The organism is Abiotrophia defectiva ATCC 49176, assembly GCF_000160075.2.
GTDB classification, from domain to species: Bacteria; Bacillota; Bacilli; order Lactobacillales; family Aerococcaceae; genus Abiotrophia; species Abiotrophia defectiva.
On sequence record NZ_KI535340.1, the window covers coordinates 115,344 to 173,014 of the forward strand.

Sequence of the window (57,671 nt, forward strand, 5' to 3'; positions counted from 1 at the left end):
CGTAATCCCTTGAGGGATTGTAGTGGTTGGTACCACAACGGTTGGCACTTCCGCTACTTGGGCTGCTTGTTCAGCTGCCATGATGATGTTCTTGTTGTTAGGCAAGAGGATGATTTGTTCTGCATTGACTGCTTCAATAGCTTTAACGAAATCTTCAGTTGAAGGGTTCATGGTTTGGCCACCGGCCAAGACTTTGGCAACCCCTAGGTCAGTGAAGAGTTGACCCACACCTTCACCTGCTGCTACCGCAATAATCGCATAAGGAACTTTTGGTGCAGCCGCTGCTGGGGCTTCCTTCATAGCATGTTCTTCCGCTTCTAAGCCACGGACTTGTTCACGCATGTTGTCGACTTTGATTTTGATCAGTTCCCCAAATTCTTGACCCAATTGCATAATTTCGCCTGGGTTTTCAGTATGGATGTGAACCTTGACGATTTCATCGTCCGCTACTACCAAGAGGGAATCCCCTTTGGTGTTGAGGGTGCTACGGAAAGCGTCATAGTCAAAGGCCTTCTCAACAGTTGGGCCTTGACCAATGCGTACCATGATTTCTGTACAGTAGCCAAAGGTAATATCTTCTAAGGCCATTGGTGGCTCATTGCCATCTTCGAACATAGCGTGAGAGTGGCCAGGAGCTGCAGGAGCTGCCTTAACTTCTACTACGGTCTCTCCTGTCAAGGATGACAAGAAACCTTCATAGACGCAGAGCAAGCCTTTACCACCAGAGTCTACTACGCCCACTTGTTTCAAGACTGGCAATAATTCAGGTGTCTTGTCTAAGGCCAATTGAGCGCCTTCGACAATAGCTTTCATAACTTCAACAATGTTATCGGTCTTCTCAGCTGCCTTCTCACCGCGCAAAGCAGATTCACGGGCAACCGTCAAAATAGTCCCTTCGACAGGTTTCATAACTGCCTTATAGGCTGATTCAACCCCACCTAAGAAGGCTTGGGCAAAATGCTTAGCGTCTAAGACTTCTTCTTCCTTAATCGCTTGTGAGAAACCACGGAAAATCTGAGATAAGATAACCCCAGAGTTACCACGCGCCCCCATCAAAAGTCCCTTGGCTAAGGCGCCCGCTAATTCACCGACGTGACTTGCTTGACTGGATTTGAGGTTTTCCGCTCCAGAAACGAAGGTCATGTTCATGTTAGTCCCGGTATCGCCATCTGGCACAGGGAATACGTTGAGTGAGTTAATTAATTCGACATTGGATGTTAAGCGTTCCGCTCCGGCTACAACCATAGGCACAAACTCTTTTGCCGTTAATTGTTTCAATTCCAATTTTTATCCTCCTTACCGTTCTATACGGTTGACTTAATCAATTTTTACGCCTTGTACGTGAACATTGACATAGCTGACTTCGAAGCCCAGCAATTGTTCAACACTGTATTTCACGGCTTGTTGAATGTTTTGGCAGATAACTGAGATCTTAGTCCCGTAAGACACTAAGATGTAGACATCTACTAGAACGTCATCCCCATGTTGGGTGATAACAACCCCTTTGGAGTAGTTCTCCTGTCCTAGAATCTCAATTAAGTTATCACGGAAGAAGTTCTTACTTACCATTCCGACCACACCGTAGTTATCTGTTACGGCAGTGCCGACAACTGTTGAAATCACATCTTGGGTTAGGGACACTTGTCCATTGGGTGTTTGGATTTTGATTGTCATGCGATTTCCTCCTCACATCTAATATATCATATCTATTTTAGCATAAAATGCTTGATTGTGCACTCATTAAGATAAAGACCATTCCAAACTGGGGGACTGTCTTCTATACTTGTCTAGACAGAGGAGGTCTTACTCAAAAAAAAGCCCCAATCCAAGGGACTGGGATCATCGCTATTAAACGCGTTCTACTTTACCTGATTTTAAAGCACGAGCAGAAACCCAAACTTTCTTAGGTTCGCCATCTACTAAGATGCGTACTTTTTGTAAGTTAGCGCCGAAACGACGTTTTGTTTTGTTCATCGCTTTTGAACGAGTGTTACCTGAACGAGCTTTACGCCCAGTGAAATAACATTCTTTAGCCATTCTTGTTTCCTCCTTTTCGCTGCAGGAGCTTAATGTCTCTGCTTTATCATACTGAACTAATTTATCATATTTTCCCTCATTTGACAAGTATTTGAGGGGGATTTTTTCGGTTTTTAGACTTGGTTGACCCAGAAAATCATGACTAGACCCGACTCAAAGGCAATTTCCACAGGCTCCTGACTGGCTTTATATTCGTTGCTAATCAGGGATTGGGGACTAGCATAATCAGTTGCCGGCAAGGTGTACTTGGCGCCTTGAATAGTCAGGCCTTGCACTGGTGTCAAGCTAATGACTGATAGATAGAGACAGGGCTCATAGGCCAAAACATGCTGCCCCGGCTCTAAGAAACGTACCTTGTGGTGAGCCTCCAGCAAGGTCAGACGAGACAAACCTGCTTGGAAGCGTGGCTGATGGGCCAGCCAGATATTAGCCAAGAAATGGTCCAGTCGCCCACCCCTTTCGCCTAGAAAACCAAGCGCTACATAATCAGCCTCCGGCCAGCGGTTCATGGCCAGGTCTAAGGCCAAATGACCATCGGTATCGTCCTTCTCGCTAGGAAAGGCTTGAAATTCCTGACTGTGCGCCTCAATGACTTGACGCTCTTCTTCTGACACCGAATCAAAGTCGCCCAAAGCCACATCTAGCACATAACCTGCTTTGACTAATCTTAAAGCTCCACGATCAGCCCCTACAAAATAGACTTGGTCATAGGCTTGGATTAAATTCTCAATCTGATCAAGGGCTGGATTAGGTCCACCCCCACAGACAATGACACATGCTGTTGCCACTTAGACTGCCCCCTACTTCCTATTCTACCTAAGCTAAGTCTTTGAGCGTCTGAATCGCTTGGACTGGATCTGAATGCCCGAAGACGTAAGAACCTGCTACTAGGATATCTGCGCCCGCCGCTAGACAGTCAGCAGCCGTCTTGTCATTCACCCCACCGTCAACTTCAATTAGATAACTATAGCCTTGTTTTTGACGCAAATCAGCCAATTGGCGGACTTTGTCCAAGGTTGCGGGAATAAAGGCCTGGCCACCAAAACCTGGGTTAACTGTCATAACCAAGACCTGATCAACTTGACCCAGAACTGCTTCAATGGCCGCAACTGACGTGCCTGGATTAATGACAACGCCCGCCTTGGCACCTGCTGCCTTAATTAATTGAAGGGCTCGGTGGATATGAGGTGTCGCCTCCACATGAACAGTCACCACATCAGCGCCCGCCTTGACCACTTGGTCCACATAGCGTTCAGGATTGGTCACCATCATGTGAACATCAAAGACTAGCTTAGATTGAGCGCGCAAGCCTTGATAGAGCATAGGCCCAAAGGAAATGTTGGGTACAAAATCCCCATCCATAATATCAATGTGTAGGTAGTCAGCCCCAGCCTCTTCAACCATTCGAATAGATTGGGCTAGGTTATTAAAATCGGCACTCAACATGGAAGGTGCAATATACATATAGTTTCCTCCTTAACGGCGTTTTTTAAGATGATATTGGGGTTTGCGCTGATCAATTTTTTGGACTAATTGACAATAGGACTGATAGCGACTAGCAGCCAAACTTCCCGCTTCTAGCGCTTGCTTAACCGCACAACCTGGTTCTTCCAAATGAAGACAGGAACGGAAGCGGCATTCTTGACTGAGTTCTTGAATTTCCGGGAAGAGTTGGGTCACTTGCTCCTTCTCAATCTGCTCGAAATCTAGGGCAGAAAATCCTGGCGTGTCAGCAATCAAAGCCTGATTCAAGGGATAGAGGTTCACTTCCCGTGTGGTATGGCGCCCACGCCCCAGATAGTGGCTAATTTCGCCGGTTTCAATGTCAGCTTGAGGTAGTAGCTGGTTAAGTAAGGTGGACTTACCGACCCCAGACTGGCCCATGACCACGTAGAGTCCTTGGTGCAAGAGTTGACTAAGATTAGCAAGCGCATCCGATGCAGGATCCATGACAGTTACTGTATAACCAGCCGCCTCATAAAGAGCTTGTATCTGGGCGACACGGTCTTGGGCTTGTTTCTCCCCTTCTTGTGCTAGCAGGAGGTCGTATTTGGTCAGAACCAAATGGGGTTCAATGCCATGGGAGGTCACAGAGGCCAAAAATTGGTCGACTAGGGAGTAGGAGAAGTCCGGCTCCACCAGCGACATGACCACGAGCGCATCATCCACATTGACCACACTTGGTCTAACGAATTGATTACGACGAGGCAGGACCTCAATCAAGCGTCCTAAGGCTTGGTCGGCCTTGGGGTCTAAGCCCTCCTCCCATTCAAAGGTAACATGGTCTCCCACCAAAGGCTTGAGCTGTTGGTGGCGAAAATTTCCCCTGGGCTTGGTCACATAGGTTTGGCCCTCAGACCGCACTGAATAAAAGCCACTAAGAGATTGGGAAATAATGCCTTCTTTGATGATTACTTTGTCTTCTGCCATACTGTCACCCTCTGCTTTATACTGACTTAATGGTACCATATTTTAAGCGCCTTGTCAGTTCTGGCTGACAGGACAGCCTAGACTAATCAGGACTCATATTTTCCCATCAAAAAGAGGCTAGAAGTTTCTAGCCTCTTAGGGTTAATTATCATTTGGATAGACTTCATTACTTTCAGCAATGACTTCGCCATCCCGCATGACGCGGTATTGACCAACGCCGCCTTCCATAATATAGAGCAGAATCTCGATACTACGTGATTCTGAAATCTCAAATTCTTGGGCCAGCGTATTAATATTGTTGCGGCTATCGCCAATGAAGACCTGAATCTTATTCGGCAATGGGTTACGTTGGTTGACGTCCGTGCTAGCATATTTTGGCACGTACTCAATATTTACCCGTTGAACGGCCGTCAGGATCTTCTCTTCCTTGCGCCCTTTAGAAACGGTAACCTTGATGGTATCGCCTTGACTTAAAGCCACGCCATATTTAGGACTTTGGCTGATGACACGCCCTTTTGGAATGTCATTATCGTAGTCTTCTCTGACGTCAACAGTCAATCCGTTAGCTTCCGCGAAGTTTTGCACCATTTCCAGTGGTAGGTTATTGAAGTCCTGCATGGTGGTGGAGTCTGCCACCTTCCCTACAGTAAAGACTAGGGAAGTAGTGCTTGGCACCACCTTGGAACCTGGTTCCACGCTTTGGGCTAAAATCTTCCCATTATTCTCTGGCGTCGAAGCAAAGTCACGACGCTCTACGATAAAGTTAGCCGCGGTCAATTGGGAGCGAACCGATTCATAGTCTTGACCGACATAGTTGCCGATTTCAACTTGTTCTTTCCCGTTACTGATTTCTAAGTCGACTGTTGAAGCCTTACGAATCCGAGCGCCAGAGCCTGGTGTTGATTTAATCACCTGACCCTGAGGAATACTGTCACTCCAAGTCTGCTTAATGGCCCCCACTTGTAGATTGGCTGCTTGAATTTTCTGTACCGCCTCATCCTTGCTGAGTTTGGCCACTTCTGGCACAGAAGTGTACTCGGTCAAGCGCGTATAGGCGATATAGACCCCGCCACAAATGACTAAGAGACTGATGATGGCCAAGAGCCAGGCCGCAATCCGACGTTTACGTCGTGGCTTGTCCAAGGGCGCTACCTCGTCAATGCGTTGATAGGCATCATAATCGATGGGTTCTGGCGCTTCAATTGGAGACGCAACCGGTGTTTTGACTGGCTTAATAGGTTTCATTTGAACTCGCGCCTGACCACTGGCATTAGGGACAAAGACCGGCTCATTCATACGACTCGCATTGAGTGCCGTCGACAAGTCCGCTAACATGCTGTGAACAGAATCGTAGCGATTAGCTGGGTCCTTGGCAGTAGCCTTGAGGACCACGTTTTCCAAGCTTTGCGGTACATAGTCCATTTTGTCCCGGATACGTGGAAATTCTTCCTGGAAGTGCTTGAGGGCCACGGAGACAGCTGATTCACCATCAAATGGCACAGAGCCAGTAATCAATTCATAGAGGACGACCCCTAGGGCATAGATATCTGACTTAACGGTGGCATTGCTACCACGCGCTTGCTCAGGTGACAGGTAATGAACCGAACCCAAGAGGGTATTAGTCTGCGTGATGGAAGTATCCGACAGAGCAATGGCAATCCCAAAGTCGGTAATCTTAATAGCACCTGTCTTGGTAATCAAAATATTCTGAGGCTTAATATCCCGGTGAATAATTTGGTTCTTATGAGCCACTTCAATAGCCGAGAGGATCTGACTCATAATCAGTACCACTAGCTCTAAGGATAGGGGCGCATTTTGACGAATATAAGTCTTGAGATCTGTCCCATCCACATACTCCATGACGATGTATTGCTGGTCTTCTTTCTCCTCGACATCATAGATTTCGACGATGTTGCGGTGCAGCAATTGGCTAGCCGACATAGCTTCACGTTGGAAGCGACGGATGGCATCCTGGTTGTCTTGGAAGTCAAAACGCAGGACTTTAACGGCTACTTGTCTTTCTAAGATTAAGTCTTGGGCTAGGAAAACATTGGCCATCCCGCCCTGACCGATAAAGTCTGTCAGCAGGTATCTGCCTGATAATTTATCGCCTATTTCCATTCAGATACCTCCTCTAAGTTTTCAGTGCTTAAGTCTGAAGCAATAATAACGGAAATGTTATCCATGCCTCCAGCTTCGTTAGCTGCTGCAATTAATTGTTGGGCAAAATTAGCCTCTTGGCGCGATGATCGGAAGAGCTCTTCCAAGGCCTCAGGCGTCACCATATTAGTCAAACCATCTGAGCAAAGGAGCAACATCTCAGCCTCCTGGCTTGGAACGGTCTGAATGGCTACCTCAAGTGGATGCGTCAAACCAATGGATTGGGTGACGGCATTGCGATGAGGATGAAGATAAGATTCTTCCAAGGTAATTTCCCCAGCACGAATCAATTCATTAACCAAGGAATGATCCTCCGTATATTGCTGGAGCTTGCCTTCTTTATAGATATAAGCGCGGCTATCCCCTACATGGCCTAAATAAATAGTGCCATCGACAATTAAGGCCAAGACAATAGTAGTCCCCATGCCGTTTAAGTTCTTGTCGGCTTGGGCTTCTTGATAAATTTGCTTGTTGACAAGCTGTAAGGTCCCTTCAATCCAAGCTGCTACCTGATCAGGTGCTAAGGCTTGGTTCAAATCTTGGAAATATTGTCCAATATATTGCGTCGTGCGTTGGCTGGCTACGTCACCACCCAAATGGCCACCAACCCCATCACAGAGGATGAGCAAGAGTTGGCCAAAATCATTTAGAAAATAATCCGCGTAATCCTGATTGGTCGTTCGACGCTTACCGATATTGGAGCTTAGTGCAAGTTTCATGTAGTCACCTCTGTTTCCTTCATAAGTTGATTTTATCGCAAGCTAGGCTGACTTGGTCATACGTGCAATGAAGAAGCCATCGGTCAAGTAGTCTTGTGGCAAGACTTCAATCATGCCATCTGCAGTCAGAACTGAGGCCCCTTGGACTTCTTCTGGCCCTATCGGACTGAGTTGGAAGTCAGACTGTCTTGCCAAGAAGGCCTTGACCTGGTCTTGGTTTTCAGCTTGTGCCAAGGTGCAGGTTGAATAGACTAAGGTTCCGCCTGGTTTGAGTAGACTGGCAACATGGTCTAAGAGCTGACTCTGAAGCATGCTAAGTGCTTCAATATCGCTTGCTTGCTTAGTGTATTTAATTTCAGGTTTGCGACGCATGAGGCCGAGACCTGAACATGGTGCATCCAAATAGATTATATCATAGAGTGTCCCACTTGGGGGCATAAAGTCTAAGGCATCTGTAGCATGAAGTGATATAGTCAAGCCCTCTTGCTGGCTTAAACCTAGGCGTTCCATGTGCCCCGCCACCAAGTCTAGCTTGGCTTGAGAAATATCTAAGGCATCCAAGTGACCGTTTTGCAGTAGAAAGGCCATATGTGTCGCCTTGCCTCCGGGCGCACTGCAAGCATCCAAGAGTCGTTGGCCTGCTACTGGCCGGCCGATTGGGGCCACCAACATAGAAGATTCATCTTGAATGGTCAAACGCCCTGCTTGAAAGGCTGGCGACTCTATGATTCGACCATCTAAGCTTTCAATAGCATAGGGCGATAGGTTGCCGGCCTCAACTTGATAGCCGGCTGCCCTTAGCTGGGCCAGGATTTGGTCGCGCTCATTAGGATGGGCTTGAATTCTAGCCGTTAGGCGTGGCCGTTGGTTAAGGCTAGCCAGTAAATCAGCCAAGCTTGCCTGATCATACTGTTTTTGTAAGAGGGCCACAATCCAAGGGGCGACACTGTATTGAATGCTGAGGGCTTCAATTGGATCTGTCACTGAATCCAAGGAGCGCAGTTCCTGACGACGGAAATTGCGCAAGACGCCGTTGACTAGACCAGCCAGTCCTGCATGGCCATTAAGCTTGGCGATATTAACCGCTTCGTTAATGGCTGCATGGTCTGGAATTCGCTCCAGATAAAGCATCTGATAGGCGGTCATTCTTAAAAGGCTACGAATCCATGGCTCTAACTTCTTGCCTTTGATGAAAGGTTCCAAGTAGAAATCCAAGGTCAAACGATGCTGGATGCTACCGTAGACTAAATTAACCAAAAGCCCTTGGTCGACTGGCTTGAGTTCTGACTGGCTCAGCGCCCGATTGAGAAGGACATTGGAATATTGATCATGCCAGTCAATCTCTACCAAGAGCTGCAAAGCCTGAAAGCGAACATTATGCTTGAGCCGCTTAGCGGCTTGTGGCTTAACTTTCATGAGCTTCCTCTTCTTCTACTTGAGGCGAAGCGAAAACTTGGCCCGCTAATTGCGCTAAATCATTGCCCTTGAAATAGTCTTCTAGGCTCAGGCGCTTCTTACCAGACTCCTGCCACTCACGGATGCCATAATAGGAATGATGACCACACTTCACAATCAGGTGTTTACGTTTATAGGCCAGAATGGTACCTGGCTCTGCAGCCTGATCTTCTGGGCTTGGCTCATAAACCATGGGTGCTCCTGCCCAAACCTTAATCCGTAAGTCACCTAAGACCGTATAAGTCGAAGGGAAAGGATTGAAGGCCCGAACATGACAGTCTACCTGGTGAGCAGACTCATGCCAGTTAAGCTGTTCTTGTTCCTTGGTAATTGAAGGCGAAAAGACCACTTGGCTGACATCTTGCTCGACAGCTGTAATCTCATTTGCAAAAAGTTTGAATAGGGTATCAAGAAGTAATTCTCGTCCAATAATGGCTAACTTCTCAAAGAGTCCCCCTACGGTTTCATCTGATTCGATGACACAGGAACGTTGGGCAAGAATATCACCCGCATCCATTTCCTTGGTCATGTAAATAATAGAAATACCGGTCTCATGATCGCCCTTCCAGATGGCGTAGTGAATAGGCGCGGCGCCACGATACTTAGGTAGTAGCGAAGCGTGAACATTAATGGCCGTATGGGGTGTTGAGTTAATGAGACGAGTGGGAATGAACTGGCCATAAGCTGCCGTCACAATAATGTCGGCATCTAAATTTATCAGTTCTTCTAACTCCTCAGAACGGCTAATACGTTCAGGTTGATAGAGGGGAATATCATGAGCCAAGGCCAATTGTTTAACAGGTGACTGAGTCAAGACCCGTTTACGGCCAACCGGACGGTCAGGCTGGGTCACTACCGCAATGACCTGGTAGGAGGCATGCTCGAGTAAGCCTTGGAGAATTTCTGCCGCAAACTGTGGCGTTCCCATAAAGATAATTTTTTTCATGTTCGATACACCTCGCTAGTTGAAAAAGAGTGGCTCGTGGTCAATGGTAATATAAATCCCCTGCTTGGCTTCAAGCTGGGATTGGTCTAAGATGGCCCCAAGGCTTTCCTTAATGACTTGACCATCCTTGTACTTGAGCAAGAGTTGGAAATAATAGCGTTCATTAATCCGAGCAATCGCGCCTTGGCTGGGGCCTAGAATCTCAAGCGCTGCCCCGCTTGCCAAGAGGGCTTGCTTAACTTGATGACTCATAGCTTGGGCTTTGGCCTGGTATTTGCTAGAAATAGTAATTAAAGTGGTATAGAAATAAGGCGGATAATGGCCTAGATGACGTCGCTTCATCTCATAGTAGAAGAAGGACTCATAATCATGTTGCTGGGCCAATTGCATAACATAGTGGTCTGGATTATAGGTTTGAATCAGGACCTCACCTTCGAAACGTCCCCGGCCAGTACGACCGGCTACTTGGGTCAAGAGTTGGAAGGTCTTTTCCCCTGCTCGGAAATCCGGCAGATTGAGAGCCGTATCCGCATTGATTACGCCAACTAGGGTCACGGCCTCAAAGTCCAGACCCTTGGCAATCATTTGAGTGCCTAGGAGAATGTCTGCCTCATGGCGACGGAAGCGATCCAAGAGGGCTTCGTGTTGGCCCTTCTTGCGTGTGGTATCCATATCCATGCGGATTACACGCGCGTCAGGAAAATGCTGATTGAGTAATTCCTCAATCTTCTGGGTTCCTAAGCCAAAAGTTCTGAGATAGTCACTATGGCAGTTAGGACAGCGGTCAGGTACTGGGCTTTGGTAGTCACAGTAATGGCATTTGAGCCGATGCTCATGCTTGTGATAGGTTAAGGAAATATCGCAACGCGGGCATTGAATGACTTGGCCACATTCCCGACAGAGCATATAAGAGGCATAGCCTCGCCGATTGAGTAAGAGTACAATCTGTTGCCCTTTGGCTAGCCGGTCGGTAATCTTGTCTTTAAGCACAGAGGACAGCTCGTCGGTCGTTTGCTGGGCCATTTCCTTAGTCATGTCTACTAGGGTAACGGGTGGCAAAGGTCGTCCGTTCACACGTTCAGGCAGGCGTAGATGTTGGTAGCGCCCTACCTGGGCTCGAGAGCGAGACTCCAGTGAAGGGGTCGCAGATCCCAGAAGCAGCGGTGCCTGGTGATAGTGGCAGCGCCAGATAGCCACTTCTCTAGCATGGTAGCGTGGCGTATCCGATTGCTTGTAGGTGGTCTCATGTTCTTCGTCAATGATGACTAGGCCTAAATCACGAATAGGCGCAAAAATCGAAGAGCGAGCACCCACGACAATGGTAGCTTGACCGCGGATAATGCGGCGCCACTCATCGTATTTCTGGGAATTAGTCAAACCTGAGTGCAGAACCGCCACCCCAGTTTGAAAACGACTCTTAACCTGACGTACCATTTGCGGGGTTAAGGCAATTTCAGGAACTAAGAGAATAGCGCCCCGCCCCATTTGGCTGGCCTTAGCCATGAGTTGGAGATAGACTTCAGTCTTGCCACTGCCGGTGACACCTTCTAGCAGGAAGGTCTGATCCTGATGTGCTTCTAATGCTTGGGCCACCTGCTCATAGACCGCCTTCTGAGCCTCAGTCAAGGTTCGACTTTGACTCTGCTCAACCTCCAGATGAGCCAAAGGATCCCGATAGACGCTGACCTTTTGGGACTTGATATAGCCATGTTTGAGGGCCGTCTTTAAGCTACTGGCGCTGACTTGGCTTGCCGCCAAAAGGGCTTGTTGCTCCCACTGGGGCTGACCTGATGCTAAGAGATAGGTCAGGAGCTGGGCTACTTTCTGGCTTCTAGCGGGTAAGTCTTGGATAATTTGCTTGATTGACTCAGCCGGCATAGCCAACTCAATCATGGTTTGAGTCTTAGTAGTGGTCTGGTCTTGGACCTGATAGACCAACTCCAGGACGCCTTGGTCTAATAGTTGCTTGATTTGCTTGCGACTTAACTGCGCCTCTACCTGATCCTTGTCAAGTTGACTCTGATTGAGCCAGTCACTTGGTAGCTCATAGTCGCTGAGACCTTGGGGCTGATGAATCAGAAAGATGTTCTGGTATTTGACTTTGAGCATGGCAGGCAACATGGCTTGTAAGACATTAATGCGGAAGGCATGTAAGGTCTGGGCCAAATGCTCACTCAGGTCTAGTAGCTCCTCGTTAATAAAGGATTCATAATCTAGGACTGCTGTAATGGGTTTGAGTGTCCCCTTGAAGTCACTGGTATGGTGGATGCCCACCACAAAGCCAAGCAGTTGGCGATTGCCGAAAGGAACTTGTACCCGCATGCCGAGTTGTAGACTATCCTGATAAGCCTCAGGGACTTGGTAATCAAAGGGTCGATTGACCTGGGCAGCCGGAATATCGACAATCACCTTGACAAACATGGGCAGGCTCCTTTCTCCGAATGAATTCAGGGGAATTTGTAGAAAAAACTACTATGATATGAACTGCATACACACGTCCTCATAGTAGTTTCTTGACTAGTCTTCTTTGATATATAATTTGCCGTCAATGACTTCTTCGAGTGACTTACCTACGGCCTTAACTGACTCATACTTGTCTAGTTGTGGGTTCTGGTAGACTTGCAAATCGTGTGATCGTTTGCTAGCTAAAATAATCAAGCTGTATTTGGAAGGTACTTTCTCTAATAATTTATCAATTGATGGGTATAACATCATGGCTAAATCCGCTCCTTTTCGTAATAAGTTTCCATGTCGTGTCGGATTTGATCCACTACACGTTCGACCTTGAGATGTTCTGATTGAATAATGGCATTAATCTTGTCGACTGCATGTTGGACTTGGTCGTTAACTACGACGTAGTCATAATGCTGCATCAATTCGATTTCTTCCTTGGCCGTCGCCATGCGCTCTTGGATGACATGCGCGGCATCTGTGCCCCGACCTGTAATCCGGGATTCTAGCTCTTCCAAGTTAGGTGGTGCTAAGAAGATGAAGATTCCTTCTGGCATACGCTCCTTAACCTTCATGGCACCTTGAACTTCAATTTCCAAGAAGACATCGTGACCAGCCGCTAGGTTTTCTTCAATTTTCTGAATAGGGGTACCGTAATAGTTGCCCACATATTCAGCATATTCTAGTAGGTCCTCATTTTGGATCATGGTCTCGAACTCTTCGCGACTTACAAAATAATAATCCTTGCCATCAACTTCCCCTGGGCGCTGCGCGCGTGTAGTGGCTGACACTGAGTATACATACTGAAACTGATTATTGGCAAAGACTGCTGCCCGCACTGTTCCCTTCCCTACTCCGGACGGGCCAGATAAGACAATGAGTAACCCACGACTTGCTGACATTTCGAACCTCCATACCTTCCATTACTTGCAGTAAATCAATAGTTTTATTCTACCACAAAAGGCCCCATTAGAAAAGTTTCAAACCCTATTTTTAGGGACTTTTTTGCTTACTTGCTCTCATGCTAGTCCTAACTTTTTCTAAGTCTCCCTGTCTTGTGACAAAAGTAAAAGAGGCTGAGATTTCTCAGCCTCTCATCATATAATTAACGTCGTGTTTGTTTACCTGCATTGCGGCGTTTGGAGCCTGCTGCCCCAACACTTTTCTTAGTTGGAACCAAGCGGTTACGGTTAGCTTCCTTGGTTGCTTGGGCCGTTACGTCTTTACGCGGACGGCGTGGAGTTGCCTGTACGTTGGCCATGTCTTGGTCGATGATTTCTTGAATCTTTGGTTTAACCACATGGTTGGTGTAGAGTTGTTGGCCAATCATGAAGACTGCCCCTGCCAAGAAGTAGAGACCTAAACCAGCGTCTGTGGTCCAAGTCATCCAACCAAAGAGGATTGGGTTCATCCAGAACATGACTTGGCTTGTTTGACCGGCCTTCTCATTACCTGGCGTGCTTGGCATTTGTTTTTGCATAAGCCAGCTTTGAAGAATCGATACAGCAACCACCAGAATCACAATGAGGGTTGAACGTTGCCCTAATTGGATACCTAAGAAGGTGGAGTTTTGAATGGCTGACGAAGTGCGAATGGCTGCATAAACGGCCGAGATGACTGGCATTTGTAAGAGCAATGGCAAGCAGCCTGATAGGCCACCCAACATGTTGATGTTGTATTTTTTGTAGACACCCATCAACTCTTGTTGCAAGCGAGCACGCTCTGCTGGATCTTTACTTGCATTGATTTCTTCTTGAATCTCGTTGATTTCTGGTTGGGCCACCTTCATACGCGCCTGGCTAATCATGGTATCACGCGTCATCTTCAGGGAGGATGGCAACATGAAGACCCGCGTCAGCAAGGTCACAATGATAATAGCTAAACCATAGCTGTTGAATAAGAAGCCCGCTAAGAAGTCTAGGAAGGCAGCGGCTGGTTTACCCAGGTATTCGTAGACCGCCCCATAAGGTTGACCATTAGCATCATAGGACACACAGCCTGATGCAATCAATACAACGACGACCAAGAGGGCCATCAATTGCCAATTACGTTGTTTTTTCAAAATTACTTCACTCATTTCCGAAAGTTTTCACCTTCTAACTATATAAAAATACGGACCCTTTTTCAAGTATTTTCGTCTCGTCCAAGCTAAAATCCTCCTCTAGCCCTAGGGCTGATTGGGCTAAATACAAGCAAAAATAAAAGGATGGGAAGTTTCCCATCCTCTCAAAATTATAGACTCTTGGTTAAAACCTTCTTCTTATTCTTCTCAATTTCTGCTTTATCTAGTAAAATTGGGAATTCTACATAGAAGATAGAACCATGGTGAAGCACACTCTCCACATAGATACGGCCCTTGTAACTGTCTACCAATTGCTTGGCGATACTGAGGCCTAAGCCATTCCCACCTTTCTGGCGGGAACGCGCCTTATCCACACGGTAGAAGCGGCCGAAGACTTTCTGCTTGTCTTCCTGACTCATGCCCTCACCAAAATCTTGAATGGCGATTTCGACTGTCGTGAAGGAAGCACTCACCGCGATATGGATTTCTTGGCGATTGGTACTGTACTTAACCGCATTATCTAGGAGAATAATCAAAATCTGTTCAAAATGATTGCGGTAGATTTTGACGTAAAGCTCCTTGTCCTCTCCTTCCGAGTCCAAATAAAAACGGAAGTTAGGGTAAAGCATTACGAAGTTGTTGAAGACCTGGCGAGTAGTGGCATAAATTTCGGTCATTTCATCCTTATAGTCGACTTCAGCATGTTCTGCCCGCGATAAGTCTAACATCATTTGGACTAGGTCTTTCATACGGGTGATTTCTTGTAAGGAGGCATCAATCGACTCCGCTAGAATCTCAGGATCATCCTTGCCCCAACGATTGAGCATCTGCAAATGACCTTCAACAATGGCGACTGGCGTCCGCAACTCATGAGAAACATCTTCCACAAATTGCTTTTGATTTTGAACATAACCATCAATTTTGTCCAGGAGGCGATTGACGTGAATGTTCAAGTCACTCCATTCGTCATTACTGCGCGGTTTACGGACTCGAATGGTCGACAAACTCTCTTCTTCCACCAAGTCCAGTGTATTATTAAGATACTCCAGAGGAAGCAAGAGATAGCGCGCCAAGCCATAGGCAAAAACAAGGGAAATTACTAGAATCGCAACCAAGACCCAGTTAATTAATTGTTGCTGTTTAGCTAGCCAATCTTGGTATTGTAGGGGGCGATAGATATACTGCAGGGTACCCGCAGTCCCATCCCTTCCTGGCAAACTAACCGTACCAATCACAAAAAGTTGTTTCTTATAAGGATAGATATCCACTTGTGGCGAGGCCGCCACAGTCGGCACATCCAATCGCCGTGTCTCATAGACCAACTGATTGGCACTATTATAGAGGCGCAAACTAGTTTCAGAATTTTCTAAGGCCGTTAAAAGCGACAAGTCATCAGCTGAGGCATTTTCTGCATTGGTCCCCAGTCGATCTATATCTAATTTGGCTGCCTTGAGAACAGACTGCGTCTGATCCAAGCGCATCTGGCCATTAGCCTTGATGGCGGCGAGGGCTTGTTCTTGACTCAAATGACGGTAGCCCATCAAACTGGCAACCCCGATTAAGTTAAAAACTAAAAATAACAAGATAGTCCACTTCCATTTAAGCGAAAGTGGCTGTTTAAGCTGAAAACTCAGTAATCTCATGACTAGGTTCTCATGACATAGCCTGTCCCGCGAACGGTCTGGATATAAGAATCCTTGCCAGGAACATCAATTTTGTTGCGGAGATAGCGAATGTAGACATCCACCACATTGGTTTCGACTTCCGTTTTGTAACCCCAGACCTTGTCTAGCAGGACTTCACGAGACATAACCGTATTGAGGTTTTCCATCAAGTAGAGCAAGAGTTCGTACTCACGCTTGGTCAAATCAATGACTTGATCATCACGTTTAACAATGCGGCCTTTCTTCTCGATGACCAAATTACGGTATTTAACAGAAGACTGCTGGGATTGATTCTTCTCTTCCTTGTTATGGTCAATGCGACGGAAAAGTGCACGTAAGCGTGCCAACAATTCCTCAATGGCAAATGGCTTAACAATGTAGTCATCTGCCCCTTGGTCTAGACCAGATACGCGGTCAATAACCGAATCCCGTGCCGTCATAATAATAATAGGGGTGTCCTTAATGGGACGAATGCGACGGCAGACTTCCAGACCGTTCAATTCAGGTAACATTAAATCTAATAGGATGACATCCCACTCCTGATTGAGGGCAGTCTCCAAGCCCTTACGCCCATCATGACAGATAGCTGTCTCATAACCTTCGTGTTGAAGTTCTAAGTCAACGAAGCGGGCTAGGTTTTTCTCATCCTCAATAATCAATACGCGGTGTTTCTTTGTATCTTCCATTTAATCGCCTCCTAATGCAATCTAGATACTCTCTTCCCTATTTTACACAATTATGAGAAAAAATTCTAGTCCAGACGCTGATTATTCTCATGATTTTGCCACTTTTTTAAATTTATCTACTTATTCCCTATTATTTGCACAAAAAAAGAGGTGGAGTATTCAACCCCACCTCTTTATTACTATGGTTGCCAGTAGTAGGCCCCGTTAGTTAAAATTTCTGCGATTGTATTAACATTCATGCCTGAATTCAACTCATAGGTCCCTGCAATCAGAAGGGTTGATAAATCCCATTGATCTACCACTTCCAAGAAGACATCTGGTGAGCTAATAATCCCAGCATCATACAAGTTTTGAGCAACATCTTCGGATGTGTCCCCTGGGTTAACAGTGAAGTTACCACCTTCAGTGGTCCATTGCCCATCGCTAGGTGCTGTAGTACCAGTAGTACCCGCATGATTGGTTTCTTCTTGACTTGCTTCTGTTGTGTCTGCTTGGTTTGCTTCATTAGAACTTGAGCTTAAACCTTCGCTTGAAGTGCTTGATGATTCATTGCTTGTACTTGAAGATGAAGTTGAATGACTCTTCAAGGCTTCTAACTCACTGCTTTGGCGTGAAGCTTGTTCCTTAAGCGAAGCTAAGGACGCGTTCAAGGTGTTTTGGGTTGATTCCAAAGCTGACTTTTCGCTTGATAAGGCATCAAGACGAGCTTGTTGATCAGCGTTGGCTGTCGTTGTCCCGCCATTCAAGACATTAGTCCCATTGACACCTTGGACAGGCAATTGACCTTGTGACAGGGCAAAAGCAGCCGTAACCACTGCTGAGGCTAAGACGCCGACAGCCAGTGAGCGTAAGGTGTTACGCGATAATTTCATACTATTCCTCCTTGTCGTCTGTTAACGGTTCTCAATGTAATCGTCAACGATAGATTGGATAATTTCTTGAGATAAGGCCACATGGTGAGAAATCTCATGCATGGTGTAACCTTGTGAGTAGAGACGGATTACTTCTTCGCGAGTTAAATCAGACACGTCGTCAAGATTAACTTCTAAAGCTGGTTCTGCTTCAGCTTCCACATAGTGGTTACCTGTTTGTTCAGGTACTTCAACTTTGACGGCTTCTTGCTCACGAGCTGCTTTCTCAAGCTCAGCTAAACGCGTCTTCATGGCATAGAATTCTTGTGATTGCTGAGCCGTAAACTCATCCAATTGATCCTGAACGTTGTCATCTTTGACATAAATGGATAAGGCAAATAAGACGATGGCTACAACCAGTAAAATACATACTAAAATCCAGAGTTGCATACGACACCTTCCTTTCGATAGTTACTTCATTCCTATTGTATCAAAGTCACGGAAACTTACAAGGGTTGGCGGATAACAAATATGTTACAGGCATATTGTAGACAACCATAATTAAAAATCAGATGCATAATCCTAACTAATTTTGTATAAAACTAGCCTATTTTACTTCCTATCTCCCCTTCTTCTCCTGTTATAGCCCAAAATCAGTCTAAAAAAGCAAACTAAAAAGCCTGAATCATGGATTCAGACTTTTAATTTTTACTTTTGGCTTTATTTGAGTCCATCAGAGAAGACATGGCGGGCATGATAAAAATATTCCAAACCCGAATAAATGGTGAAGAAGAGGCAGACATACAGTAAGAGATTAGCCAGGGAGAAGCCCCAAACTGACCGCCCTAGATCTTGCAGTAAGAAGCAAAGAATGGCTAGCATCTGCGTTGTTGTCTTAATTTTACCCGGCATAGCCGCTGCCATCACCTTCCCATTGGATTGGGCAATCAGCACTCTCAGGCCCGTTACCATCAATTCTCTGGCTAAAATGATAAAGACTATCCAGCCCGGAACAGAAGCGACTTGAACTAACAAAATCAATGCCGCCATGACTAACAATTTATCAGCCATAGGATCGAAGAAGGCCCCAAAGGAGGTTACCAGATGATATTTACGAGCTAGGTAGCCATCCAAAAAGTCCGTAAAGCTTGCTAGAGCAAAAACCAAGGCAGCCCAGACTTGATTGATAGGAATGGCGGTTCCTAACCACACAACTTGGTCAGCCGAAGGATTTAAGACCAAAAGGATAAAGACCGGAATCATCAGCATGCGCAAGAGTGTTAACTTATTGGCGATATTCATGACAATCCTCCCTCTAGACTAGGCCTTATTGCCCATTGTTATTGTTGTTCTGTTGGCGGTTCGGATCCAGAACGGCTGGACCTTGATAAGAGCCTTGACCTTGGGCTTGATTTTGGTTTTGACCTTGCTCTTGGCCTGGTTGATTTTCGGCGCCTTGATTAGCTTCATTAGTGCTTGAGCCAGTTGGCTGGTCGGCATGTAGGCGGAAGACAATAGAATCCGTGATATAGTCGTTGGCGATTTTAACAGTCTTACCATTCACCTGAATCTCAGCCCCTTCAGGGTAGCCCAAGCGTATGCGTACGCTACGGGTTTGGCCTTTGACCTTAATATCTAAGGTTTCACCTTCAGTTACCGTCGTATCCATGGTGATTTCCTCATCCTCATAGACACCTACCCAGACATAATTCTTGCCTTTAACTGTGAACTTAAATTTATTCATCGGCGCATAGAGCTCGTAGGTTGTTTCTTCGCCTTCACCAGATACGCGCTTTCCTTGGACATCACCAAAGAATTCAGCGCCGTCAATCTTCGCTTGGGAAGAAGTCTCGCTACTACTGCTAGCTGCATGTTGGGCTGCCGAACTTGGTTCTACTGATGATACCAAGCTAGTGGCGCTAGAACTATTGGCTTGTTGTTGGCGCTCACGTTGGGATACAGAGTAAATGGTCCAAGTAATAAAGGCCATGACTAGAATGAAGACACCGGCCAACATTAATACCGGTAGGTGCTTAGCGTAGCGGTCTAAGAGGGATTGCTCGGATTGGGCTTGATTACGATTCAAACGACTTGGCATAGCTTCTGTCTCCTGCTCTTCATATTGAGACAAGCCATGCTCCACCGCTTCAATCTCACTTTGATAATCCAAGAGTAGACTATCCCCATCTAGACCTACCATATCAGCATATTGTTTTACAAAAGCTCTAGTATAGAAGTTACCAGGAATTTCTTCAAAGCGCCCTTCTTCAATGGCCACTAGGTATTTTTTTTGGATTTTTGTCATTTGTTGTAAGGTATTTAAGGTATAGCCTTTTTCAATGCGGGCATCGCGTAATTTTGTTCCTAATTCACTCATCGCCGTTCATCCTTTTCTTTCTACATTCAAGAAGTATTATATCATATTCTGACTAGGGGAGTTAATCTTTTTCTCCAAAACTTGTAAAACTTCTGCTAAAAAATCAAGAGGCCAAGTCCCACTAAGGACTTGGCCTCTCGGCTTATTCAGTTATGGGATTAACTAGAACCTCAACTGCCTCTGAGGCTCCTGAGAGCACTTGATGACCAAAGTCCTGGAGGTCTGACAGTTTGATTTCCTGAAGGCAAGTTAGGATATCGGCCAATTCATAGCCATCCATTACAGCTTCAATCAATTCATAGGCGATAAACTCCAAGGAATTCAGGTGCTGTAAGAAATCACCAACGCGCCCTGTCACCACTTGTTTCAACTGTTCCTCAGTCAAATCAGGGTTTTGCTGCCAGTTAGCCAAGAGTTCCTTGATTGCAGCAATCAAATCTGGCGCATGATGGCTCTGGGCATGAATAGCCAAATGGTGCATCATATGGTCTAACTGATAAGACTGGTAGAAATTGGTATCTACCCATTGTTGCTGGTACCAGCTAGCATAGGCTGTCGACATAGGTCCCATTAGCAATTCGAAGAAGACTTCTCCTATAATGCGTTGGCGAATCATTTCTAGGCCCGATAATTTTTGTGGTGAAAAGCGCCAAGCCAACTCGATAATTGGCTGACTGATGTCCCGCTCAAGCTGAGTTTTAGGCAGAACGGGAGCTGTCACCCCTTCTTCTACCCTTTGATAGCGAGGTGGCTCAAATGTTTTGCGGGCCTGATTGGCTTCAATAACAGCTAGCAAAGCTTGCGGGTCAAAGTTCCCTACCACAATCAAATTCATATTGCTTGGATGGTAGAAAGTATCATAAGCCAAGCGTAGGTCTTCATAAGTGGTGGCCTTAATGCTTTCTTCCGTTCCCAGGATATCTATGCCTAAAGGATGGTCAGGATAAAGGGCCTGATTGAGAGCTTGATAGGAGACCCCGAGAGGATCATCTTGATACATATAGAGCTCTTGCGTGATAATGCCCTTTTCCTTCTCAATGCCTTCTGGTGTGAAATAAGGTGTCTGCACAAAATCAAGCAAGGTTTCGACATTGCGTTCAATATAATAGGAAGCAGAGAATAGATAGGAAGTCTGGAAGTAGTGGGTGAAAGCATTGGCCATAGCCCCCTGCTTCATAAAGAGTGCAAAGGCGTCTAGCCCTCCCTGGCCTTCAAACATCTTGTGTTCTAAGAAATGGGCAGCTCCCGCAGGAATGGTCTTTTCTTCTCCCGTTTCCTTGTCTCGCACCACTTGATCCACCGAACCATAGTGTGTCGTCAGAATTCCGTAACTGCGGTGGTAACCTGGTTTAGGTACCAAGCGAACGGTTAAACCATTAGGCAAGACCTTTTCAAAGAAGGTTTCATCCAAAACTTTATGATAGTGTTCTTTCATCTTTACCTCCTACTAGGGCATAGGCCCCCACCAAGTGCCATTTACCTAAGCAAGCAATGACCTCTTCCGCCTTGAGAGCTCTCACCACTGATTCAAAGTAGTCTGTCGACAAATCGAAGTCAGGGTACAAATCCTGGGCAATCATCTTATCCGTCTCCAAATGTTGATAGTCTCGCGACTGTACATCAGCACTCAAGAGAGTCAGTTTCACTTCCTCTAAGTAGTCTCCTTCCTCCAGGCTGGCCATTAAATCCGCCAACTGGGCTTGGACTTCTTCATAGACGTGTCCCACCTTATCGGGACTAATGCCCGCCCGAACCAAGGCAAAAGAGCGATGAAAATCTAGGCCAGAATGAATGGCATAGGCCAAACTCTGCTTCTCCCGAATTTCTGTAAAGAGGCGAGAGACTGGCAGATAGCCAAAAATCCCATTAGCCACTTGAAGTATAATACGTTCCTTAAGGCTCTTGGCTGGCGGGAAGGCAAAAGCCATGGCCAAATTAGCTTGTTGGCCTTGGACCTTCTCCTCAATTAATTGGCCAACAGAATCCAATGACAGACGCTGATCTAAGGCCAGATAGTTATCACCATAATCCCAGTCAGCCTGGCGGCCCTTTAGTGACCAGCTCTCTAGCCACTTAATCAAGTCACTATCGGTCAAATCACCATTGCTGACAAGATAGAATTGGGCTTCCTGGCAAATTTCCTTATGAGCCTTAGCCAGGTCAGCTAGGGTCAGGGCTTGGACTCTGGCCTCATCCCCTAAATTTGCCAAGGCATTATCAGGAGTCTCACGGTAAAGCTCCTGGTAAAGTTTTTGAACCACCAAGCGACGTTTATCATCGCTCATCCGCTTAATGCGTTGCAGCTGAAAGACCTGCTCCCGTTCAAAACGAGCCTGAGCTTGCGGCAAGGCTAGGGCTAGCGACTCCTGTTCAAACAACAACTGCCCCATTAAGTCTAGCCAAGCCGGCACTAAGTCAGGCATTTGGACTAAGCTTGGCCGAACACTTTGGCTTGCCATAACAAATTCTAGAAAATGCCCCTTACGTTGGACCCCTACTGATAGAGAGGCACCATAGAGTTGGGCCAAAATTCCTTCTAGGGCCGCCTTACTTGGAATACGGTCACTCCCATCTTCCATCATACGAGCCAGCAAGGACCAGGCTGCCGCCCGCTCAGCTTGATAAGGTAAGATAGCCTTTATAATGACTTGGTTGGTTTTATATTTAGTGGAGGCAACCGCCTGATAGTGGATGCCAGCTTGCCATTCTTGCATGGCTTTCTCTCCTTCATTAGGAAAAAAGCCCCGTGCCAGCCCCTGAATGGAGCCAACACGGGTCTTTCTCCTCTTATTTTGATTTGATATAGGTTGTACCAACGGCTTCTGGCGCCTTGGAGCGACCAACGAAACCAATCAATACAATAATTGTAATCACATAAGGTGCAATTTGCAAGTAAACTGACGGGATATCCCTAATAACTGGAATAGAAGCCCCGATAACGGCCAAGGACTGAGCTAAACCGAAGAAGATAGCTGCTAACATGGCCCCAATTGGGTTCCATTTACCGAAAATCATAGCGGCCATGGCCATAAAACCTTGACCGGCAATGGTTGATACCGCGAAGTTTTCTGAAATAGTATGGGTGTAGGCTGCCCCACCAATCCCACCTAGTAAGCCAGAAAGCAAGACGCCAGAATATCGCATGAGGTAGACATTAATGCCCAAGGTATCGGCAGCTTGTGGGTTCTCCCCGACTGACCGCAAGCGCAAACCAAAACGCGTCTTGAAGACTAAATACCAGACCACAAAGGCTAGCACAATCCCCACATAAGCCAAGATAGAAGTCTTGGCGAAGAAGATAGGCCCAATGACTGGAATATCTGATAAGACTGGGAAGTCAAATTTACCAAACTTGGTTTTGATCGAGTCTGTTTGACCCTTACCTTGGAAGAGTACCTTGGTTAAGAAGATAGCCAAGGATGGTGCAATCAAGTTGAGCACGGTCCCTGAAATAATGTGGTCAGCCCGCAAATTAACGGTCGCTACCGCATGAATCAAGGCAAAGAGCAAGCCACAAAGCCCACCGACTAGGAGCGCTAGCCATGGGGTGAAATCGCCAAATTGACCGGCAAAAGTCAAGTTGAAGACAACCGATGAGAAGGCCCCAATGACCATGATTCCTTCCAAGCCTACGTTAACAATCCCACTTCTCTCAGAGAAGACGCCACCAAGGGCAGTAAAAATCAGCGGTGTTGCGTACAAGAGCGCATTGGATACAACTAAAGCGAGTATATTTTGCATTATGCTCCCTCCTTGCTGCTGACTTTATTGCTGCGAACCTTCTCCATAATGAAGCGGAAGATATAGCTACATCCGACGAAGAAAATAATACAGCCAATGACGACGTTGACGATTTCACTCGGAATCTTAGCAGCCAAAGGCATCAAGTTCCCACCGGTCTTGAGACCACCAAAGAGAATACTTGAGAAGAAAATTCCGATTGGATTGTTCATCCCTAAAAGGGCAACGGCCATACCATCAAAGCCAATATCTGGTGCTTTACCATTCATCAAGAAGATGTTACGGAACTCACCTAGCCCGTTCATGACCCCACCTAGACCTGCAAGAGCACCAGATAGGACCATAGATAGGATAATATTACGTTTTGCGTTCATGCCCGCATAGGCTGAGGCAAACTTGTTCATCCCTACGGCTTTGAGTTCAAACCCAAGGGTCGTACGCGTCATTAAAATATGAACGACTAGAATCATTAAGACTGCAATGAAAATACCAGCATGTAAGGTAGACCCATTGGTCAAGTCTGACAACCACTGCATTTTTAAGGTAGCATTGTCTTTCAAGATAGGCGTTGCATCCAAACGGCTGGTAATGACATTACGCAAGAGATAGTCTGATAAATAAATCGCCGTATAGTTGAGCATGATGGTCACAATGACTTCACTGGTATCAAAGTAAGCCTTAAGGAAACCAGCGATAGCTGCCCAGAGGGCACCTGCCACCATCCCAGCTACAATGGCAATTGGTAAGACGATAAAGGATGGTAAATCACCTAAAGTCAGCCCCACCCAAACGGAGACTAACCAACCACAGAGGGCCTGACCAGCCAAACCGATGTTGAAGAAACCAGCCGTATAGGCTACTGCGAAGCCTAAACCTGTTAACATAAGTGGAGTGGCAGCCCGTAGAGTCTGACCAATATTGAATGGTTTACCAAATGCTCCATTGAAGAGGGCCTCATAACCTTTAACCGCATCATAACGGAAGAGCCACATAATCAAGGCTCCCACGATAATCCCAATCACAACAGATGCAATCGGAACAAAAACGGCACGTAGTTTATCCTTCATGATTAGCGTCACCTCCTGTTTGACGATGGCTTAATACTTCTTCATAAGAGGTCCCCGCCATCATCAAGCCGATTTCTTGTTCATTGGTTTCAGATGCCGGAATGTCTGCCATGATATGGCCGTCGTGCATGACAATAATGCGATCAGATACATTGAGAATTTCGTCTAATTCGAAACTCATCAAGAGGACAGCCTTCTGATCATCACGTTCAGCAATCAAGGCCTTATGGATAAATTCAATGGCCCCTACGTCTAAGCCCCGAGTTGGGTTAGCTGCAATCAGGAAATCAGGGTTCAAGCTTAACTCACGGGCAATAATGGCCTTTTGTTGGTTCCCGCCCGAGAGTGACTTAACTGGGACTTTTTCAGAGACGGTCCGCACATCATACTGCTCAATCAAGGCCTTGGCCTTCTTCTCAATAGCTTGGAATCGTAAGAAGCCTTTTTCAGAGTATGGCGTATGATAGTAGGATTTGAGCACTAAGTTTTCCTCAACCTTCATAGGCAAAACTAACCCATATTTGTGGCGGTCTTCAGGAATATGACCAAAGCCTAACTCCGTAATTTGACGTGGAGATTTACCTACAATATCCTGGCCGCCCAATTCGATCTTACCTGCTTCAATTGGAATGAGGCCCGCAAGTGCTAGAATTAGCTCGGACTGACCGTTCCCGTCAATCCCGGCAATCCCCACTACTTCGCCACGTCTTACTTGGAAACTCAAGTTCTTAGTAGCAACAATGCCCCGTTCATCCTTAACCACTAGGTCTTCCACATTCAAGAAGACCTGGCCAGGACTAGCAGCCTTCTTCTCGGTCTTGAAGGAGACGGAACGTCCCACCATCATATCGGCTAATTCCTTAGCAGAAGTAGTGGCTACATCAACCGTATCAATGGACTCCCCACGCCGGATAATAGTACAACGGTCAGCTACCTGCTTAATTTCTGCTAACTTATGGGTAATGATAATAATGGACTTACCCTCACTCGCTAAGGACTTGAGCGTAACCATAAGTTCATCGATTTCTTGTGGTGTTAAAACTGCCGTTGGTTCGTCGAAAATCAGAATATCGGCGCCACGATAGAGGGTCTTGAGGATTTCCACCCGCTGTTGCATCCCCACCGTGATGTTGGCAACCTTAGCGTCTGGATCAATGGCTAAACCATATTGCTTGGATAAGTTCATAATATGAGCCTTGGCCTTCTTATAGTCCAAACGTAAGCCTTGAACCATTTCATTCCCTAACATGATATTCTCAACGACCGTAAAGTCATTTACCAACATAAAGTGCTGGTGAACCATCCCGATATGTAGGTTATTAGCGACCGTTGGATTGGCAATGTTAACCGCTTGGCCATTCATATAAATCTGCCCATCAGTCGGTTGTAAGAGACCGGACAAAATGTTCATCAGAGTGGATTTACCCGCCCCGTTCTCACCAAGCAAGGCATGAATTTCGCCCTTCTTGAGCTCGAGGTTAATATTTTTATTGGCAAAAAATGTCCCAAACTGTTTGGAAATGCCACGCATTTCAATCACTGGATGCGTCACTGTTTCCATAGAATCCCTCCTTCTTAATTAATACTTACCTTATTTTATAAGTGCATTTTACTTTCAAAAAAGGAGCCAGGTTGCCCCAGCTCCTAGTACCTAATCCTTTATTAACGATTTGGTTTTTCAGGTACAGTGATTTCACCTTTGACGATTTTAGCTTTGTATTCTTCAACAGCTTTTTTAGCTTCAGGTGATAATTGGGCAGTCGTTAAGTCAACCCCGCCGTCTTTCAAGCCGTAAATAGTGTTACCAGATTTGAATTGACCTTCTTTGGTCTCTTGTGCGAACTTCTTAACCGCAGAGCCTACCCCTTTGAGTGTTGAAGCTAAAGTTAAGTGACGTTCTTTGCCATCTACAGTGACTAGACCTTCTGCATCTTGGTCTAAGTCAACCCCGATAACATATACTTCACGTTTAGGATCGTTAGTTACGATATCCTTAGCTTCAGAGAAGACACCGTTCCCGGTACCACCAGAAGCGTGGAAGATAACATCTGCACCACCTGAGTACATAGCAGCAGCTAATTGTTTCCCTTTAGCTGCATCAGCAAATGAACCTGCGTATTGAACTTCAACTTTGATAGAAGGATCAACTGCTTTTACGCCTTCAACGAAACCAGCTTCAAAACGGTCAATAACGAAACCTTCGACCCCACCGATAAAACCAACTTGTTTGGTCTTAGTGGTCTTAGCAGCGGCTACCCCTGCTAAGAAAGCTGCTTCATTATCCTTGAAGGTCAAGGAAGCAACGTTTGGTAAGTCAACTACAGAGTCCACAATAGCAAAGTGCTTATCTGGGTATTGAGTGGCTGCTTCTTTGACTGCAGCTTCTAATTTATAACCAATCCCGAAGATTAAGGAGAAGTTTGCTTGGACTGCTGAGTTAAGGTTAGTCACATAGTCAGAGTCGCTATTGGATTGTAAGTAGTCATAGCCACCTACCCCTTTTTCTAACTTGTTTTCTTTACCGAATTGCTCAAGACCTTCCCAGGCGCTTTGGTTGAAGGACTTGTCGTCTACCCCACCTACGTCTGTGACAATCACTGCAGAAAAATCAGCCGCATTTACGGCAACAGGTGCTACCAAACTTGCTACTGTCAAGGCTGTAGCTGCTAATCCAAAAGCTTTCTTCATTAAAACATCTCCTTTGAATATTTCTTACTCGTGAACTCGCTCTGAATTCCCTTACATTATATCATTATTAGGTCAATCTAGCAAGAAATTCTATGATGTTTTACTAAAACCATTCTCAATCGTTCGTATATTTTCATGAAAATGTCGCCCTAGTGCGCTAGATAGCCGAAAAGTCAACTAAATCTTGCTTAAAGCAAGGCAGTCTAAGCCCTAAAAGCATAAAAAAAGCGAACCTTCTAAGTTCGCTTCTTATAGGCTTAATGTTGTCCCTGACGCTTAGCCAGTTGTAAGGTCACTTGATAGAAAATTGGGGTTAGAATAGCTGCCACAAAAGCTTCCAAGATCCCGTTGGTCGCAATGATTCCCCCTAATAATTTCCAAAGGCCGGTCTGGTCTACCCCTTGAATGGTCATATAAGTTTCTTGCTTGAATAAAACCATAGCTCCTAAAACCAAGAAAGTATTGAGAAAACTACCACTAAAGCCAGCCAAGGCTCCCACTAGACGTGGATTTTTACTCCAAGACTTGAAGACCACAATCAAACCGGCCAAAATCAATGGCATGAGCATACGTGGCAAGACGCTGACCATGACATCACTTAAGACTTGGGCATGAATTGGTGACACAGGTGCAGTTAGGGCACGAATCCAAGAATTTAATCCCCAAGCCGTCCCAACCAAGACGCCCTCTTTCCAACCTAGCCAGAGAGTTGCTAAAATGACGGTAACATGGATGTAAGTAATGGATAAGACTGGGGTCGGAATGTTACCCAACATAGGCACCCATGATTGGATAATAATCAAGGCCACAAAGACACTTAATTTAACTAGTTGGTTGGTTTTATTTTGCGAACCATAGCGTTGATTTTGAGTCATGTCTTAAGCCTCCTTCACTAGGGGATTGACAGCCACCCCATCTTTGACAAAAATATAGGCCGGCTCACCATGACCCTCATCAAACTCAACCGACAAATCATGTCCATCGAAGAACCATTCGTCACGACTCTCAATATAGAAGAGCACGCCGTCTGCTTCATAAGTGACACCTGGTTCACTCGGGTAGTTGGTTTCCATAGCGAGGGAAAAGCCGCTGTTAATAGGGCTACAACCATAAACCTTGACTAAAAAACGTACGCCAGCCCCTTGGGGCAATCCTACTTCTTCCTTAAACCAAGCAACTGATGCTGGATCTACTTTTAATTCCATCCCTTACACTCCTTCTCTTGACTTGCTGTTTTTATTATAGCATGGTCCTTGAGACAGGACCTAACTAGGTGCTCACTGACCGTCCAAATGATGGTGAACCGCGTAAATAGCCGCCTGGGTCCGATCCTCCACTTCCAACTTGGTGAAGATATTGGAGACATGGGTCTTAACCGTTTTAAGGGTAATGACCAGTTCCTCGGCAATGGCTTGATTGGAGTAGCCTTGACCTATTAGACGTAATACATCCAACTCCCGATTAGTCAACTCATCATGAGGCTTAGGGCGCGCTTGGTCCAGTCGGTGCTCGATAATTTTCTCTGTCACGGCAGGTTCAATCACCTTATGCCCTTGATAGGTAGAACGGATGGCCTGGGCAATTTCAGCAGCAGACGAGGTCTTAAGTAAGTAGGAGCTAGCTCCCGCCTCCATGGCCGGATAGACCTTCTCATCATCTAGGAAGGAGGTCACAATAATAATCTTAGCTTGAGGCCAATCTGCCATAATTTTCTGAGTGGCTTCAATTCCATCCATGACATCCATGACTAAATCCATGAGGATAATGTCTGGTCGTAATTCAAGGGCCTTATGATAGCCTTCTAAGCCGTTACTGGCTTCCCCCACTACTTCCATGTCAGACTGAATCATTAAATATGATGAGACTCCTAGTCGGACCATTTCATGGTCGTCCACTAGTAATACCTTAATCATCTACTTACCTCCTTAAAATCTAATAGGCAGGGAGATATCCAAAACAGTCCCCTTACCTGTCATACTGAGAATCTTACATTCGCCCCCAAGATTGGTCACCCGTTCTCGAATATTACGCAAACCATAGGATCCGACCTTGTCAGCCTTATCCATGTCAAAGCCTAGGCCGTCATCCACAATTTTGAGCTGAGCCGAGCTCTCATCCACCTGGAGGTAGACCTCCAGACGGTTAGCTCTAGCGTGTCTTAAGGTATTAGAAATGGCTTCTTGTACAATGCGGAAGAGATGGTCCTCAATACCGGATTCCAAGCGCACATCGGCCAAGTCCCAGACAATCGTCGTCGGAATCTTGGTCTGGAGCTCAAGTAATAACTGTTCAATCCCCTGCTTAAGGGACCGATCTTCTAATCCAATCGGTCTCAAATGTAATAAGAGGGCTCGCATCTCAATTTGAGCCGTCGAAATAACTTTATCGACCCGAATAATTTGTTGGCGGATAGGTTCTGCAATCTCAACCTGCTCTTGGTCTTTGATAGCTGAAAGCATCATGGTGGCTGCAAAGAGCTGCTGACTAACCGAATCATGAAGCTCCCGCGCAATCCGATGGCGTTCAGTCTCGATAATTTCTTCCTTGGTTTCTTCCCCTACGAAGGTTGGGGAAGCAGCAAAATCCTGCAGGTCTCTAGACAGCTGGACCAGCTTGTCACGGATACGGTTGAGATCTGATGAAACCACACCACTATAATCGTACCAGGCGTGCAGCCCCTTGCCAGAATCCTTAAAAATAGGATGTTGATATTTTCCTAGCAAAAGCCAATTAATCTTAGCCCGAAGCTCCTCATAAGGGCCACTGAGGAAGAAGGTCAGGAAACCCGATACTACTAAGGCAATACTGAAGTTAGCCCCTACTAAGACCAGATAAAATGGAATTTGGAACCAGGTCAACTCCCAGAGACTAGCCAAACTCAAGGTCTGGAAGACGTAGACTTGAAGACCCACCATGATGGTTGTAATGGCCAAATTAACCAAGAGTTGATAGAGGAAGAGACGGCGCCATAAATGTAGGTTCATAGCACAATCACCTCCACTTCACCAAAGCCAACAGAAATCATGATATTGAGACGACGTGGCGTTGCGGCATATCCCGCAGTCTCCCAACGAAAGTTTTCCCCTACTAAGGAATAGCTTTGGTTCTCGAAGACCACCGCACCTGATACAGCTGAGATATTGAGCCGGAAACCTACATCACGCGGAATAATCAGCCGCGTACGGCCAAATAATTTACGAATGACAATGGTCGATTGTTCCGGTGGTAGGAGGGTATTGCCCAAGTCGACAATGGAGCTCCCCCCTAAGAAGACAATATTGATATCATCCCATTCATAATAGTTGGTTTTAGATTCCATAGAGGCAATCAGGGATTCACGCTTGATTAGGGTCCGCTGGCCGCTCTGAGGTTGAATTAACTTAACCCCATGATAGGCTTCCTTGGAACCACCGAAGGGATGGAGTAGTGACTCTCCCCAAACTAGGAACTCATTGCCGTTAGGTCCCCGGAAGAGCCAATAAAAGAGCACCAAGACCAAGAGCACTAGCCAGATAGACTGAGTCATAAAAATGGCTACGAAGAAACTCGTCAAGGCCAAAACCAGGATCATGCCCCTGAAAATTCCGATTGGGATGTAGACACTGGCGACTAGCAAGACTAGGCTGCCTAAAAACAAGAGAAAGGTGACGCCCCGCCCCATGAGTTCAAAGACCAAGGCTGTCCCAGCCAAAGCCAAAATCTGGAAAATATGGCGCTTTAAAAAAGCTATCATCTGTCCGTCCTCCTTTCTTAGCTTACGCTTCTTATTATAAACAATTTTAAGCCATAGGAAAACCCTTAACCCCCATCACCTAGGAAAAGCTGCTCCATAATTCGGCATAAAGAAAAGAGGCTAGCATCTCATACTAGCCTCTAAGCAAGTTAATTTTTCTCAATTTTGGTAATCTTCAAATCGAAGGAACCGCCTGGAGTTTCCACTGTTACGACATCCCCTAATTTTTTACCAATAATTGCCTTAGCAATTGGTGAATCATTAGAGATTTTGGCTTCTAATGGATCTGCTTCAGCAGAACCCACAATGGTATACGACTCTTCGTCACTACCTGGCAATTCAATGAAGCTTACCGTACGACCTAAGGTTACTACATCATCTGCCACATCACGATCATCAATGATTTGCGCAAAACGAATCATTTTTTCAATGACAGAGATGCGGCCTTCAACGAAGGCTTGTTCGTCCTTAGCTGCATCGTACTCTGAGTTTTCAGATAAGTCACCGTATGAACGGGCAATCTTAATACGCTCGATAATCTCCTTACGTTTATTAACTTTTAAATCTTCCAATTCAGCCTCTAATTTGGCTTTCCCTTCCAGGGTCATTGGGTATACTTTTTCTTCCATATACGTCTTAACTCCTTATTTTTAATGGATAGATGCTTCTCGTCCCCCCATGAGAAACAAAATAACACGAGCGAATTGGCCTTACGCCAACTCACTCGGTCTTGCCTCTGTCAGAACAGAAATAATATAACACTATCTTGGTCATTTAGCAATCATAATTTGATAGTTAGGCATAAAAATTCATAGAGCATCTTTTGCTTAGGCTTCTTGTTTGGCTTCGAGAGCCTTGCCTTGTAGGATAGAATGAATCTTGGTGGCTAAAAGATCAATCGCCACTTGGTTATAGCCCCCTTCTGGGACAATAATATCGGCGTAACGCTTGGTTGGCTCAATAAATTGGTGGTGCATTGGCTTAACCACGTCCACATATTGGTTAATAACCGATTCTACTGAACGGCCACGCTCTTTAATATCGCGGAGAATCCGGCGGGCCAAACGAATATCGTCATCGGTATCAACATAGACCTTAATATCCATCAAGTCGCGCAGGCGCGGATCTTCCAGAATGAGGATTCCTTCCACGATAATGACATCCTTAGATTCTTGATGAATGACTTCACTGCTACGCGTGTGGTTGGCAAAGTCATAAACCGGTTTATCAATGGCTTCCCCTGCTAAAAGTCGATTGAGATCGGCCACGAATAAATCCGTGTCGAAAGCCAATGGATGGTCATAGTTGGTTTTAAGTCTTTCTTCAAAAGGTAGGTGCGATTGGTCCTTATAGTAGAAGTCATGTTGGAGCATCATGACAGATAAATCGGCGAAAATCTCCATGAGTTTCATACTAACACTGGATTTTCCACTCCCGGACCCCCCGGTTACGCCAATTACAATCGGACGATTTGACATACTATTTTCCCCTCATTCTATTCTTATTCTGTTTCGCTTGATGATAGGCTTGATTCTTGACCGCTATTCTTATTGACATACTTAGCAACTAGGGCTTCATGTTCTTCCAAGGTTGTCGCATAGTAGACATTCCCGGTCTCGATATCCGCTACAAAGTAGAAGTAGTCTGAGGCTGTTGGATAAATGGCAGCCTGAATGGCACTGAGACTTGGGCTATTGTAGGGCCCTGGTCCTAAGCCCGTATGCTTATACAGGTTGTATGGTGAGTCCACTTCAGTATCCTTAATGGTCACCAGTTCCTTGTGTTCACCTAAGGCATAGAGGACGGTAATATCGGATTGCAGTGGCATATCGTTGTTCATACGGTTATAGAAGACACCAGAGATGAGCTTGCGATCTTCATCTGTGACCCCTTCCTTCTCTATGATAGAAGCTAAGGTCAAGATTTGATGGAAACTTAAGCTAGTATTGCCCATATCTTCCTTGAGTTTTTGGTATTCAAGGTTCATCTTACCCACCATTTGTTTAATCAGGTCTTTAACATTGGTACCAGCGATATAGTCATAGGTTGCCGGATAGAGGTAACCTTCTAACTTATATTTGAGCCCTTCTACCCCATCCAAACCTGAAATTAAGCTCGGATATTGAGATTTTAACTCTTCGATGAAGCTAGCATCATTAGCAGTTGCTAAGAAATCAGCTGCCTTAATTGGGGTGTTTTCTTCCACCATTTGGGCAATTTGTTCCAGTTGCATACCTTCAACAACGGTTAGTTTGGTATCCACATCGACTTCGATCGGTTTACCACCCTTTTGAAGGGTTGCAATAATGGTATCGGCATCCATGGAAGGACTTAAGTCATAGTGACCAGCTTGGAGACCATTGACACTTTTGGCCTTCATATAGAAGCTAAAGATATCGGCATTCTTAATTAAGCCCTGAGACTTAAGTAAGCGCGCAATGTCCTTACTGCTAGAACCAATCGGAATCGTTACTTGCACAGCCTCTGTCTTTTGGTTGTTAACTGCCTTTAGGGAATCGTTATAGTACCAGAAGCAACCTAAACCTACAACTAAGGCCAAGGCAACTAATCCTAAGATAATGTATTTGACGATGCGTTGGGTCATCAATTCTTCTTTTACCTGATGATCTTCCTTAAGTTCCGCATCTTGTTTGACTTTGTCCCAATCTACTTTCACTGAGGAACCTCCTTCGCTATGTGATAGATTCAATATATCCTATGCATTATATCAATTTTTCTGTTAAATAGCCATTATTATCCCTTTACAAGTCGGTTAAGCTACTTCCTTTTATTTGTAAACCAAGGATAGACAAGGAAGAGGTCAATAGAATAGTTTGAATATCAAAATATTTCATAGTTCAATAAAGTAATACCTCGCATTCGAGATTTTTGATGTATAATAAAGTTAGCAACTTTCGTATATTTCGTTTTTTTATCAAACTCTTCCTTATTGATACTATAGGGTTTTTGTTTTTATTAACCAATTTCTAATTCTAAATTTAAAATTTTCATCAAACTATATTTGCCTTTGAATTTTATTTTTGCTATAATCGTCTACAGTGTTGGAAATCCGTATTGAAACTGAAACATTGGACACAAAAATGTTAGGGGCGTTCAATGGCTTTGGTTTTCTCGGCAGGACGACCAACATCTAAAATAAACTCTATATTGAGAGGGGAAAACTACCTATGAAGAAAAAACTTCTTTTTGGGTTAGCGGCTGCAGCTTTGTTAACAGCCACTGCTACTAACTCAGATGTTTCTGCGGCTCGTTCGCGGAACAACTACAATAGCTACAACAGCTCTCGTAGCTATAACACTCGTTACAATACTCGCAACAATTACTGGAACTACGGCTACAACAACTACAGTAATTCTCGCAACAACTATTGGAACTATGGTTACAATAACTACAACAATGGTTATAACAACTATTACTATGGCTATAACTACGGTAATGGCTACAATAACTACTACTATGACTACGGCTATAACTACGGCTATAACTACAACTACAACAACACGACTCGTCGTATTACTTATTCTAATGGTCGTTACTGGTATACTGACCGTAACAACGTAAAATACTACTATAGCAATGGCCAATGGGTACGTTACGTTGAAGAGTCTACCTCTAATGACTACTTCTACTACAACGGTCGCTACTACAAATTGACTGGCGACAACAAGTACCTGGTATGGGAAAACAACCAATGGGTACCTTTAGAAGAGGAAGATAACTCTTCATCAGAATCTTCTTCTGAATCTTCTTCTGTTTCATCTGAAGCATCTTCTGAGTCTTCTTCTGAATCTTCTTCTGTTGTATCTGAAGTATCTTCTGAGTCTTCATCAGAATCTTCTTCTGTAGCATCTGAAGTATCTTCTGAATCTTCATCAGAATCTTCTTCTGTTTCATCTGAAGCATCTTCTTCATCATCAGCGGAAAACATCTTCCCAGGTCTTGAAGAATCTTCTTCTGTTGAATCACACAGCGACTTTGACTTTGATCACTTGAACAGCTCAAGCAGCTCAGAAAGCTCTTCAAGCAGCCAATTATCTTATCCAGATCCAACTTCAACTAGCGAATCTACAGATATCTCTTCTGTATGGAGTGGTAGCGAATACCCTATTCCAGCTGAAGGTTATGCTCGTGTAAGAACTGCTGTTTACCCTCCAGGTACACCTAATAACCCTAAAGTCTACAACGATTCACGTTACCGTTACAACAATGGTAAGCACTACTTCGTTGAAAAAGACGCAAAAGGTAAAGACATTTACTGGTGGACATGGGAAAAAGGCAGATGGTTCCTTCACGGTGAGGCATACTGGCCAGGCGACCCAGGTTTTGAATCAGGCGTTCACGAAAATCCAAACAACAGTGACGAGTACGGCTACACTTACGATGAAACTGTCTCTCCTAAACTCTACTCTGATATCATTGTAGGTAAAGGTAAAGCAGGCGATCCTCTTCCATTCAGCAACACTGAAGAATTCAAGAAGTATGTTTTATCTAAAGTTAACCACGTCTTCAAAGACAACTATGGTTACGACTTAAAAGTAACCTACTCTGTTGAAGATGAAGACAAACTCAAAGGTAACGCTGCAGGCGCTTGGGGTGGTCGTTACATCTTAGAAGCTAAGATTACTAGCACCGGTAAAGAAGAATACGAATGGGGCTATGTCAACTACGTCTACGAAGTAGAAGGTATTGCACAAGACGAAAATTCTGAGTACGGTTACGAAGACATGGCCAAGGCTAAAGAAGCCTTTGCCTTAATCAACCAAGCTCGTACCTCTAAAGGCTTACCTGCCTTGACTTGGGACGATGCAAGCTACTCAGCTGGTCAAGAAGCCCTCAAAGGTCTCTTAAAGAACTGGGATTCTAGCGGTATGGTAGCTCGTGCAACTGCGTCTCCTTCTGACGTTGTAAACAAATTCTTAGGTAATGCACACGCTCAAACCTTATTAAGCTCACGTGCAGTTTCTGGTTCTGTTTCCTTATTACAAAAAGCAGACAGCACCTACTACTGGAAGATTACCATCAACGAATCAGCTGATGGTGGTGCAGCAAACGATGGTTTCCAACCATTACCAGCACAAGACGACGAGTATGATGCAGCAGCTTCACACGAAGCTTTGATTGAAGAATTAAACTCTCGTCCACTCGAATGGAATAACTAATATTTCATTTTCAAGAGGGCTAGGATCACTCCTAGCCCTCTTATTTTTATCCTTAACCATAATAATTTTGGGCATAAAAAAGGGAGTCAATAGACTCCCTTTTTACTAGCTTAGAAATTGCCTTCTTCGTCTAAGAAGGTATTGAGGACTTCCTCAACCATATCCCATTCTTTCTCATCTTCGATTGGCAATAATTCACCAGACTGTCCGTCCTCGCCTTCCGTAAATGAGTAAGCTTGAAGCTCTACGTCCTCATCGTCAATAGCACCCGCTGGGTAGAGAATGACGTAGTTCTTACCATAATCTTCAGATTCGAAGGTAAAGAGAATTTCATATAAGGCCTCATTGCCGTTCTCATCCACAATGGTAATGTGTTCGTGGTGGTCGTGTTCATGATGATGATCATGATCGTGATGGTGGTCGTGTTCGTGTGGCATAGCTATGCCCCCTTCCTTAATTAATTCGGTCTAAATAATTCTGTAGGATAATGACCGCAGCTAGCTTATCAATAACTTGCTTGCGTTTCTTGCGGCTAACATTTCCTTCTGTGACAAGCATACGTTCTGCTTGCGAAGTGGTTAAGCGCTCATCCTGATAGTGGATAGTCAATTCAGGTCTTAACTTACTAATTCCCTCTCCATAGGCCATTGAGGCTTCTGCTCTTGGTCCCAGACTATTATTCATATTCTTGGGCAAGCCAATAACAAGCTCCTTAACCTGGTGCTGATCAACTAGTTCTAGCAGGCGGTCATAACCTAAGTCCCCCGCTGCCTCGTCAATACGAATGGTCTCAAGTCCTTGAGCAGTCCAGCCCATTAAGTCGCTCACTGCCACTCCTACTGTCTTGGATCCTACGTCCAAGCCCATAATACGTTTATACATGGTTTAACGATTTCCTTTAACGTAGTAGCGGACTAAGGCTTCCACAATCTCATCGCGCTCATAACGGCGAATTAAGTTTCTGGCGTCACGATGGCGTGGAATGTAGGCTGGATCTCCTGACAAGAGATAACCCACAATCTGGTTGGTTGCATCATACCCTTTTTCTTCTAGGGCGCTAAATACAATCTCTAGTACTTCGCGAATGGTCTGTTTATTGAGATCATCTAAGCTAAATAAGATGGTTTCATCTAATGATTGCATACTATCACCAATCCTCTCGTTTAATCTTATTGTACATGACTCTGTACAAGATTGGAACCTTTTTGCAACAATTCCGGCAAAAAAGCCTATAATTGTTCGTTAATTACTGCGCTGACTTGCGCCAATAATTCTGGAATCGCTTCTGGTTTCTTACCACCGGCTTGAGCCATTTGTGGCTTACCGCCACCGCCACCGCCGACAATTGCCGCTAATGGTTTGATGAGGTTACCAGCCTTAAGACCAGCAGCCAAGCCTTGCTCATCCACTTGGACCATGAGACTAACTTTTTCCTCTTGGCTAGCAACTAAGACCAAGATATTAGATGGTGCTTCTTTCTTCCAGATGTCAGCCATTTGACGCATCCCATCAACAGATTGATTGCCTAAGTTAATGGCTACATAAGTCACATCCCCAACACTTTGAACATCTTGGAAGACTTGTCCTGCTTCAGCTTGCAGTAATTTTGCGTTGAGCGACTCCACTTGAGCTTGCGCTTGACGGAGTTCTTCTTGCAATTGCTCTAATCGTGGTAAGAGTTGGCTAGCTTGAGCCACTTTGAGATGATTTTGCACTTCTTGTAGGAGTTCAGCTTGAGCCTGATAATCCGCAACAGCAGCTTGACCAGTCAAGGCTTCAATCCGACGAATCCCGGCCCCAATCCCAGACTCAGCTAGGAGTTTGAAGGTGCCAATCTCATTAGTGTTGTTCACATGGGTCCCACCACACAACTCGATAGATTCGCCTGCAATATTCACAACCCGTACAACATCACCATATTTTTCCCCAAAGAGAGCCATAGCACCCGTTGCTTTGGCATCTTCAATGGACATTTCAGCGATATCAACATTAGCAGAGTTGGCGATCCATTGGTTGACGAAGGCTTCAATCTGCTTGAGTTCCTCAGGTGTCACTTTACCAAAGTGTGAGAAGTCAAAGCGTAAACGATCTGGCCCAACGTAAGACCCCGCTTGGTTGGCATGGCTGCCCAAAACAACCTTCAAGGCGCGGTGCAAGAGGTGGGTTGCAGTATGGTTTTGGTTGGTCTTAAGACGCACTGCCCGGTCCACTTCCAAGGTATAAGATTGACCGACAGTCAATGGCATCTCCCCTGTTTTGATGCGGTGCATAAACTGACCTTGAGGTGCTTTCTTAACATCTAAGACTTGGCCTACTTCTTGATCGCCATCTAGGATGATCCCAGAGTCCGCTACTTGCCCCCCCATTTCTGCATAGAAAGGACTACGGTTGAAGAAGACCCAACCCTCTTGATGAGCTGGTAACTGATCTACCTTGGCTTCATCTAGCACAATGGCCTTGATAGTCGCGTTTGTGACAAGCGTTTCGTAACCCACGAAATCAAAGGCATCAGTAATGTTTTGTAAGAGGTCGCTTTGGACTTGCATGCTCTCTTCCTTAGAACGAGCTGCACGAGCCCGTTGACGTTGGGCTTCCATTTCTGTCTCAAAACCTTCTTGATCAACTGAGAAGCCTTGGCTATCAGCCAATTCAACCGTTAACTCTAACGGGAAACCAAAGGTATCATAGAGTTGGAAGGCTTGGGCGCCCGGAACCACGGTTTTGCCCTCAGCCTTGAGGTTAGCCATCAAATCATTCAGGTGAGCTTCCCCACCTTCAATGGTCTCGTGGAATCGCTCTTCTTCATTTAAGATGACCTTTTGAACGAAGGCTAATTGTTCCGTCAATTCTTGATAATAAGCCCCCATAATGTCCGCAATAACAGGGACTAATTCACTTAAGAAGCTACGGCTAATCCCCAATTTTCGGCCATGCATGACACTACGACGAATGAGACGACGTAGGATATAGCCACGCCCTTCATTGGAAGGCAATGCCCCATCACTAATCGCGAATGAAACCGCGCGAATGTGGTCGGCAATGACCTTGAAGCTGACTTGTTTGTCACCAGCTGAAGCAAAGTCTACACCAGAGACTTTTTCAATGGCTTGAATAATTGGCACAAAGAGATCTGTCTCATAGTTGGTTTTAGCATTTTGAATGACAGAGACTACCCGTTCCAAGCCCATCCCGGTATCGACGTTCTTGTTAGGAAGTGGTTGATAGGTGTCATCTGGCAAATGGTTAAACTCAGAGAAGACTAAGTTCCAGATTTCCAACCAACGCTCATTTTCACCACCTGGGTAGTTTTCAGGGTCGTCTGCTGCTAAATTATTAAATTCTTGGCCACGATCGTAGAAAATCTCCGTATCCGGACCACATGGGCCAGCCCCTATATCCCAGAAGTTATCTGCTACTGCTACCAAATGGTCAGCAATAAAGCCTGGCTGTTGTTTCCAGATTTCAGGCGTTTCCTTGTCTTCTGGATAGTAGGTAGCGTAGAGTTTGTCTGCTTCAAAACCTAACCAACGCTCGCTCGTTAAGAATTCCCAAGCCCAAGCAATAACCTCTTTCTTGAAGTAATCGCCGATAGACCAGTTGCCTAACATTTCGAAGAGCGTGTGGTGGCGGGCAGTATAACCTACGTTCTCAATATCATTGGTCCGGATACATTTTTGTACGTTAGCCAAACGACGGTTGTCTGGTACTTCCGTCCCGTCGAAGTATTTTTTAAGAGGGGCCACACCGGCGTTAATCCACAAGAGGGTTGGGTCATTGACCGGAATCAAAGAGGCACTTGGAATAATTTGGTGTTGTTTCTCTGCGAAGAAATCAAGATACATTTGGCGAATTCGCGCACTCGTCAATTGTTTCATATACGATGAACTCCTTTTCTAATAAAAATAAAAAACACATTCATTACATGCAAGGGCGATAAGCCGCGGTACCACCTTGCTTATAACGAATCTGCTTCATTACATCTTTAATGATTGTTAACGCCAATCCTACGCTAGTGTTGCCACTAGTAAGACCTAAGGGAGCATTGAGACCCGTGACTTCTTCCACCATATGAAGTCTCTCTGAGGCTGGGTTCAACATAGCCTTATACCTCTACCATTATACGGCTAAAAGGCCCTAAAAGTCAAGGTTCTGCTAGAATAAATGGATAAGTCAACCAATCAATGGTCAGCTGACGTGGCGCTGCCTCCTGGACCTCTCCGTCTACTTGACCTAGAATGGCTTGTTTAATGTCCAAATCAATCTTTTGACTGGTCCAACGGCTGACTTGAGGCGATTGGTCCTGCTGATGGCTGACTAAGACCTGCCAAATCAAGCCTGGTAAATGCCGTGCCTTGATACTGTGAAAGGCCATGACACTAATCTCTGGATTGCTAGCCTGACCTAGATTATCTAATTTTATGCCCCCACCCATATAAGGATTCTTGAGGACACTGAAGAGGTAGCAGTCAGACACTAATTGAGGCAACTGATTATCTAGGCTGAGGCTGACCTCAAAAGCCTCTAATTTAGGTAAGCTAGCAAAAACAGCCACTAGGTAGGACAACTTGCCCAAATGCCATTTAGCAAGCAAACGCCCCAGTCTCAAAGCCTTTGATTGCTGATTAACCATGGCATCAAAACCTATCCCTAGGCTATTAATGCCATAGCTAATTTGTCCACTGACTTGATCTTGCAAACGCAGAATGGGTACCTGACACCGGCTACCTGCCTGCCATTGATCCAAGGCTTCTGTTAGGCTTCGCTTAGCCTGCCAGGCTCTAGCAAAATCATTACCACGTCCCGCCGGCAAGTAGAGAATAGCAGGTGGCTGTGAATGGCCAGCTAGACTGGCCACAACTTCGTGCAGAGTCCCGTCACCACCAATAACCGCAATGACTGGCTCCTGGGCCAATTGCTGAGCCAAAATCTCACTGTGGCCAGCATAAGTGCTAATATGGACTTTAGGCTCTATCTGGCGCTTACCCAGGGCTGCCAAGGTCTCCTCCAAGACTTTACCTCCTTGTCCACCTCCAGCCCCTTGGTGGGCGATAATTGCTAATTCTTGCATCTGCTCTCCTGCCTCCTTAACGCCTTAAACATGGTCTGTCTGGCGCTTACCTTAACCTATTAATTGTAACGCAGATAGTTGTCATTTTCTAGGCTTTTCGATACAATAAATCTAGCAAATCGATTAAGGAGTTCACTTATGACAGATTATCAAATGCTGGTCTTAGATATTGACGATACTTTGATGACCAGTGAGAACACTATCTCTGATGCCACCTACCAGGCCTTGATGAAGGCTCAGGAGCAAGGCAAGAAAGTCGTGCTAGCCAGCGGCCGACCAACCCCTTCTATGATTGAAACGGCTAAGCAGCTCAAATTAGACCATTTCGATTCTTACATCATTTCCTTTAATGGCGCTGCCATCACCAGCATGGCGGATGGCCAGGAACTCTTCAGCCAACGCCTAGAAGCAGAGGCTCAAGATGATATTGTCCGATATATTCAAGCTAAGGGTCTGACCGTCCTAACCTATATGGACGACTACGTGGTCATGGATAAGGCCAATGATTATAGCCACATTGAAAGTCAATTAACAGGTATTCCCGACCGTTATGATCCTGAGGCCATCGCGAACCTGTCTCAACTAGCTAAAGCCCGTATGAAATTCATTGGCGTGGGTGACCCAGATTTAGTTGCAGCAGCCGATGCTGAACTTGAAGGTCGCTTCGGTGAATTAACCTATGCTACCACCTCTAAGCCTTACTTCTTAGAATTCGTTCACCACCAAGTCTCTAAAGGCCAAGCCATTAAAGTCCTCTGCCAACATCTTGGTTTGACACTTGACCAGGTCATTGCCTGTGGCGATGGGAATAACGATTTGACCATGATTGAGACAGCCGGTTTAGGCGTTGCTATGGCTAATGCCACCCCACTGCTTAAGGAAGCAGCCGACCATATTACCCTCTCCAACGACCAAGATGGTCTAGTTCCCATCATTCGTGACTTTATGGGAGTTAGCCTCTAGTCCAGTAAAAACTTAAACGCTTTTAGACCTTTGTCATTCCCTTTTTCAGCAAAATGTAGTATAATACATTTTGTGCTAAGCGGAGATGGCGGAACGGCAGACGCGCATGCTTCAGGCGCATGTGTCCAATAGGACGTGAGGGTTCAAATCCCTTTCTCCGCATCATAAAAGAGCCCTTAAAGGGCTCTTTTTTATTTCTACAAAATCATAGCTAATAGAATTTACATTCTTCTTATCACCTTAAATTGAGATTGCAAATCAGCTACATTATTCTTAAAACGCTTTATTAAGCTGCTTAAGGGTCTCCTTAACAACTTTACTACCCAATGAGCTATATAATTTCTGACTGCCTATAATATAAAATTCTTCCTTCGCCCTTGTTGCAGCGACATTCATAATATTTGGTGTACCAACTGCCCAAAACGCTGCACCCCTGCTATTTTCATCTGCACCAAGGACTAGATAAACAACTTTTGCTTCTTTTCCTTGAAATGTATGTACAGTTCCTACAGAAATATCCTTTAAATTTTCTTTCGAGAGCCTTGAAGATATCATAGTAGCCACCTTCTTGAAAGGTGATATTACAAAAATTTCTTTAGGCAAAACAGCATGCTCATTAATTTTCATTCTAATCTCTTCAATTAAGACATTAACCTGTTCAGTAACGAATTTATCGTTAGCAACACCTTCTACATCAATCCAATTCCCTTTGCCGTTCGAATCTTTTGCTAATTTTCCTTGAACCATCAGCCCATCATAGGAAATGGCATTAGAAATTGAGAACATTGGATCTTTACATCTCCGATGAACCCACAGAGGTATTCCAATCCATTCTCCCGATTGTCGTTCATAACCATACTGACTAGCTCGATCACATAATGTTTGAGCAGAAGCCTTTGATGAAAGATAGTTATCGTCAAGCGTATACTTTTGTTTCAGCAAACTAAATACTGCAGAATCTAGTGTAACGACTGGTTCGATTTGAGAAGGGTCGCCTACCATCACAATACGTTTAGACCTCATCACTGCTCCTACACAAGCTTGGGGTAATGCTTGTCCTGCCTCATCTATAAATACATTTGGCAAAGATGCATCACCAAAAGCTGAAAACATTCTTGAAAAACTTGCTAATGTCGTGCTTATAACTGGTACTACAAAATTTATCCAATGCCATGCTGAAATAATTTCTTTCTTCTCATAGTTAGCAGTATTATTCCACACCTTAAGAGCTTCCCTAAGATTTTGGCGGTTTTCGTACAAGTATTGCTTCCTAACAGATAAAGCTAAAATAAATAATTCATTTTGCATATATCTAAAATTTTTATCGAACCAAAAATTAGTCTTTTGTAGTGCTTCGTAGTCGCTTGAAAAATCAGGGATCTCTTGATGATAAAGTTTAATTTGCGATTCAATTGAATCTATTTCTCCCTTAATTTTTTCGGATTGACCAACGCTTTGATCTATCAACTTTTCGTTTTCAGATTTATCCTTAGAATATTTCTCTTGGATTTTCGCTTTTTTTGCTTTTTCTAGTTCTGTTGCCCTCTCCAATTTATGTTTCATCTTAAGAATATTGGCCTTATCTTTTGTAGCTAATAAAATCTTTTCCTTAGCTACGGCAATATCCTCTATATATCGTTTCACATCGGCGCCTCCGAATACTTTTCTCAATAGAAAGAATGCTGGTTTCTTCATTTGAGTCAACTCTAGTTCTTTTTCGTAAATTTCAATAGAAACAGCTACCTGAGATAACTTAGAGTCTAATAATCCTTGTTGATCACGCAACTTAGAAATTTTATTCTGAATCTTATCTATATTCTGACAAAACCGCTTATAGATTTCTTCCCTGCGCGTTTTATTTGTTTTAATCTCTGACAAACCTTGATTATATTTTGATTGAAGCTCTTTATTTTTGATTTTCAATTCGTATATTCCTTGCTTTTCATCCCGAGCACTCTTCAGCTTTAAATAGTGAGTTCTAAATTTTTCATATACTTCTGGGTTATTTCCATATGAATCTTCAAGGTTATCTATTACTGATTCTAATATCTCTTTTAATTTTTTTCTGTTTGCCATTTTTCCGGCTTCCGCTGAAATAAGGCCCCAACACTTTATCGTGTTATTATCCTTTGAAAGCAACTCTGTCGCAATGTCTTGAAAATAATCTGTTATTTGCAGCTTTTCAAGAAAGTCATCATTTGCTATTTCTGATTTCTTAGGGAGTTCATTAACAATATTTTGAACTGCAGCATTATTGCTACTTGCGACAATTATGCCCAAATCTGATATTTCACTAGGTAGAGGAATCAATTTACTCTCATCTCGCTTACCGACATTAGACATACTGCAAATGAAACGCGCTTGCTCAACTAGCATGTCCGCAAAGATATCTTTTAGCAAAGTAGTTTTCCCAGTACCTGGTGGCCCATTTACACTTCTGATATTATTTTTATCATTTAGTATCAGGTTAACTGCTACTTGTTGCATTAGAGACAAAGCAAATTCCGGATTCGAAGGAAATCGTCCTAGCGGATAATGTTTAGGTTGGAGAATCTCCGCAATTTTTTCTATAGATTTACTAGAGTTATTTTTGGTGTCTAAGGTAGTTCTTTCTTCGCACCCAAGAAGATATCTTCTTAGATTCGAAGAGGTTGAGCGATCAGCAAGATTTAAGTCATCTAGATAAAACGAATGGAGATTGGAATTTGCATTTTTGCAGTCTTTTAAGTACTGAAATCTCGAATTCTTCAAACAAATCCCAAAACGACGAACCATATTTTTAAAAGCATTATTAAAGTCATAAACTTCAAAGTATTCGCTGATGATATTTCGTATAGTGTCCTCTTCCTCAATCATATTTTCAGGAAGCCGCTTATGATTTCTTACATAACCACTTATACTGTAAAAGAAATATTTGTCTATATGCTGTAAATCGTAATTGAAATATACTGCAAAAGAGAACTTTTCTGTAGAGATTATTTCTTCATCTGAATCAGTAATATCTAAGTTTTGTTTGATTATATCAACAACTTCCTGAAAATCAAATATGTTTAAATAAAGTACTATTCCTGTATCTTTTACCTTGGTATCATCTAGTTTTTCTTTCTGATTTTCTTTATCTAAAAACTGTTTAAAATATACATAATAATCCTTTACGTCATCAAATACTTTCAATGCTTTGTTAGTAGACTTGATAGAGCCTTCAGATAGTTGCTCTACCACTTTCCAAGACTCTAGAATATTCTTGATCTGATTCATTATATTAGTACACCCCTTCCTAAAAACGTCTTATATTTATTCTGATAAGTCCTTGCATATTAATCATTGTAATTAACAATATCTTTTGTTTCCCTAACTTAAATTGTTTATGCTAGAAATAAATATTTATTAAGAAAACTGGGGCGGTACCCCAGTTTTCTTAATTACTTAGAGTCAATGATTAGTGTCACAGGCCCATCATTCTCAATTAAGACCTGCATGTCTGCTCCAAAGCGCCCGGTTTCCACTCTGAAACCAGCTTTCCTAAGAGTCTGGTTAAGCGCCTCATAGAGTGGTTCCGCCACTTCCGGACGAGCCGACTGGGTAAAACTTGGCCGGTTGCCCTTACGGACATCGCCATAGAGGGTAAATTGGCTAATGGATAGAATGGCTCCGTCAGGAAAACTATCTAGACTGGCATTCATCCGCCCCTGCTCATCTTCAAAGACACGCAGTTTGCTGATTTTGCGGGCGCAATAGGCCACATCTTCTGGACCATCTTCATGACTCACACCGACTAAGAGGACAAAACCTCTGTCAATCGCTCCTACCACTTGGCCATCAATTGAGACCTGGCCTCGACGGCAACGTTGAATAAGCACTCGCATTCAGAATCCTCCTACTTATTATTGACCCGGGTTACTTCATAAACATCCGGAATGCTACGTAATTTAACCATGAGGTCTTCTAGTTGAGCCGTATTGGAGATGGCAACCTTAATGGTGACTGTTGCCGTTGAAGTCTTGTCGTCAACTTTCCCGTTAACATTGCGCAAGGTCTTAACCGAGTGGTTGACCACATGCAAGACTTCATTGATGAGACCATTGCGGTCAAAGCCCACTACCCGAATCTCAGTGACATAGTCGGCACCAAGCTGGCCAGTGCTTTCCCATTCAACTGGAATGGTCCGTTGCTGCAAATCAGGTTCATTGAGTAGGTTAGGACAGTCTTTACGGTGAACTGAAATCCCCCGTCCTCGTGTCACGTAACCCACAATTTGGTCACCCGGAACCGGGCTACAACAACGACTGAGCCGAATCATAAGGTTATTAACCCCACGCACCATGACGCCATTTTCATGTTGGATCTTCATGGCCTCGGTCTCAGGTTTGTTGAGGGTTTGTTCATTAGTGAGAGGCTCTGCCGGTGGGACATCCTTCTGTTCCTTGCTATGCAAGAAGTTATAGACACTAATGGCCGACACTTCGCCCAAGGCTACGGCTGCAAAAAGGTCCGCCAAAGTCGGCACATTATAGCGTTCAAAGAGTTCCTTCTCATAGGCCTTCTTAGCCAATTGTTTAAGGCTATAGCCATTTTTCTTGAGCTCTTCTTCCACCATGGCTTGACCACGTTCACTATTGCGATCGCGATCAAGTAGCTTGAAGTAACGCTTGATTTTGTTACGTGCCTTGGAAGTAGCGGTATATTTCAACCAGTCACGACTTGGCCCATTGGAATTGGGGTTGGTTAAGATATCCACGATATCCCCGTTTTTGAGCTTATAGTTAAGCGGCACAATCTTGCCGTTGACCTTGGCCCCAATGGTTTTCTGCCCCACATCCGTATGGACATGGTAGGCAAAGTCCAAGGGTCCCGCCCCATTAGGCAGTTCGAAGACATCCCCCTTAGGTGAAAAGACATAGACTTGGTCTTTGAAGATGTCTTCTTTCACGAAGTCCATGAACTCGCCAGCATCTTTGGCTTCATCTTCCAATTCCACAATATCGCGGAACCAAGTTAGTTGCTTCTTAATGGCTTCATCTTCGCGGACTTGCTGGGTCTTACCTTCCTTGTAGGCCCAGTGAGCTGCAACCCCGTACTCCGCCACTTCGTTCATTTGGAAGGTCCGAATCTGAATTTCGACTGGCTTACCATGTGGACCGATAACCGTCGTATGAATGGACTGATAGAGATTGGCCTTAGGCATGGCGATATAGTCTTTGAAGCGACCAGGCATTGGTTTCCACTTGGTATGGACCGCTCCTAGGACAGCATAACAGTCCTTAATGGTCGGTACCAAGGCCCGAATGGCTAAGAGATCATAGATTTCATCAAAATCCTTATTTTGCTTGACCATCTTACGATAAATAGAATAAATGTGCTTTGGACGACCATAGACATCGGCCTTGATATGTAGCTCTTCGATGGCCTCGTTAATATCCTTGATGGCCTCTTGAATATAGGTCTCGCGCTCTTCCCGCTTGGACTTCATCAAATTGACGATCTGATAGTAGGCATCGGGATTGGTATAGCGTAGAGCGATATCTTCCAATTCCCACTTAATCAGATTCATCCCCAAACGGTCAGCCAGAGGCGCATAAATCTCAATGGCTTCTTGCGATTTTTCCACTTGCTTAGCCGGCTTCTGGAATTTAAGGGTCCGCATATTATGAAGGCGGTCAGCCAGTTTGACCATGATAATCCGCATGTCTTTAGCCATGGCCAAGAGCATTTTACGGTGATTTTCCGCTAGGGCTTCTTCCTTACTCTGGAACTTAAATTTCCCCAACTTGGTGACGCCATCTACCAAGAAGGCGACCGTCTCAGAAAATTCATGGACGATATCTTCTAGAGTATAGTCAGTATCCTCCACCACATCATGGAGAAAGCCGGTCGCGACCGTATCAGGGTCCATCTTGAGTTGGGCGAGAATTCCAGCAACTTGAATAGGATGCACGATGTATGCTTCTCCCGATAAGCGAAATTGCTCCTTGTGGGCTTCTGTGGCGAAATCCAACGCCTTTTTAACGAAGGCCACATGCTTTTCATTCATGTAGCTTTCGCAGAGGGCCATGACATCTGCGGCCGTTAAATCTGGTGCTTGTGCCATCCTACTCTTCCTTTCTTACTTGCAATTACTAATAGCTTCCTGGTGCATTGCTTGTAGCCTGACCGGTCACAATCGCAATCCCCTTGGAGGCGCCAATTCGGCTGGCGCCCGCTTCAATCATAGCCAAGGCATCCTCTCGATTTTGAACACCACCACTGGCCTTAACTCCCATGTCAGGTCCGACTGTTTCCCGCATTAGGCGAATATCTTGGACAGTTGCGCCGCCAGTTGAGAATCCGGTCGAGGTCTTAACGAAGTCAGCGCCAGCTTCCTTGGCTACTTGGCTGGCTTTGACGATTTCTTCCTTGGATAAAAGACATGTTTCTAAAATCACCTTAACTAAAGCTTGATGATTAGCAGCCCCCACTACGGCTTGGATATCCGCTTTGACTAGGTCCCAATTGCCGTCTTTTGCAGCACCAATGTTGATGACCATGTCGACTTCATCCGCCCCTTCTTGGATAGCAGTGCGGGTCTCAAAGGCTTTTACCGCTGAAGTGTTGGCCCCCAAGGGGAAGCCAATAACCGTGCAGACTTTAACATCTGAACCTTCTAGTAAGCTATGAGCGGTAGCCACCCAAGTCGGGTTGACACAGACCGACATAAAGCCATAGTCGCGGGCTTCTTGGCAGAGTTTTTCAATAGCGGCACGGCCAGTATCGGCCTTAAGCGCCGTATGATCAATGTATTTTGCGAGTTCCATAAAATAAACTCCTTCCTTATAATTCAAGTTCTAGGGCATAGGATAAGGCTGATAAGAAATAGATTGGGGCCGTCTCCGCGCGGAGAATCCGCGGTCCTAAGGCGACCGTCTGGAAGCCCGCTTCACATAATTGAGAAACTTCTTCTGGCGCCAGGCCACCTTCTGAGCCAAAGACGACCAAGACCTTGGCACCTGCTTGACCCTTAAGGGCTTGGCAGGCTTGACGTAAGCGACTATGCTCGCCTTGTTTGGCATCCTCTTCATAGGCTACTAAGCAAGCATCATAGTCAGCCGACTGAGCCAGTAATTGAGCTAAACTTAGGGGCTGGGCCACTTGAGGGATGCGAAGGCGGTGACATTGCTCGGCTGCTTCTTTGGCAATTTTTTGTAGGCGGTCTAGACGTTGGCCAGCCTTCTTGCTATCCCATTTGACGACATCTCGACTGAGGGCCAGGGGTTGAAAATGGCTGGCGCCACATTCGGTTCCCTTTTGGACAATGTAATCTAGCTTATCATTTTTGGACAAACCACAGGCAATGGTGACCTCAACAGGTAATTCTACTCGGTCTGCCTCTGCCTGGAGCTCTAAGAGGCGGAACTGAGCTAGTCGGTCTACCTCTCCTTCTAATTGGGCCAAGTAACATTGCCCGTCTCCAGTCACTAGCCAAGCTTTAGCACCAGGCTGAGATCGCATAACTCTTAGGAAATGCCGACTATCATCAGCCTTCAGACTCACTAAGTCCTGGACAAGTAAGCCAGTTTGGTCGATAAAATAACGTTGCATGCTTTAAACCTCTTGCTTCTGAGTTACCAGACCTGTCCAGCCCTTTAGTTGGACCCGTTGAACAAGGTGGAAACCATGTGCTTCTAAGTCTTCTATCAGTTGGTCAGCCTTCTCATTGAGAATTCCACCCAGAATCAGGTAACCATCTTCTGTTAGTAAGCGATGAGCATCTTCTAACATATTAACCAGAATATGAGGCAAGATATTGGCGACAATCACTTCTACTGGCCAGTCTACCCCTTTGAGCAAATCCTTAACTTGGAAATGAATCGGCGTTTCCTTGAATACTTTAGCCAATTCATCTTGACGTTCCTGCTGGTGAACCAAGTTTTGAAGCGCGCTGTCAACAGCTTGAGGATCTAAGTCGTAGCCCCACACTTCTTTGGCACCTAAGGCGGCCGCTACAAAGGCTAAAACACCCGACCCCGTACCGACATCTAAGACGCGTTCGCCTCCACGCAGGTACATTTCAAGTGCCTGAACCCCTAGTTGAGTAGTTGGGTGATTGCCTGTCCCAAAGGCCAAACCTGGATCCAAGTAGATAACTTGTTCACCTGCTTGGGCTTGGTAGTCCTCCCAAATCGGCACAATGGTTAGGTAGCGACTGATACGCTCAGGCTTATAGTTAACCTTCCAATTTTCCTGCCAATTTTCATTTTCAATCTCGCTGGCTTCAAGGCGAAGCGGATCACTATACTGGCTCTCCAACTGGGTCTTGAGACTATCTAGATCTGGCATCTCTTCGAAGAAGGCGATTAACTCTGTCTCGTGCTCCAGACGTTCTTTGGGCAGTGGTTCCGCTAATTCTCCAAATAAATTAGGGTGGTTCTCCAAATAGCCTTGGGCATAATCCACTTCCACCCCAATGGCCCCAGCTTCAAAGAGTAGATGACTGAGTAAATCAATCATTGCTGGATCCAGAGTGTCGAGTGAGACTACCACCTTAGACCAGGTTTCAGCCATATTAACACGTCCTTTCACGATTATCTATGTTCTTTATTATGAAACAAATACGTCAAAAATTCAATGACTAGGCTGTTAAAAATGCCCAAAATCAGGAATATTAGTTGATTTTTAGGCACTGACCCCAAGATATAGGTCAGTTTATTAGCTTATATGCAGAATATTGGCTCATTCTCTCCCACCAGTGGCTAAGCAAAACTAGCCTAGTTTGAACTAGAAGTGCTATAATAAAAGTGTATAAGACCTAAGTCCAAAGGAGTGACTGTCATGTTTCAGCCTTTAACTTACGATGGGCTAGCCCATCGTTTACCTAAGCGACCTAGCCAATCCCATAAGGGAACTTTTGGGCGTACGCTCCTTGTAGGAGGCAATGCTCAACTAGGTGGTGCCATTATCCTGGCTGCTCAAGCGGCTGTCTACGCAGGTAGCGGACTTACGACAGTTGCAACGGATGTCGCCAACCACACCGCTCTCCACGCTCGCCTGCCTGAGGCCATGGTCAGTGACTGGTCTAATCTAGCTCAGCTTAAGGAGTTAACGCAAGCAGCTGATCTAGTTTTGCTAGGACCAGGTATGGGACTGGATGCTTTTTCCTGCCAACGTCTGCATCGGATTCTAGATTGGCTAAAGCCTGGACAAAAATTAGTCTTAGATGGTGATGCCTTAACGCTCTTGGCTCGCCATCCCCATCCTGTACCTAGTGGAGTACCTATTGTGATTACACCCCACCAGGCTGAATGGCAACGTCTATCTGATCTAGCTATTGAGGACCAGACTCCCCAAGCCAATCTAGCCGTTCAAAAACAACTTGGCTTCAACCTAGTACTCAAGAAACCAGGCACGGAACTCTATCTGACGGATGGTTCCTGCTACCAATTGACAGTCGGCACACCGGCTATGGCGACCGGCGGCATGGGCGACACTTTGGCAGGGATGGTCGCCGCCTTTTTGGCTCAATTCCCTGATGACTTTAATTTAGCCCTATGCAGTGCCGTTTTCCTCCACTCCTACCTAGCACAAGAATTGGCTCAAACGCAATGGGTGGTCCTACCCCATCAGATTAGTGAAAAACTCCCTAGCCTAATGAAGCACTTCATTGGCTAGGGAACTAATAAAAACAGCAAGCCTGAATTATTAAGGCTTGCTGTTTCTTTATTTAAAATCCTACTTTACTGAATCAGAACTAGTAAACCTAGGACACAAATGCTAACAAAGAGTAAAAGGAAGATAACAATGGCTCCGACTAGCTGCCAGGTCTTGAGATTCTTTTCAGCCATGGCTTGATAGAAGGCATAATAATCGCTAATCCAAGAGCGACCATTGAAGAAGTACAGCTGCGGTAGCCCCTTAACTAAGAGCCAGTAGAGTACTTCACCCAACAAGATTGCTAGAATCACTTGTAACCAGAAGGGACCATTTGCTAACCAGAAAGTCACAAAGGCATAGGCCACATAATAATGAATGAGACGGTGGCCCAAGGCCACACAAGCTGAAAACTCCAGAATACGACGCAAGACTGGAGTCCCGGCTACGTACGACAAGATAAGCCAAGTGGTAAAGAGTGGCACTACTGCAGTCCATACCAGACCCATAAGCGCAGTTGTCCAAATTTGGCTAAGGAAGAAGGCCAAAAGCATTAAGCTACCTAGTAGGCCTAAACCCATTAAGAAGACATACTTGCTAGAAAGACGGTAAATTTGATTGAGCAGAACCGGTACGAGGTAGACCATGGAAACCCCAGACACAAAAGCCAAGGCATAAAAGGCTAGCTCGATATAAGCAAGTGGGCTACCATTCATCACACCAAAACCAGCCAATAGCCATAGGCTAGCCTGAATGACCATCCAAACCATGCCTTTACCTAGCAGACTTAGACTTGTACGACCTAGAAGCCAGCTAATGAGCGCAACCAGCCCTGCTACTTGCACCCCATGACCTAGATACCATAGGCTCTTAAGACCACTTGTGGCATCGAGACTTAAACTAGTTACCCCACCTAGCCAAAGCTGTCTGATATTTTCGACTAAAAGCGGACTAAAAATCAAATCAAATTTACTTTGATTTAAGAGCGGAAAATTAAGTCCTAAGAGGCCAATCGTGGTGATAGCCGTCAACCACAAGACTGGCAACCAAGCAGACCAGACGGCTTGCCAGTGACGCCAAAAGGGAAGGTCCTGCTGCCGTTCTAAACGATAGGCCCACTGATAACCAAGGACAGTGAAGAGACTGAGGGGAACCAATTGGCCCGCCAATAAGTCACCTTGAAAAATCCCAACGCCTATAAGAACCAATAAAAGTAGACCTTTAAGTCCATCTAGTCCTCGTAATTTTACCTCCTGTTGCATACCATCACCTTATTCTTTGTTTAAATATATAGACACTTCTATTATAGGAGATTTAAGCAAGAATGGAAAGACTGATTTACCCAAATCAGCTGAATTTTATCAAAAGATTCCAGTAAATTTATCTACTTGTCATGCCAATAGCTCAAAAGGCAGGAAGTCACTTCCTGCCTTAAGCTTATTTATAGGCACCCTTAAGCTCCATAATCATGTCACGCAGATCGGCGGCAGCCTCGAAATTGAGATCCTTGGCGGCCTGTCGCATTTCCATCTCCAAGCGTTCCAGCTGTTCTTCTCTTTGTAGGCGAGATAGCTTGCGGAACTGCTTGAGGAGGGATTCTTGCTTATCTTCGTTCTCAACATCGTGGGTAATTCGAATCAAGTCACGGATTTCCTTCTTAATAGTTTTAGGAACAATCCCATGTTCTTGGTTATAGGCCATTTGGATGGAACGACGTCGCTCTGTTTCTTCAATAGCATACTGCATAGAAGCCGTAATTTGATCAGCATACATGATGACGCGCCCATTCGCATTACGGGCTGCTCGACCAATGGTTTGAACTAAGGAACGTTCACTCCGTAGGAAGCCTTCCTTGTCTGCATCCAGAATAGCTACCAGAGTGACTTCTGGCACGTCCAAGCCCTCCCGCAAGAGGTTGATACCCACCAAGACATCAAAGACACCCAGACGAAGGTCACGGATAATTTCCGTTCTCTCCAGCGTCTTAATGTCGCTATGTAGATACTTGACCTTGATATCTAACTCTTTGAGGTAGTCGGTCAAATCTTCTGCCATTTTTTTGGTTAAGGTCGTAATGAAAACTCGCTCGTCTCGTTCAGTGCGAGCCTTGATTTCAGCCACTAAGTCGTCGATTTGGCCTTCAATTGGTCGTACTTCAACCACTGGGTCCAAGAGGCCCGTTGGTCGAATGATTTGTTGAATGACTTCTCCACCCGTATGCTCTAGCTCATAAGGCCCTGGTGTCGCAGAAACATAGATAATCTGGTTAACATGCTCTTCAAACTCTTCCAGTCGCAAAGGTCGGTTGTCCAGTGCACTCGGCAAACGGAAGCCGTAATCAATCAACTGTTGCTTGCGTCCCCGGTCACCATTATACATACCGCGGATTTGCGACATAGTGATATGGGACTCATCCACTACAATCAGAAAGTCATCTGGGAAGAAGTCTAAGAGTGTGTATGGGGCTTGACCTGGTGCCCGGCCATCAATATGGCGCGAATAGTTCTCAATCCCACTACAGTAGCCCATTTCCAACATCATTTCCAAATCATAGGTGGTTCTTTGCTCCAGACGTTGCGCTTCCAACAATTTATTGTCTGCCCGTAATTCGGCTAGGCGCTCTTCCAATTCTTGACGAATGGACTCGACTGCCACTGCTGTTTGTTCCTGGCTGGCCACAAAGTGAGTCGCAGGGAAAATAGGATAATGGTCTACATCATACTTAATTTCGCCAGTTAGGAAATCAACGACGCGGATGCGTTCAATCTCATCCCCGAAGAATTCCACCCGAACCACTTCCTTGTCGCGTGAGGCCATGAAGATTTCCACCACATCACCTCTTACTCGGAAGGTCCCCCGTTGAAAGTCAATGTCATTTCTGACAAATTGCATTTCAACCAAACGCGCTAACAGAACATTACGAGGAATTTCCATGCCTTCTCGCAAGGACAAGACATGATTGCGGTAGTTCTCAGGGTCAACCAAGCCATAAATACAGGAAACAGAGGCCACCACGATAACGTCTCGGCGTTCAATTAAGGCTGAAGAAGCCGAATGACGGAGCTTGTCGATTTCGTCGTTAATGCTGGCGTCTTTCTCAATATAAGTGTCAGACGATGGCACATAGGCTTCAGGCTGATAGTAGTCATAGTAGGAGACAAAGTACTCGACCGCATTGTTTGGGAAAAATTCTAGAAGCTCGCTATAAAGCTGCCCAGCTAGGGTCTTATTATGGGCCAAGACTAAGGTCGGTCTGCCCGTTTGCTTAATAACATTGGCAATGGTAAAGGTTTTACCGGTCCCTGTCGCCCCTAGCAAGACCTGCTCCTTAACGCCATCATTGACACCTTGGACCAAGGCTTCAATTGCTTCTGGTTGATCCCCACTTGGGCTATAGGGAGCTACTAATTGAAAATCCATGCCCTCTCCTCCTTCTGACTGCTCAATCCATGCGCGAACAAATTTTCGCTTCTTTTCTCATCATAACAAAAACCTAGCCCCCTGTCTAGTCCAAGGACTTAGAAGTAAAGCTAGACGAATTTGAATTATTTTCCATCTTTTTATTGCATCCTGACCGGGTTTTCATGTATAATAAGGCTTGTTGACTTAGTCCTTCGGACTATAGACAAATCGCAATGAAAGAGGTGACTCAAATGGCTAACAACCCATCAGCAAAAAAACGTATCCGTCAAACAGCTACTAAGACTGAAAGCAACCGTGCACACGTTTCTGCAATGCGTACTGCGGTTAAACGTTTCCGTTCTGCAGTAGAAGCTGGCGAATCAAACGTTGAGGAATTATTCCGTCTAGCTGCTAAAGAAATCGACAGCGCAGCAACTAAAGGTTTAATCCACAAAAACAAAGCAGCTCGTGACAAGTCACGTTTGGCTCGTTTACTTAAAGCTAACTAAGAAAGTAGGCTACCTTGAGGGTAGCTTATTTTTTTTGCCCTTGAAACAAAAAAATTACTGGAACAGTACTTGCTCCAGTAATTAGGGACTCCCGGTCATATAACGACTCACTAACAAGTCAAATTGTATCTCCTTGACGCCAATGCCTTGTTTGAGCTGAAAATCAGCCTCAGCCAGCGCATGATAGAAATCATAGAGCTGTCTTAAATCTAAGCGTCTGACAGTCTCTAAAGCCAATTTAACGCGATAAGGATGGACACCCAACTGTTGCGCTATCTCAGCTTGCTGATAGCCTTGGTGGCCAAGCAATTTGACCTGAATCAACAAACGAAACTGACTGACCAAGAGCGCGTGCAAGGCCACGGGCTCGTGTTTGGCTAGGAGTAAATCTTGGTAGATTTGGACCGCCTGACTCAACTTTCGCTTCAAAACTGCCTGTGACAAGCTAAAGACATCCGTCTCAAGGCTTCTGGGTACTAAGTCTTTGATGACCTCTAGCGTAATTGGCTTTCCCTGATTGCTGTATTGGGCTAATTTATGGAGTTCTGCCATAGCCAAGGTCAAATCGTCATTAACCCTCATACGTAGCTCCTCTAGCCCCTCACGGCTAATCTGGAGGCTACTTTCCTTGAGGTAGGCTTGGAGATAGGCCCCCATTCCCTTGGCGTCTAAAGGCGCCACATCGACCCATTTTGCCTGGGCCTGGAAAGCCTTAGTCAGCTTCTTGCGCTTATCGACTTGGTTACTGTCACAGATCCAAATTAGCAAACTCGCAGGATTAGGATCTGCCAAATAAGCAAGGAGACGCTTTTGATCTTGATCATCTACCTTAACCTTAGAACTTGAAACCAGAATCTGAGCATTATCGATTAGGACAACACGCTTATCAGCAAAGAAAGAGAAGGCATCTGCCTCGTCCAGAATGGCAGCTAATTCCGTGTCATTCAAGTCAAAGCGACTAACTTCAAAGCTACCTGCCTGATCTACTTGATCAATCAGGGCATCCTGCAACTGTTGCCGCAAATAGCGCTCGGTACCAACTAGAAAGTAATTGGCCCCTAATTGGCCCTTGCGGATTTGGTTGATGCTAGCTTGAAAAGTCATGCCTGTTCCCTCCCTTCTATTTACTCCTTGGCTTTACCTAGGCTTGCTTAGCCTCAAGCGCGCGCTCGATTAAATCTTGGAAAATCGCCATGCTGCATTCATCGTGTTTGGTCAAGCGCTCTGGATGCCATTGAACTCCCAGAATGAGGGAACCTTCTTGGCTTTCAATCGCTTCGATAACTCCATCCTTACTGCGGGCTGACACGATTAAGCCCTCTCCTAATTCACGAATGGCTTGGTGGTGAATGGAGTTAATAAGGCAACCATCGGCCACTAATTGAGACAGGTAGCTACCGGCTTTTACCTTGATGGAATGGGTTGCCATGCTTGGACGTGATTTTTGGACGTGCTGAATGGTCACATTGGCTTGACCCGCTAAATCCTGATAGAGGTTCCCACCCAATACAACATTGACTAGTTGCATACCTCGGCAAATGGCTAAAATCGGCTTACCTTGTGCCAAAGCCTCCTTAATCAAAGCTGTTTCAACCGCATCACGCGTTGGCGAAGTAGCTTCAATATTAACATGAGGTTCTTCATTGTAGAGATAAGGCGAGATATCTTCCCCGCCAGTCAAAACCAAACCATCAATGAGACTGACATAGTGGGCTGCACAAGTCGGTTCCGTCAAAGGTAGGATGACCGGAGTCCCGCCGGCCAGGCGCACTGCCTCCGTGTATCCCCATGGGGAATAGTTAATTTTAAAGGATTTGAATTTATCTTCAGGGGCTTGCATAATGTTGCCCGTTACACCGAT

Annotated in this window: 53 protein-coding genes and 1 tRNA gene (2 of these 54 cut by a window edge); 5 read left to right on the plus strand and 49 right to left on the minus strand. The window is 45.1% G+C overall.

What is annotated here, in order from left to right; translation table 11 throughout:
• From GCWU000182_RS00545 to mltG, 34 genes are all read right to left on the minus strand, one after another.
• Positions 1–1,284 carry the 5' portion of a DAK2 domain-containing protein gene (locus GCWU000182_RS00545; protein WP_023390772.1) on the minus strand. The gene continues 390 nt to the left of window position 1, outside the view, so only the first 1,284 of its 1,674 coding nucleotides appear in the window; it begins with the start codon at positions 1,282–1,284; the stop codon falls past the left edge of the window.
• Positions 1,285–1,317: 33 nt separating this feature from the next.
• Positions 1,318–1,674 carry an Asp23/Gls24 family envelope stress response protein gene (locus GCWU000182_RS00550; RefSeq protein WP_023390773.1) on the minus strand — a complete coding sequence of 119 codons (357 nt, stop codon included), beginning with the start codon at positions 1,672–1,674 and terminating at the stop codon, positions 1,318–1,320.
• Between the two features lie 174 nt (positions 1,675–1,848).
• Positions 1,849–2,037 (minus strand): 50S ribosomal protein L28, encoded by a 189-nt coding sequence (rpmB, locus tag GCWU000182_RS00555; RefSeq protein ID WP_023390775.1) that lies wholly within the window; start codon positions 2,035–2,037, stop codon positions 1,849–1,851.
• A 113-nt stretch (positions 2,038–2,150) separates the two neighbouring features.
• Positions 2,151–2,825, minus strand: a complete 675-nt coding sequence (locus GCWU000182_RS00560; RefSeq protein ID WP_023390776.1) for a thiamine diphosphokinase — start codon at positions 2,823–2,825, stop codon at positions 2,151–2,153.
• A gap of 28 nt (positions 2,826–2,853) precedes the next feature.
• Entirely contained in the window at positions 2,854–3,501 is a 648-nt protein-coding gene (gene rpe, locus GCWU000182_RS00565; RefSeq protein WP_023390777.1) for a ribulose-phosphate 3-epimerase, read from the minus strand.
• A gap of 12 nt (positions 3,502–3,513) precedes the next feature.
• Complete coding sequence (rsgA, locus tag GCWU000182_RS00570; protein WP_035363809.1) at positions 3,514–4,467, minus strand: ribosome small subunit-dependent GTPase A; 954 nt, start codon at positions 4,465–4,467, stop codon at positions 3,514–3,516.
• A 141-nt stretch (positions 4,468–4,608) separates the two neighbouring features.
• Positions 4,609–6,588 (minus strand): Stk1 family PASTA domain-containing Ser/Thr kinase, encoded by a 1,980-nt coding sequence (gene pknB, locus GCWU000182_RS00575; protein WP_023390779.1) that lies wholly within the window; start codon positions 6,586–6,588, stop codon positions 4,609–4,611.
• A complete protein-coding gene (locus GCWU000182_RS00580) occupies positions 6,579–7,346 on the minus strand; it encodes a Stp1/IreP family PP2C-type Ser/Thr phosphatase (protein ID WP_023390780.1) in 768 nt (255 codons plus the stop codon). Before GCWU000182_RS00580 ends, pknB begins: the two co-directional genes overlap by 10 nt.
• A gap of 42 nt (positions 7,347–7,388) precedes the next feature.
• A complete protein-coding gene (gene rsmB, locus GCWU000182_RS00585; RefSeq protein WP_023390781.1) occupies positions 7,389–8,762 on the minus strand; it encodes a 16S rRNA (cytosine(967)-C(5))-methyltransferase RsmB in 1,374 nt (457 codons plus the stop codon).
• On the minus strand, positions 8,752–9,747 hold the full coding sequence (gene fmt, locus GCWU000182_RS00590) for a methionyl-tRNA formyltransferase (protein WP_023390782.1): 996 nt from the start codon (positions 9,745–9,747) through the stop codon (positions 8,752–8,754). The genes rsmB and fmt overlap by 11 nt, the downstream gene beginning before the upstream one ends.
• Before the next feature lie 15 nt (positions 9,748–9,762).
• Positions 9,763–12,168 (minus strand): primosomal protein N', encoded by a 2,406-nt coding sequence (priA, locus tag GCWU000182_RS00595; RefSeq protein ID WP_023390783.1) that lies wholly within the window; start codon positions 12,166–12,168, stop codon positions 9,763–9,765.
• Positions 12,169–12,264: 96 nt separating this feature from the next.
• Positions 12,265–12,462, minus strand: a complete 198-nt coding sequence (gene rpoZ, locus GCWU000182_RS00600) for a DNA-directed RNA polymerase subunit omega (RefSeq protein WP_023390784.1) — start codon at positions 12,460–12,462, stop codon at positions 12,265–12,267.
• 2 nt (positions 12,463–12,464) lie between these two features.
• Positions 12,465–13,100 carry a guanylate kinase gene (gene gmk, locus GCWU000182_RS00605; protein ID WP_023390785.1) on the minus strand — a complete coding sequence of 212 codons (636 nt, stop codon included), beginning with the start codon at positions 13,098–13,100 and terminating at the stop codon, positions 12,465–12,467.
• Between the two features lie 203 nt (positions 13,101–13,303).
• Positions 13,304–14,275, minus strand: a complete 972-nt coding sequence (yidC, locus tag GCWU000182_RS00610; RefSeq protein ID WP_023390786.1) for a membrane protein insertase YidC — start codon at positions 14,273–14,275, stop codon at positions 13,304–13,306.
• Positions 14,276–14,430: 155 nt separating this feature from the next.
• Positions 14,431–15,843 (minus strand): sensor histidine kinase, encoded by a 1,413-nt coding sequence (locus tag GCWU000182_RS00615; protein ID WP_246269774.1) that lies wholly within the window; start codon positions 15,841–15,843, stop codon positions 14,431–14,433.
• 62 nt (positions 15,844–15,905) lie between these two features.
• Positions 15,906–16,610, minus strand: coding sequence for a response regulator transcription factor (locus GCWU000182_RS00620; protein ID WP_023390788.1), 705 nt, complete (start codon positions 16,608–16,610; stop codon positions 15,906–15,908).
• A 179-nt stretch (positions 16,611–16,789) separates the two neighbouring features.
• Positions 16,790–17,482, minus strand: a complete 693-nt coding sequence (locus GCWU000182_RS00625; protein ID WP_023390789.1) for an endolytic transglycosylase MltG — start codon at positions 17,480–17,482, stop codon at positions 16,790–16,792.
• A 21-nt stretch (positions 17,483–17,503) separates the two neighbouring features.
• Complete coding sequence (locus GCWU000182_RS09525; protein WP_023390790.1) at positions 17,504–17,911, minus strand: hypothetical protein; 408 nt, start codon at positions 17,909–17,911, stop codon at positions 17,504–17,506.
• A 270-nt stretch (positions 17,912–18,181) separates the two neighbouring features.
• Positions 18,182–18,763: a CDP-diacylglycerol--glycerol-3-phosphate 3-phosphatidyltransferase gene (gene pgsA / locus GCWU000182_RS00635; protein WP_023390791.1), complete on the minus strand. Its 582-nt coding sequence runs from the start codon at positions 18,761–18,763 to the stop codon at positions 18,182–18,184.
• Positions 18,764–18,788: 25 nt separating this feature from the next.
• Positions 18,789–19,838 carry a helix-turn-helix domain-containing protein gene (locus GCWU000182_RS00640; protein ID WP_023390792.1) on the minus strand — a complete coding sequence of 350 codons (1,050 nt, stop codon included), beginning with the start codon at positions 19,836–19,838 and terminating at the stop codon, positions 18,789–18,791.
• 142 nt (positions 19,839–19,980) lie between these two features.
• On the minus strand, positions 19,981–21,273 hold the full coding sequence (gene yfmH / locus GCWU000182_RS00645; protein WP_023390793.1) for an EF-P 5-aminopentanol modification-associated protein YfmH: 1,293 nt from the start codon (positions 21,271–21,273) through the stop codon (positions 19,981–19,983).
• Positions 21,254–22,552 carry a M16 family metallopeptidase gene (locus GCWU000182_RS00650; protein WP_035363812.1) on the minus strand — a complete coding sequence of 433 codons (1,299 nt, stop codon included), beginning with the start codon at positions 22,550–22,552 and terminating at the stop codon, positions 21,254–21,256. The genes yfmH and GCWU000182_RS00650 overlap by 20 nt, the downstream gene beginning before the upstream one ends.
• A gap of 73 nt (positions 22,553–22,625) precedes the next feature.
• Positions 22,626–23,579, minus strand: a complete 954-nt coding sequence (locus tag GCWU000182_RS00655) for an ABC transporter permease (RefSeq protein WP_023390795.1) — start codon at positions 23,577–23,579, stop codon at positions 22,626–22,628.
• Entirely contained in the window at positions 23,579–24,646 is a 1,068-nt protein-coding gene (locus tag GCWU000182_RS00660) for an ABC transporter permease (RefSeq protein WP_023390796.1), read from the minus strand. The genes GCWU000182_RS00655 and GCWU000182_RS00660 overlap by 1 nt, the downstream gene beginning before the upstream one ends.
• Positions 24,636–26,207, minus strand: coding sequence for an ABC transporter ATP-binding protein (locus GCWU000182_RS00665; RefSeq protein ID WP_023390797.1), 1,572 nt, complete (start codon positions 26,205–26,207; stop codon positions 24,636–24,638). The genes GCWU000182_RS00660 and GCWU000182_RS00665 overlap by 11 nt, the downstream gene beginning before the upstream one ends.
• Before the next feature lie 101 nt (positions 26,208–26,308).
• Positions 26,309–27,334, minus strand: a complete 1,026-nt coding sequence (locus GCWU000182_RS00670) for a BMP family lipoprotein (RefSeq protein WP_023390798.1) — start codon at positions 27,332–27,334, stop codon at positions 26,309–26,311.
• Between the two features lie 257 nt (positions 27,335–27,591).
• The gene (locus tag GCWU000182_RS00675) at positions 27,592–28,209 is read right to left on the minus strand and encodes an ECF transporter S component (protein WP_023390799.1); all 618 of its coding nucleotides are present in this window, start codon (positions 28,207–28,209) and stop codon (positions 27,592–27,594) included.
• 3 nt (positions 28,210–28,212) lie between these two features.
• On the minus strand, positions 28,213–28,539 hold the full coding sequence (locus GCWU000182_RS00680) for a HesB/YadR/YfhF family protein (RefSeq protein WP_023390800.1): 327 nt from the start codon (positions 28,537–28,539) through the stop codon (positions 28,213–28,215).
• A gap of 72 nt (positions 28,540–28,611) precedes the next feature.
• Positions 28,612–29,247, minus strand: coding sequence for a response regulator (locus GCWU000182_RS00685; RefSeq protein ID WP_023390801.1), 636 nt, complete (start codon positions 29,245–29,247; stop codon positions 28,612–28,614).
• 12 nt (positions 29,248–29,259) lie between these two features.
• Complete coding sequence (locus GCWU000182_RS00690; RefSeq protein WP_023390802.1) at positions 29,260–30,318, minus strand: sensor histidine kinase; 1,059 nt, start codon at positions 30,316–30,318, stop codon at positions 29,260–29,262.
• Positions 30,315–31,067, minus strand: a complete 753-nt coding sequence (gene liaF, locus GCWU000182_RS00695) for a cell wall-active antibiotics response protein LiaF (protein WP_023390803.1) — start codon at positions 31,065–31,067, stop codon at positions 30,315–30,317. The genes GCWU000182_RS00690 and liaF overlap by 4 nt, the downstream gene beginning before the upstream one ends.
• Before the next feature lie 149 nt (positions 31,068–31,216).
• On the minus strand, positions 31,217–31,696 hold the full coding sequence (gene greA / locus GCWU000182_RS00700) for a transcription elongation factor GreA (RefSeq protein ID WP_023390804.1): 480 nt from the start codon (positions 31,694–31,696) through the stop codon (positions 31,217–31,219).
• A gap of 198 nt (positions 31,697–31,894) precedes the next feature.
• Positions 31,895–32,545: a uridine kinase gene (udk, locus tag GCWU000182_RS00705; RefSeq protein ID WP_035363815.1), complete on the minus strand. Its 651-nt coding sequence runs from the start codon at positions 32,543–32,545 to the stop codon at positions 31,895–31,897.
• A 23-nt stretch (positions 32,546–32,568) separates the two neighbouring features.
• Positions 32,569–33,744, minus strand: coding sequence for an endolytic transglycosylase MltG (gene mltG / locus GCWU000182_RS00710; protein ID WP_023390806.1), 1,176 nt, complete (start codon positions 33,742–33,744; stop codon positions 32,569–32,571).
• A gap of 511 nt (positions 33,745–34,255) precedes the next feature.
• Here mltG and GCWU000182_RS09530 point away from each other — a divergent pair.
• Positions 34,256–36,247, plus strand: a complete 1,992-nt coding sequence (locus GCWU000182_RS09530; protein ID WP_051372906.1) for a spore germination YkwD domain-containing protein — start codon at positions 34,256–34,258, stop codon at positions 36,245–36,247.
• A 110-nt stretch (positions 36,248–36,357) separates the two neighbouring features.
• Here GCWU000182_RS09530 and GCWU000182_RS00725 read toward each other — a convergent pair whose 3' ends face one another.
• From GCWU000182_RS00725 to GCWU000182_RS00750, 5 genes are all read right to left on the minus strand, one after another.
• On the minus strand, positions 36,358–36,684 hold the full coding sequence (locus GCWU000182_RS00725; protein WP_023390809.1) for a DUF1292 domain-containing protein: 327 nt from the start codon (positions 36,682–36,684) through the stop codon (positions 36,358–36,360).
• Positions 36,685–36,700: 16 nt separating this feature from the next.
• Positions 36,701–37,129: a Holliday junction resolvase RuvX gene (gene ruvX / locus GCWU000182_RS00730; protein WP_023390810.1), complete on the minus strand. Its 429-nt coding sequence runs from the start codon at positions 37,127–37,129 to the stop codon at positions 36,701–36,703.
• A 3-nt stretch (positions 37,130–37,132) separates the two neighbouring features.
• Complete coding sequence (locus GCWU000182_RS00735) at positions 37,133–37,390, minus strand: IreB family regulatory phosphoprotein (RefSeq protein ID WP_023390811.1); 258 nt, start codon at positions 37,388–37,390, stop codon at positions 37,133–37,135.
• Positions 37,391–37,476: 86 nt separating this feature from the next.
• Positions 37,477–40,122, minus strand: coding sequence for an alanine--tRNA ligase (gene alaS / locus GCWU000182_RS00740; protein ID WP_023390812.1), 2,646 nt, complete (start codon positions 40,120–40,122; stop codon positions 37,477–37,479).
• A 266-nt stretch (positions 40,123–40,388) separates the two neighbouring features.
• A complete protein-coding gene (locus GCWU000182_RS00750) occupies positions 40,389–41,315 on the minus strand; it encodes a diacylglycerol/lipid kinase family protein (RefSeq protein WP_023390814.1) in 927 nt (308 codons plus the stop codon).
• A gap of 138 nt (positions 41,316–41,453) precedes the next feature.
• Here GCWU000182_RS00750 and GCWU000182_RS00755 point away from each other — a divergent pair, with 138 nt between their 5' ends.
• Both GCWU000182_RS00755 and GCWU000182_RS00760 read left to right on the plus strand, forming a co-directional pair.
• Entirely contained in the window at positions 41,454–42,278 is an 825-nt protein-coding gene (locus tag GCWU000182_RS00755; protein ID WP_023390815.1) for a Cof-type HAD-IIB family hydrolase, read from the plus strand.
• A gap of 79 nt (positions 42,279–42,357) precedes the next feature.
• Positions 42,358–42,440: transfer RNA gene (locus GCWU000182_RS00760), tRNA-Leu, on the plus strand.
• A gap of 111 nt (positions 42,441–42,551) precedes the next feature.
• Here GCWU000182_RS00760 and GCWU000182_RS00765 read toward each other — a convergent pair.
• From GCWU000182_RS00765 to prmA, 6 genes are all read right to left on the minus strand, one after another.
• Positions 42,552–45,536: an AAA domain-containing protein gene (locus GCWU000182_RS00765; protein ID WP_023390816.1), complete on the minus strand. Its 2,985-nt coding sequence runs from the start codon at positions 45,534–45,536 to the stop codon at positions 42,552–42,554.
• A 164-nt stretch (positions 45,537–45,700) separates the two neighbouring features.
• Complete coding sequence (gene dtd / locus GCWU000182_RS00770) at positions 45,701–46,144, minus strand: D-aminoacyl-tRNA deacylase (protein WP_023390817.1); 444 nt, start codon at positions 46,142–46,144, stop codon at positions 45,701–45,703.
• 11 nt (positions 46,145–46,155) lie between these two features.
• On the minus strand, positions 46,156–48,366 hold the full coding sequence (locus tag GCWU000182_RS00775; protein WP_023390818.1) for a RelA/SpoT family protein: 2,211 nt from the start codon (positions 48,364–48,366) through the stop codon (positions 46,156–46,158).
• Between the two features lie 28 nt (positions 48,367–48,394).
• A complete protein-coding gene (gene deoC / locus GCWU000182_RS00780; RefSeq protein ID WP_035363818.1) occupies positions 48,395–49,069 on the minus strand; it encodes a deoxyribose-phosphate aldolase in 675 nt (224 codons plus the stop codon).
• 16 nt (positions 49,070–49,085) lie between these two features.
• Positions 49,086–49,853: a 16S rRNA (uracil(1498)-N(3))-methyltransferase gene (locus GCWU000182_RS00785; protein ID WP_023390820.1), complete on the minus strand. Its 768-nt coding sequence runs from the start codon at positions 49,851–49,853 to the stop codon at positions 49,086–49,088.
• A 3-nt stretch (positions 49,854–49,856) separates the two neighbouring features.
• Positions 49,857–50,816 carry a 50S ribosomal protein L11 methyltransferase gene (prmA, locus tag GCWU000182_RS00790; RefSeq protein WP_023390821.1) on the minus strand — a complete coding sequence of 320 codons (960 nt, stop codon included), beginning with the start codon at positions 50,814–50,816 and terminating at the stop codon, positions 49,857–49,859.
• A 267-nt stretch (positions 50,817–51,083) separates the two neighbouring features.
• Here prmA and GCWU000182_RS00795 point away from each other — a divergent pair, with 267 nt between their 5' ends.
• The gene (locus GCWU000182_RS00795) at positions 51,084–51,920 is read left to right on the plus strand and encodes an NAD(P)H-hydrate dehydratase (protein ID WP_023390822.1); all 837 of its coding nucleotides are present in this window, start codon (positions 51,084–51,086) and stop codon (positions 51,918–51,920) included.
• Between the two features lie 65 nt (positions 51,921–51,985).
• Here the strand turns inward: GCWU000182_RS00795 and GCWU000182_RS00800 are convergent, their stop codons facing one another.
• On the minus strand, positions 51,986–53,161 hold the full coding sequence (locus GCWU000182_RS00800) for a hypothetical protein (protein ID WP_023390823.1): 1,176 nt from the start codon (positions 53,159–53,161) through the stop codon (positions 51,986–51,988).
• A 175-nt stretch (positions 53,162–53,336) separates the two neighbouring features.
• Positions 53,337–55,319 (minus strand): excinuclease ABC subunit UvrB, encoded by a 1,983-nt coding sequence (gene uvrB, locus GCWU000182_RS00805; RefSeq protein ID WP_023390824.1) that lies wholly within the window; start codon positions 55,317–55,319, stop codon positions 53,337–53,339.
• A gap of 233 nt (positions 55,320–55,552) precedes the next feature.
• Here uvrB and rpsT point away from each other — a divergent pair, with 233 nt between their 5' ends.
• Positions 55,553–55,810 carry a 30S ribosomal protein S20 gene (gene rpsT / locus GCWU000182_RS00810; RefSeq protein WP_035363821.1) on the plus strand — a complete coding sequence of 86 codons (258 nt, stop codon included), beginning with the start codon at positions 55,553–55,555 and terminating at the stop codon, positions 55,808–55,810.
• An 81-nt stretch (positions 55,811–55,891) separates the two neighbouring features.
• On the opposite strand, the gene holA is transcribed toward rpsT, so the two are convergent.
• Positions 55,892–56,914, minus strand: coding sequence for a DNA polymerase III subunit delta (gene holA / locus GCWU000182_RS00815; RefSeq protein WP_023390826.1), 1,023 nt, complete (start codon positions 56,912–56,914; stop codon positions 55,892–55,894).
• Between the two features lie 37 nt (positions 56,915–56,951).
• Positions 56,952–57,671, minus strand: partial view of a gamma-glutamyl-gamma-aminobutyrate hydrolase family protein gene (locus tag GCWU000182_RS00820; RefSeq protein WP_035363823.1) — the 3' portion only. 12 nt of this gene lie beyond the right edge of the window; the window shows 720 of its 732 coding nt (coding positions 13–732); its start codon lies beyond the right edge, outside the window; its stop codon occupies positions 56,952–56,954.

What these genes read in the sequence shown, in the direction of transcription:
- GCWU000182_RS00550 (WP_023390773.1), bottom strand. Translation starts at nt 1,674, where the DNA reads ATGACAATCAAAATCCAAACACCCAATGGACAAGTGTCCCTAACCCAA.
- rpmB (WP_023390775.1), bottom strand. Translation starts at nt 2,037, where the DNA reads ATGGCTAAAGAATGTTATTTCACTGGGCGTAAAGCTCGTTCAGGTAAC.
- rpe (WP_023390777.1), bottom strand. Translation starts at nt 3,501, where the DNA reads ATGTATATTGCACCTTCCATGTTGAGTGCCGATTTTAATAACCTAGCC.
- rsgA (WP_035363809.1), bottom strand. Translation starts at nt 4,467, where the DNA reads ATGGCAGAAGACAAAGTAATCATCAAAGAAGGCATTATTTCCCAATCT.
- pknB (WP_023390779.1), bottom strand. Translation starts at nt 6,588, where the DNA reads ATGGAAATAGGCGATAAATTATCAGGCAGATACCTGCTGACAGACTTT.
- GCWU000182_RS00580 (WP_023390780.1), bottom strand. Translation starts at nt 7,346, where the DNA reads ATGAAACTTGCACTAAGCTCCAATATCGGTAAGCGTCGAACGACCAAT.
- rsmB (WP_023390781.1), bottom strand. Translation starts at nt 8,762, where the DNA reads ATGAAAGTTAAGCCACAAGCCGCTAAGCGGCTCAAGCATAATGTTCGC.
- fmt (WP_023390782.1), bottom strand. Translation starts at nt 9,747, where the DNA reads ATGAAAAAAATTATCTTTATGGGAACGCCACAGTTTGCGGCAGAAATT.
- priA (WP_023390783.1), bottom strand. Translation starts at nt 12,168, where the DNA reads ATGTTTGTCAAGGTGATTGTCGATATTCCGGCTGCCCAGGTCAATCGA.
- rpoZ (WP_023390784.1), bottom strand. Translation starts at nt 12,462, where the DNA reads ATGATGTTATACCCATCAATTGATAAATTATTAGAGAAAGTACCTTCC.
- gmk (WP_023390785.1), bottom strand. Translation starts at nt 13,100, where the DNA reads ATGTCAGCAAGTCGTGGGTTACTCATTGTCTTATCTGGCCCGTCCGGA.
- yidC (WP_023390786.1), bottom strand. Translation starts at nt 14,275, where the DNA reads ATGAGTGAAGTAATTTTGAAAAAACAACGTAATTGGCAATTGATGGCC.
- GCWU000182_RS00620 (WP_023390788.1), bottom strand. Translation starts at nt 16,610, where the DNA reads ATGGAAGATACAAAGAAACACCGCGTATTGATTATTGAGGATGAGAAA.
- GCWU000182_RS00625 (WP_023390789.1), bottom strand. Translation starts at nt 17,482, where the DNA reads ATGAAATTATCGCGTAACACCTTACGCTCACTGGCTGTCGGCGTCTTA.
- GCWU000182_RS09525 (WP_023390790.1), bottom strand. Translation starts at nt 17,911, where the DNA reads ATGCAACTCTGGATTTTAGTATGTATTTTACTGGTTGTAGCCATCGTC.
- pgsA (WP_023390791.1), bottom strand. Translation starts at nt 18,763, where the DNA reads ATGAATATCGCCAATAAGTTAACACTCTTGCGCATGCTGATGATTCCG.
- GCWU000182_RS00640 (WP_023390792.1), bottom strand. Translation starts at nt 19,838, where the DNA reads ATGAGTGAATTAGGAACAAAATTACGCGATGCCCGCATTGAAAAAGGC.
- yfmH (WP_023390793.1), bottom strand. Translation starts at nt 21,273, where the DNA reads ATGAAAGAACACTATCATAAAGTTTTGGATGAAACCTTCTTTGAAAAG.
- GCWU000182_RS00650 (WP_035363812.1), bottom strand. Translation starts at nt 22,552, where the DNA reads ATGCAAGAATGGCAAGCTGGCATCCACTATCAGGCGGTTGCCTCCACT.
- GCWU000182_RS00655 (WP_023390795.1), bottom strand. Translation starts at nt 23,579, where the DNA reads ATGCAAAATATACTCGCTTTAGTTGTATCCAATGCGCTCTTGTACGCA.
- GCWU000182_RS00660 (WP_023390796.1), bottom strand. Translation starts at nt 24,646, where the DNA reads ATGAAGGATAAACTACGTGCCGTTTTTGTTCCGATTGCATCTGTTGTG.
- GCWU000182_RS00665 (WP_023390797.1), bottom strand. Translation starts at nt 26,207, where the DNA reads ATGGAAACAGTGACGCATCCAGTGATTGAAATGCGTGGCATTTCCAAA.
- GCWU000182_RS00670 (WP_023390798.1), bottom strand. Translation starts at nt 27,334, where the DNA reads ATGAAGAAAGCTTTTGGATTAGCAGCTACAGCCTTGACAGTAGCAAGT.
- GCWU000182_RS00675 (WP_023390799.1), bottom strand. Translation starts at nt 28,209, where the DNA reads ATGACTCAAAATCAACGCTATGGTTCGCAAAATAAAACCAACCAACTA.
- GCWU000182_RS00680 (WP_023390800.1), bottom strand. Translation starts at nt 28,539, where the DNA reads ATGGAATTAAAAGTAGATCCAGCATCAGTTGCTTGGTTTAAGGAAGAA.
- GCWU000182_RS00685 (WP_023390801.1), bottom strand. Translation starts at nt 29,247, where the DNA reads ATGATTAAGGTATTACTAGTGGACGACCATGAAATGGTCCGACTAGGA.
- GCWU000182_RS00690 (WP_023390802.1), bottom strand. Translation starts at nt 30,318, where the DNA reads ATGAACCTACATTTATGGCGCCGTCTCTTCCTCTATCAACTCTTGGTT.
- liaF (WP_023390803.1), bottom strand. Translation starts at nt 31,067, where the DNA reads ATGATAGCTTTTTTAAAGCGCCATATTTTCCAGATTTTGGCTTTGGCT.
- greA (WP_023390804.1), bottom strand. Translation starts at nt 31,696, where the DNA reads ATGGAAGAAAAAGTATACCCAATGACCCTGGAAGGGAAAGCCAAATTA.
- udk (WP_035363815.1), bottom strand. Translation starts at nt 32,545, where the DNA reads ATGTCAAATCGTCCGATTGTAATTGGCGTAACCGGGGGGTCCGGGAGT.
- GCWU000182_RS09530 (WP_051372906.1), top strand. Translation starts at nt 34,256, where the DNA reads ATGAAGAAAAAACTTCTTTTTGGGTTAGCGGCTGCAGCTTTGTTAACA.
- GCWU000182_RS00725 (WP_023390809.1), bottom strand. Translation starts at nt 36,684, where the DNA reads ATGCCACACGAACACGACCACCATCACGATCATGATCATCATCATGAA.
- ruvX (WP_023390810.1), bottom strand. Translation starts at nt 37,129, where the DNA reads ATGTATAAACGTATTATGGGCTTGGACGTAGGATCCAAGACAGTAGGA.
- GCWU000182_RS00735 (WP_023390811.1), bottom strand. Translation starts at nt 37,390, where the DNA reads ATGCAATCATTAGATGAAACCATCTTATTTAGCTTAGATGATCTCAAT.
- alaS (WP_023390812.1), bottom strand. Translation starts at nt 40,122, where the DNA reads ATGAAACAATTGACGAGTGCGCGAATTCGCCAAATGTATCTTGATTTC.
- GCWU000182_RS00750 (WP_023390814.1), bottom strand. Translation starts at nt 41,315, where the DNA reads ATGCAAGAATTAGCAATTATCGCCCACCAAGGGGCTGGAGGTGGACAA.
- GCWU000182_RS00755 (WP_023390815.1), top strand. Translation starts at nt 41,454, where the DNA reads ATGACAGATTATCAAATGCTGGTCTTAGATATTGACGATACTTTGATG.
- GCWU000182_RS00765 (WP_023390816.1), bottom strand. Translation starts at nt 45,536, where the DNA reads ATGAATCAGATCAAGAATATTCTAGAGTCTTGGAAAGTGGTAGAGCAA.
- dtd (WP_023390817.1), bottom strand. Translation starts at nt 46,144, where the DNA reads ATGCGAGTGCTTATTCAACGTTGCCGTCGAGGCCAGGTCTCAATTGAT.
- GCWU000182_RS00775 (WP_023390818.1), bottom strand. Translation starts at nt 48,366, where the DNA reads ATGGCACAAGCACCAGATTTAACGGCCGCAGATGTCATGGCCCTCTGC.
- deoC (WP_035363818.1), bottom strand. Translation starts at nt 49,069, where the DNA reads ATGGAACTCGCAAAATACATTGATCATACGGCGCTTAAGGCCGATACT.
- GCWU000182_RS00785 (WP_023390820.1), bottom strand. Translation starts at nt 49,853, where the DNA reads ATGCAACGTTATTTTATCGACCAAACTGGCTTACTTGTCCAGGACTTA.
- prmA (WP_023390821.1), bottom strand. Translation starts at nt 50,816, where the DNA reads ATGGCTGAAACCTGGTCTAAGGTGGTAGTCTCACTCGACACTCTGGAT.
- GCWU000182_RS00795 (WP_023390822.1), top strand. Translation starts at nt 51,084, where the DNA reads ATGTTTCAGCCTTTAACTTACGATGGGCTAGCCCATCGTTTACCTAAG.
- GCWU000182_RS00800 (WP_023390823.1), bottom strand. Translation starts at nt 53,161, where the DNA reads ATGCAACAGGAGGTAAAATTACGAGGACTAGATGGACTTAAAGGTCTA.
- uvrB (WP_023390824.1), bottom strand. Translation starts at nt 55,319, where the DNA reads ATGGATTTTCAATTAGTAGCTCCCTATAGCCCAAGTGGGGATCAACCA.
- rpsT (WP_035363821.1), top strand. Translation starts at nt 55,553, where the DNA reads ATGGCTAACAACCCATCAGCAAAAAAACGTATCCGTCAAACAGCTACT.
- holA (WP_023390826.1), bottom strand. Translation starts at nt 56,914, where the DNA reads ATGACTTTTCAAGCTAGCATCAACCAAATCCGCAAGGGCCAATTAGGG.